General features: G+C 54.3%; 57 protein-coding genes and 2 tRNA genes (2 of these 59 only partly in view). 24 read left to right on the forward strand and 35 right to left on the reverse strand.

The genetic code is table 11. From position 1 onward, the window contains the following. Positions 1-601 carry the 3' portion of a U32 family peptidase gene (locus ACQG22_RS20765; RefSeq protein WP_038983605.1) on the forward strand. Its footprint begins 278 nt before the window's first position, so the window shows 601 of its 879 coding nt (coding positions 279-879); its start codon lies beyond the left edge, outside the window; it ends in the stop codon at positions 599-601. Between the two features lie 77 nt (positions 602-678). After that, entirely contained in the window at positions 679-1686 is a 1008-nt protein-coding gene (locus tag ACQG22_RS20770) for a luciferase-like monooxygenase (protein ID WP_023621081.1), read from the forward strand. An 85-nt stretch (positions 1687-1771) separates the two neighbouring features. Here ACQG22_RS20770 and mtr read toward each other — a convergent pair whose 3' ends face one another. From mtr to ACQG22_RS20830, 12 genes are all read right to left on the reverse strand, one after another. Further along, entirely contained in the window at positions 1772-3016 is a 1245-nt protein-coding gene (mtr, locus tag ACQG22_RS20775) for a tryptophan permease (protein WP_102752151.1), read from the reverse strand. Positions 3017-3157: 141 nt separating this feature from the next. After that, positions 3158-5053, reverse strand: a complete 1896-nt coding sequence (locus tag ACQG22_RS20780; protein WP_013098911.1) for a DEAD/DEAH family ATP-dependent RNA helicase — start codon at positions 5051-5053, stop codon at positions 3158-3160. Continuing rightward, entirely contained in the window at positions 5046-5126 is an 81-nt protein-coding gene (gene yrbN, locus ACQG22_RS20785) for a protein YrbN (protein ID WP_097533792.1), read from the reverse strand. Before yrbN ends, ACQG22_RS20780 begins: the two co-directional genes overlap by 8 nt. 108 nt (positions 5127-5234) lie before the next feature. Further along, entirely contained in the window at positions 5235-6119 is an 885-nt protein-coding gene (gene nlpI, locus ACQG22_RS20790; RefSeq protein ID WP_013098912.1) for a lipoprotein NlpI, read from the reverse strand. A 108-nt stretch (positions 6120-6227) separates the two neighbouring features. Then, positions 6228-8366 carry a polyribonucleotide nucleotidyltransferase gene (gene pnp / locus ACQG22_RS20795; protein ID WP_013098913.1) on the reverse strand — a complete coding sequence of 713 codons (2139 nt, stop codon included), beginning with the start codon at positions 8364-8366 and terminating at the stop codon, positions 6228-6230. A gap of 242 nt (positions 8367-8608) precedes the next feature. Continuing rightward, complete coding sequence (gene rpsO / locus ACQG22_RS20800; protein WP_013098914.1) at positions 8609-8878, reverse strand: 30S ribosomal protein S15; 270 nt, start codon at positions 8876-8878, stop codon at positions 8609-8611. 156 nt (positions 8879-9034) lie between these two features. Beyond that, on the reverse strand, positions 9035-9985 hold the full coding sequence (gene truB, locus ACQG22_RS20805) for a tRNA pseudouridine(55) synthase TruB (RefSeq protein ID WP_029883386.1): 951 nt from the start codon (positions 9983-9985) through the stop codon (positions 9035-9037). Beyond that, the gene (gene rbfA / locus ACQG22_RS20810; protein ID WP_003024988.1) at positions 9985-10389 is read right to left on the reverse strand and encodes a 30S ribosome-binding factor RbfA; all 405 of its coding nucleotides are present in this window, start codon (positions 10387-10389) and stop codon (positions 9985-9987) included. The genes truB and rbfA overlap by 1 nt, the downstream gene beginning before the upstream one ends. A 102-nt stretch (positions 10390-10491) precedes the next feature. Next, entirely contained in the window at positions 10492-13182 is a 2691-nt protein-coding gene (infB, locus tag ACQG22_RS20815) for a translation initiation factor IF-2 (protein WP_013098916.1), read from the reverse strand. A gap of 24 nt (positions 13183-13206) precedes the next feature. Further along, positions 13207-14709: a transcription termination factor NusA gene (nusA, locus tag ACQG22_RS20820; protein WP_013098917.1), complete on the reverse strand. Its 1503-nt coding sequence runs from the start codon at positions 14707-14709 to the stop codon at positions 13207-13209. 28 nt (positions 14710-14737) lie between these two features. Further along, positions 14738-15190, reverse strand: a complete 453-nt coding sequence (gene rimP, locus ACQG22_RS20825) for a ribosome maturation factor RimP (RefSeq protein WP_014833432.1) — start codon at positions 15188-15190, stop codon at positions 14738-14740. Between the two features lie 207 nt (positions 15191-15397). After that, positions 15398-15474: transfer RNA gene (locus tag ACQG22_RS20830), tRNA-Met, on the reverse strand. 286 nt (positions 15475-15760) lie between these two features. On the opposite strand from ACQG22_RS20830, the gene argG reads away from it, so the two are divergent. Further along, entirely contained in the window at positions 15761-17107 is a 1347-nt protein-coding gene (gene argG, locus ACQG22_RS20835; protein ID WP_102752150.1) for an argininosuccinate synthase, read from the forward strand. Positions 17108-17289: 182 nt separating this feature from the next. Here the strand turns inward: argG and ACQG22_RS20840 are convergent. From ACQG22_RS20840 to rlmE, 6 genes are all read right to left on the reverse strand, one after another. Next, positions 17290-17376, reverse strand: a tRNA-Leu gene (locus ACQG22_RS20840). A 9-nt stretch (positions 17377-17385) separates the two neighbouring features. Further along, positions 17386-17718, reverse strand: a complete 333-nt coding sequence (secG, locus tag ACQG22_RS20845; protein ID WP_003861803.1) for a preprotein translocase subunit SecG — start codon at positions 17716-17718, stop codon at positions 17386-17388. Between the two features lie 223 nt (positions 17719-17941). After that, positions 17942-19279: a phosphoglucosamine mutase gene (gene glmM / locus ACQG22_RS20850; RefSeq protein ID WP_013098919.1), complete on the reverse strand. Its 1338-nt coding sequence runs from the start codon at positions 19277-19279 to the stop codon at positions 17942-17944. Continuing rightward, positions 19272-20120, reverse strand: a complete 849-nt coding sequence (gene folP, locus ACQG22_RS20855; RefSeq protein WP_020687345.1) for a dihydropteroate synthase — start codon at positions 20118-20120, stop codon at positions 19272-19274. The genes glmM and folP overlap by 8 nt, the downstream gene beginning before the upstream one ends. Positions 20121-20218: 98 nt before the next feature. Then, positions 20219-22153 carry an ATP-dependent zinc metalloprotease FtsH gene (gene ftsH, locus ACQG22_RS20860; protein ID WP_013098921.1) on the reverse strand — a complete coding sequence of 645 codons (1935 nt, stop codon included), beginning with the start codon at positions 22151-22153 and terminating at the stop codon, positions 20219-20221. A 102-nt stretch (positions 22154-22255) separates the two neighbouring features. Further along, the gene (gene rlmE, locus ACQG22_RS20865) at positions 22256-22882 is read right to left on the reverse strand and encodes a 23S rRNA (uridine(2552)-2'-O)-methyltransferase RlmE (RefSeq protein WP_003861812.1); all 627 of its coding nucleotides are present in this window, start codon (positions 22880-22882) and stop codon (positions 22256-22258) included. Positions 22883-23009: 127 nt separating this feature from the next. On the opposite strand from rlmE, the gene yhbY reads away from it, so the two are divergent. Then, positions 23010-23303 (forward strand): ribosome assembly RNA-binding protein YhbY, encoded by a 294-nt coding sequence (yhbY, locus tag ACQG22_RS20870; protein WP_014833438.1) that lies wholly within the window; start codon positions 23010-23012, stop codon positions 23301-23303. A 151-nt stretch (positions 23304-23454) separates the two neighbouring features. Here the strand turns inward: yhbY and greA are convergent, their stop codons facing one another. Next, positions 23455-23931 carry a transcription elongation factor GreA gene (gene greA, locus ACQG22_RS20875; RefSeq protein ID WP_013098923.1) on the reverse strand — a complete coding sequence of 159 codons (477 nt, stop codon included), beginning with the start codon at positions 23929-23931 and terminating at the stop codon, positions 23455-23457. A 227-nt stretch (positions 23932-24158) separates the two neighbouring features. On the opposite strand from greA, the gene dacB reads away from it, so the two are divergent. Genes dacB through pmrB form a run of 3 tightly spaced genes read left to right on the forward strand, consistent with a single transcriptional unit; the run spans position 24159 to position 27297 of the window. After that, entirely contained in the window at positions 24159-25592 is a 1434-nt protein-coding gene (dacB, locus tag ACQG22_RS20880; RefSeq protein WP_023622305.1) for a serine-type D-Ala-D-Ala carboxypeptidase, read from the forward strand. Positions 25593-25594: 2 nt separating this feature from the next. Next, positions 25595-26257, forward strand: a complete 663-nt coding sequence (pmrA, locus tag ACQG22_RS20885; protein ID WP_013098925.1) for a two-component system response regulator PmrA — start codon at positions 25595-25597, stop codon at positions 26255-26257. Next, positions 26254-27297, forward strand: a complete 1044-nt coding sequence (gene pmrB / locus ACQG22_RS20890) for a two-component system sensor histidine kinase PmrB (RefSeq protein ID WP_029883388.1) — start codon at positions 26254-26256, stop codon at positions 27295-27297. The genes pmrA and pmrB overlap by 4 nt, the downstream gene beginning before the upstream one ends. A gap of 37 nt (positions 27298-27334) precedes the next feature. Here the strand turns inward: pmrB and cgtA are convergent, their stop codons facing one another. The 4 genes from cgtA to rplU all read right to left on the reverse strand — a co-directional run bounded on the left by cgtA (position 27335) and on the right by rplU (position 30163). Further along, on the reverse strand, positions 27335-28507 hold the full coding sequence (cgtA, locus tag ACQG22_RS20895) for an Obg family GTPase CgtA (RefSeq protein WP_013098927.1): 1173 nt from the start codon (positions 28505-28507) through the stop codon (positions 27335-27337). Then, positions 28504-29478, reverse strand: coding sequence for a DMT family transporter (locus ACQG22_RS20900; protein WP_013098928.1), 975 nt, complete (start codon positions 29476-29478; stop codon positions 28504-28506). The genes cgtA and ACQG22_RS20900 overlap by 4 nt, the downstream gene beginning before the upstream one ends. A 96-nt stretch (positions 29479-29574) precedes the next feature. Next, the gene (gene rpmA / locus ACQG22_RS20905; RefSeq protein WP_004385076.1) at positions 29575-29832 is read right to left on the reverse strand and encodes a 50S ribosomal protein L27; all 258 of its coding nucleotides are present in this window, start codon (positions 29830-29832) and stop codon (positions 29575-29577) included. 19 nt (positions 29833-29851) lie between these two features. Continuing rightward, positions 29852-30163, reverse strand: coding sequence for a 50S ribosomal protein L21 (rplU, locus tag ACQG22_RS20910; RefSeq protein ID WP_003025032.1), 312 nt, complete (start codon positions 30161-30163; stop codon positions 29852-29854). Between the two features lie 257 nt (positions 30164-30420). Between rplU and ispB the strand changes: the two genes are divergently transcribed. Both ispB and sfsB read left to right on the forward strand, forming a co-directional pair. Beyond that, complete coding sequence (gene ispB, locus ACQG22_RS20915) at positions 30421-31392, forward strand: octaprenyl diphosphate synthase (protein WP_013098929.1); 972 nt, start codon at positions 30421-30423, stop codon at positions 31390-31392. A gap of 228 nt (positions 31393-31620) precedes the next feature. Further along, positions 31621-31908 carry a DNA-binding transcriptional regulator SfsB gene (gene sfsB, locus ACQG22_RS20920; protein ID WP_038983629.1) on the forward strand — a complete coding sequence of 96 codons (288 nt, stop codon included), beginning with the start codon at positions 31621-31623 and terminating at the stop codon, positions 31906-31908. 63 nt (positions 31909-31971) lie between these two features. Here sfsB and murA read toward each other — a convergent pair whose 3' ends face one another. The 7 genes from murA to mlaF all read right to left on the reverse strand — a co-directional run bounded on the left by murA (position 31972) and on the right by mlaF (position 36765). After that, positions 31972-33231: a UDP-N-acetylglucosamine 1-carboxyvinyltransferase gene (gene murA / locus ACQG22_RS20925; protein WP_013098931.1), complete on the reverse strand. Its 1260-nt coding sequence runs from the start codon at positions 33229-33231 to the stop codon at positions 31972-31974. A 50-nt stretch (positions 33232-33281) separates the two neighbouring features. Further along, positions 33282-33536: a BolA family iron metabolism protein IbaG gene (gene ibaG, locus ACQG22_RS20930; protein WP_008501458.1), complete on the reverse strand. Its 255-nt coding sequence runs from the start codon at positions 33534-33536 to the stop codon at positions 33282-33284. A gap of 126 nt (positions 33537-33662) precedes the next feature. Continuing rightward, complete coding sequence (gene mlaB, locus ACQG22_RS20935) at positions 33663-33956, reverse strand: lipid asymmetry maintenance protein MlaB (protein ID WP_013098932.1); 294 nt, start codon at positions 33954-33956, stop codon at positions 33663-33665. After that, positions 33956-34591: a phospholipid-binding protein MlaC gene (gene mlaC, locus ACQG22_RS20940; protein WP_013098933.1), complete on the reverse strand. Its 636-nt coding sequence runs from the start codon at positions 34589-34591 to the stop codon at positions 33956-33958. The genes mlaB and mlaC overlap by 1 nt, the downstream gene beginning before the upstream one ends. Positions 34592-34609: 18 nt before the next feature. Further along, positions 34610-35158, reverse strand: a complete 549-nt coding sequence (gene mlaD, locus ACQG22_RS20945) for an outer membrane lipid asymmetry maintenance protein MlaD (protein ID WP_013098934.1) — start codon at positions 35156-35158, stop codon at positions 34610-34612. 4 nt (positions 35159-35162) lie between these two features. Continuing rightward, a complete protein-coding gene (gene mlaE / locus ACQG22_RS20950) occupies positions 35163-35945 on the reverse strand; it encodes a lipid asymmetry maintenance ABC transporter permease subunit MlaE (protein WP_010436044.1) in 783 nt (260 codons plus the stop codon). Positions 35946-35952: 7 nt separating this feature from the next. Further along, positions 35953-36765 (reverse strand): phospholipid ABC transporter ATP-binding protein MlaF, encoded by an 813-nt coding sequence (gene mlaF / locus ACQG22_RS20955; protein ID WP_020687352.1) that lies wholly within the window; start codon positions 36763-36765, stop codon positions 35953-35955. A 228-nt stretch (positions 36766-36993) separates the two neighbouring features. Between mlaF and ACQG22_RS20960 the strand changes: the two genes are divergently transcribed. The 11 genes from ACQG22_RS20960 (at position 36994) to npr (ending at position 44913) form a co-directional block, all read left to right on the forward strand. Beyond that, positions 36994-37971, forward strand: coding sequence for a calcium/sodium antiporter (locus tag ACQG22_RS20960; RefSeq protein WP_102752146.1), 978 nt, complete (start codon positions 36994-36996; stop codon positions 37969-37971). Positions 37972-37984: 13 nt separating this feature from the next. Further along, positions 37985-38971: an arabinose-5-phosphate isomerase KdsD gene (gene kdsD, locus ACQG22_RS20965; protein ID WP_029883390.1), complete on the forward strand. Its 987-nt coding sequence runs from the start codon at positions 37985-37987 to the stop codon at positions 38969-38971. A 14-nt stretch (positions 38972-38985) separates the two neighbouring features. Continuing rightward, the gene (kdsC, locus tag ACQG22_RS20970) at positions 38986-39552 is read left to right on the forward strand and encodes a 3-deoxy-manno-octulosonate-8-phosphatase KdsC (protein ID WP_029883391.1); all 567 of its coding nucleotides are present in this window, start codon (positions 38986-38988) and stop codon (positions 39550-39552) included. Continuing rightward, entirely contained in the window at positions 39549-40124 is a 576-nt protein-coding gene (lptC, locus tag ACQG22_RS20975) for an LPS export ABC transporter periplasmic protein LptC (RefSeq protein ID WP_013098939.1), read from the forward strand. The genes kdsC and lptC overlap by 4 nt, the downstream gene beginning before the upstream one ends. Next, positions 40093-40647, forward strand: a complete 555-nt coding sequence (lptA, locus tag ACQG22_RS20980) for a lipopolysaccharide ABC transporter substrate-binding protein LptA (RefSeq protein WP_013098940.1) — start codon at positions 40093-40095, stop codon at positions 40645-40647. The genes lptC and lptA overlap by 32 nt, the downstream gene beginning before the upstream one ends. Before the next feature lie 6 nt (positions 40648-40653). Further along, entirely contained in the window at positions 40654-41379 is a 726-nt protein-coding gene (gene lptB / locus ACQG22_RS20985; protein WP_013098941.1) for an LPS export ABC transporter ATP-binding protein, read from the forward strand. Positions 41380-41426: 47 nt separating this feature from the next. Then, the gene (gene rpoN / locus ACQG22_RS20990; protein ID WP_013098942.1) at positions 41427-42860 is read left to right on the forward strand and encodes an RNA polymerase factor sigma-54; all 1434 of its coding nucleotides are present in this window, start codon (positions 41427-41429) and stop codon (positions 42858-42860) included. A 22-nt stretch (positions 42861-42882) separates the two neighbouring features. After that, positions 42883-43170: a ribosome hibernation promoting factor gene (gene hpf, locus ACQG22_RS20995; RefSeq protein ID WP_006178790.1), complete on the forward strand. Its 288-nt coding sequence runs from the start codon at positions 42883-42885 to the stop codon at positions 43168-43170. Between the two features lie 82 nt (positions 43171-43252). After that, positions 43253-43744 (forward strand): PTS IIA-like nitrogen regulatory protein PtsN, encoded by a 492-nt coding sequence (gene ptsN, locus ACQG22_RS21000; protein ID WP_013098944.1) that lies wholly within the window; start codon positions 43253-43255, stop codon positions 43742-43744. 45 nt (positions 43745-43789) lie between these two features. Further along, positions 43790-44644, forward strand: a complete 855-nt coding sequence (rapZ, locus tag ACQG22_RS21005; RefSeq protein WP_013098945.1) for an RNase adapter RapZ — start codon at positions 43790-43792, stop codon at positions 44642-44644. Beyond that, positions 44641-44913, forward strand: coding sequence for a PTS phosphocarrier protein NPr (npr, locus tag ACQG22_RS21010; protein WP_003861872.1), 273 nt, complete (start codon positions 44641-44643; stop codon positions 44911-44913). Before rapZ ends, npr begins: the two co-directional genes overlap by 4 nt. Positions 44914-44952: 39 nt before the next feature. Here npr and mtgA read toward each other — a convergent pair whose 3' ends face one another. The 5 genes from mtgA to lptF form a co-directional block, all read right to left on the reverse strand. Then, positions 44953-45678, reverse strand: coding sequence for a monofunctional biosynthetic peptidoglycan transglycosylase (gene mtgA, locus ACQG22_RS21015; RefSeq protein ID WP_020687356.1), 726 nt, complete (start codon positions 45676-45678; stop codon positions 44953-44955). After that, positions 45675-46328: an isoprenoid biosynthesis glyoxalase ElbB gene (gene elbB / locus ACQG22_RS21020; RefSeq protein ID WP_038983638.1), complete on the reverse strand. Its 654-nt coding sequence runs from the start codon at positions 46326-46328 to the stop codon at positions 45675-45677. The genes mtgA and elbB overlap by 4 nt, the downstream gene beginning before the upstream one ends. A gap of 231 nt (positions 46329-46559) precedes the next feature. Then, positions 46560-48893 carry an aerobic respiration two-component sensor histidine kinase ArcB gene (gene arcB / locus ACQG22_RS21025; protein WP_013098948.1) on the reverse strand — a complete coding sequence of 778 codons (2334 nt, stop codon included), beginning with the start codon at positions 48891-48893 and terminating at the stop codon, positions 46560-46562. 135 nt (positions 48894-49028) lie between these two features. Beyond that, positions 49029-50111 (reverse strand): LPS export ABC transporter permease LptG, encoded by a 1083-nt coding sequence (lptG, locus tag ACQG22_RS21030; RefSeq protein ID WP_013098949.1) that lies wholly within the window; start codon positions 50109-50111, stop codon positions 49029-49031. Further along, positions 50111-51211, reverse strand: coding sequence for an LPS export ABC transporter permease LptF (gene lptF / locus ACQG22_RS21035; RefSeq protein WP_029883394.1), 1101 nt, complete (start codon positions 51209-51211; stop codon positions 50111-50113). The genes lptG and lptF overlap by 1 nt, the downstream gene beginning before the upstream one ends. Positions 51212-51477: 266 nt before the next feature. Here lptF and pepA point away from each other — a divergent pair, with 266 nt between their 5' ends. The 4 genes from pepA to ACQG22_RS21055 form a co-directional block, all read left to right on the forward strand. Further along, complete coding sequence (gene pepA, locus ACQG22_RS21040; protein ID WP_013098951.1) at positions 51478-52989, forward strand: leucyl aminopeptidase; 1512 nt, start codon at positions 51478-51480, stop codon at positions 52987-52989. Between the two features lie 86 nt (positions 52990-53075). Beyond that, the gene (gene holC, locus ACQG22_RS21045; RefSeq protein ID WP_246932437.1) at positions 53076-53519 is read left to right on the forward strand and encodes a DNA polymerase III subunit chi; all 444 of its coding nucleotides are present in this window, start codon (positions 53076-53078) and stop codon (positions 53517-53519) included. Next, positions 53519-56374 carry a valine--tRNA ligase gene (locus tag ACQG22_RS21050; protein WP_246932435.1) on the forward strand — a complete coding sequence of 952 codons (2856 nt, stop codon included), beginning with the start codon at positions 53519-53521 and terminating at the stop codon, positions 56372-56374. Before holC ends, ACQG22_RS21050 begins: the two co-directional genes overlap by 1 nt. 123 nt (positions 56375-56497) lie before the next feature. Beyond that, positions 56498-56821: the 5' portion of a GNAT family N-acetyltransferase gene (locus tag ACQG22_RS21055; RefSeq protein WP_023619941.1), read on the forward strand. 180 nt of this gene lie beyond the right edge of the window; only the first 324 of its 504 coding nucleotides appear in the window; its start codon is at positions 56498-56500; its stop codon lies off the right edge, out of view.

Here is a 56821-nt window from a genome sequence, read left to right on the forward strand (position 1 = left end):
GGCCAGCGATCTGGGCGTGGTGAATATGTGCGCCGAACGCAAGCTGCCGTTTGTCGCGGGCCATGCATTGAACTGCTATAACGCCGTGACCCTGCGCCTGCTGCTGAAACAGGGGATGACGCGCTGGTGCATGCCGGTAGAGCTGTCGCGTGACTGGCTGGTAAACCTCCTGAACCAGTGTGACGAGCTGGGTATTCGCAACCAGTTTGAAGTGGAAGTGTTGAGCTATGGCCATCTGCCGCTGGCGTACTCTGCCCGCTGCTTCACTGCCCGCTCTGAAGATCGCCCGAAAGACGAGTGCGAAACCTGCTGCATCAAGTACCCGAACGGGCGCAGCATGCTGTCGCAGGAGAATCAGCAGGTGTTTGTCCTGAACGGCATTCAGACCATGAGTGGTTATGTGTATAACCTTGGTAACGAGCTGGCGTCGATGGACGGACTGGTGGACATGGTGCGTCTGTCCCCGCTGGACACCAGCGTGTTTGCCATGCTGGATGCTTTTCGCGCCAATGAAAACGGCGCATCGCCGCTGCCGCTGACGGCAAACAGTGACTGTAACGGCTACTGGAAGCGGCTGGCCGGACTGGAGCTGCAGGCCTGAAAAGGCTCACTTTGTTAACAACGGTTATCATTATTTAATGCAGTATTAAAGATTGACCGTCGACAAAGTGAGCTGTTATGACTGACAAAACCCTTCCGTTTTCGGTGCTGGATCTGGCGCCGATCCCACAAGGCTCCTCGGCAAGAGAAGCCTTTTCGCACTCTCTCGATCTGGCTCAACTGGCCGAAAAGCGTGGCTATCACCGTTACTGGCTGGCGGAGCATCACAACATGGTCGGCATCGCCAGCGCTGCCACCTCGGTGCTGATTGGCTATCTGGCCGCGAACACCACTACCCTGCACCTGGGATCCGGTGGCGTGATGCTGCCAAACCATGCTCCTCTGGTGATCGCCGAGCAGTTTGGTACGCTGAATACCCTCTACCCGGGCCGTATTGATTTAGGCCTTGGCCGTGCGCCGGGCAGCGACCAGCCCACCATGCGCGCCCTGCGTCGCCATATGAGCGGTGACATCGACAATTTCCCGCGTGATGTGGCTGAACTGGTGGACTGGTTCGATGCGCGTGACCCGAACCCGCACGTGCGCCCGGTGCCGGGCTATGGCGAGAAGATCCCGGTATGGCTGTTAGGCTCAAGTCTTTATAGCGCGCAGCTTGCTGCACAGCTGGGGCTGCCCTTCGCGTTCGCCTCCCACTTCGCACCGGATATGCTGCATCAGGCGCTGCATCTCTACCGCACGAACTTCAAACCTTCTGAAAGGCTGGAGAAACCGTACGCGATGGTGTGTATCAACATCATTGCCGCCGACAGCAATCGCGATGCGGAATTCCTGTTTACCTCCATGCAGCAGGCGTTTGTGAAGCTGCGTCGCGGTGAGACCGGCCAGCTTCCACCGCCGGTGGAGAATATGCATCAGCTGTGGTCAGCTTCCGAGCAGTATGGTGTTCAACAGGCGCTGAGCATGTCGCTGGTGGGAGATAAAGCGAAGGTGCGTCACGGGCTTGAGGCGGTGCTGCGCGAAACGCAGGCTGATGAGATTATGGTTAACGGCCAGATTTTCGATCATCAGGCGCGTTTGCACTCGTTTGAGCTGGCGATGCAGGTGAAAGAGGAGTTGGTGGGGTAGTTTTTTTGCCCGGTGGCGCTTCGCTTACCGGGCCTATGGGATCGCGTAGGCCGGATAAGGCGTAGCCGCCATCCGGCACAAAAACTTACTGATATACCGGCAACAAATTAAAGCTCGACAGCACGTGGACCAGCGCGTTACCAACACCAAACACTAGGATCAGTGCAATCATCGGTTTACCGCCCCAGACGCGGAATTTCGGGCTACCGAAGCGCTGACGGGATTTACGCGCCAGCAGCGCCGGCACAATTGCCGCCCAGATGGTAGCCGCCAGACCGGCATAGCCAATGGCGTACAGGAAGCCGTTCGGCCACAGCAGACCGCCCACCATCGGTGGCAGGAAGGTCAGCAGTGCGGTTTTGAAGCGCCCCATCGCGGAGTCATCAAAGCCAAACAGGTCCGCCAGATAGTCAAACAGGCCGAGCGTCACGCCGAGGAAAGAGCTCGCAACCGCAAAGTTGGAGAATACCACCAGCAGCAGATCCAGACTGCGGCTGTTCAGTACACCGCTCAGCGCCTGCACCAGCACATCTATATTCCCGCCCTTCTGCGCAATGCCGATAAACTCAGGACGCGGGATGTTGCCCATCGTCCCCAGCAGCCAAATCACATACAGCCCCAGCGCCAGCAGCGTACCGTAAACCAGGCACTTGACGATTGTCCGCGGGTCTTTGCCGTAGTACTTCATCAGGCTCGGTACGTTGCCGTGGTAGCCAAACGACGCCAGACAGAACGGCAGGGTCATCAGCAGATACGGCGTGTACGACGTATCGGTTTCAGCCACGTTAAACAGTGTTGACGGGGTAACGTGCCCCAGCAGGCTACCGAAGGTCAGGAAGAAAGTGATGACCTTTGCGCCCAGAACGATGGCCGTCATCCGGCTCACCGCTTTGGTACTCATCCAGACGATAAACGCGACACCCAGCGCAAAGCACAACCCGGCCAGACGCGCCGGAACGTGCAGCGACATCTCCGAAAAGGTGTGATGCAGAATCGAGCCGCTTGCCGAGATGTACGCGTAGGTCAGGATGTAGAGCACAAACGCGATGGAAAGGCCGTTCACCAGGTTCCAGCCTTTACCCAGCAGATCTTTCGTGATGGTGTCGAAGCTGGAGCCAATGCGGTAGTTCAGGTTGGCTTCAAGGATCATCAGCCCTGAATGGAGCATACAGAACCAGGTGAAGACCAGCGCAGCCAGCGACCAGAAGAACCACGCACCGGACATGACCACTGGCAGGGAGAACATCCCGGCACCAATAATGGTTCCGCCGATGATCACCACGCCGCCAAGCAGCGAAGGTGACGTTTGGGTGGTGGTTAGTGTCGCCATACAGCCATATCTCCAGTCAAAAATGTGGTTTGCATTTTAATGTGCTGCACTGTACCAGTACAAGAGTACAAAGGGAATAAAAAAAGCCCCGATAGTCTTTATCGGGGCTGTATATATTACTTTACGTCAGAAACGAAAGGCTTACGCGTCACCGAAACGACGACGGCTGGTGCCTTCTTCACGACGTGGGCCACGGCTATCACGGCGTTCACCGGAGAAACGACGACCTTCACCACCGCGACCTTCGCTGCGACCGCCTTCACGACGCTCGCCACCGAAACCGCGACCACCGCCACGACGTTCGCCGCCACGGTCAGGACGTGGCTGTGCATCGCCCAGCAGCTGCATGTTCATCGGCTTGTTCAGGATGCGGGTGCGAGTAAAGTGCTGCAGTACTTCGCCCGGCATGCCTTTTGGCAGCTCGATGGTGGAGTGAGATGCGAACAGCTTGATGTTACCGATGTAACGGCTGCTGATGTCGCCTTCGTTCGCGATCGCGCCAACGATATGACGAACTTCAACACCATCATCACGGCCCACTTCAATGCGGTACAGTTCCATTTCGCCAGCGTCACGACGCTCACGACGTGGACGGTCTTCGCCACCACGCTCTGAACGGTCACCACGTGGGCCACGATCGTTACGGTCACCACGGCGTTCGAAGCGATCGTCACGATCGCGGAACTCACGACGAGGACGCATCGGTGCATCTGGTGGCACGATCAGGGTACGTTCGCCCTGTGCCATCTTCAGCAGTGCTGCAGCCAGCGTTTCGATATCCAGCTCTTCGCCTTCAGCGGTTGGCTGAATCTGCGCCAGCAGCGCACGGTACTGATCCAGATCGCTGCTTTCCAGCTGCTGCTGGACTTTCGCGGCGAATTTTTCCAGACGGCGTTTGCCCAGCAGTTCTGCGTTTGGCAGCTCCGCTTCCGGAATGGTCAGCTTCATGGTGCGTTCAATGTTACGCAGCAGACGACGCTCGCGGTTCTCAACGAACAGCAGGGCACGACCCGCACGACCTGCACGACCGGTACGGCCGATACGGTGAACGTAAGACTCAGAGTCCATTGGGATGTCGTAGTTTACAACCAGGCTGATACGCTCAACGTCCAGACCACGTGCTGCCACGTCGGTTGCAATCAGGATATCCAGACGACCGTCTTTCAGACGCTCCAGCGTCTGCTCACGCAGAGCCTGGTTCATGTCGCCATTCAGCGCTGCGCTGTTGTAGCCGTTACGCTCCAGGGCTTCAGCCACTTCCAGGGTCGCGTTTTTGGTACGAACGAAGATAATCGCCGCATCAAAATCTTCCGCTTCCAGGAAACGCACCAGCGCTTCGTTTTTGCGCATGCCGTACACAGACCAGTAGCTCTGGCTGATGTCCGGGCGAGTGGTAACGCTGGACTGAATGCGCACTTCCTGCGGCTCTTTCATGAAGCGGCGGGTAATGCGACGGATTGCTTCTGGCATGGTGGCAGAGAACAGAGCGGTCTGGTGACCTTCCGGGATCTGCGCCATGATGGTTTCTACGTCTTCGATGAAGCCCATACGCAGCATTTCGTCTGCTTCATCCAGTACCAGACCGCTCAGTTTAGAGAGATCCAGTGTACCGCGCTTCAGGTGATCCAGCAGACGGCCCGGCGTACCGACAACAATCTGTGGGCCCTGGCGCAGGGCGCGTAACTGCACGTCATAACGCTGGCCGCCGTACAGGGCTACCACGTTTACGCCGCGCATGTGTTTAGAGAATTCCGTCATCGCTTCCGCAACCTGAACCGCCAGTTCACGGGTTGGAGCCAGGACGAGGATCTGCGGTGCACGCAGGTCCGGATCAATGTTGTTCAGCAGCGGCAGCGAGAATGCTGCGGTTTTGCCGCTACCAGTCTGGGCCATGCCCAGCACGTCACGACCAGAGAGCAGATGTGGGATACATTCTGCCTGGATCGGAGATGGTTTTTCGTAACCGAGATCGTTAAGAGCTTCAAGGATAGGAGCCTTCAGGCCCAGATCTGCAAAAGTGGTTTCGAATTCAGCCATGTAGTACGAGTGCCTCAATGTCAATGGCGGCCAGTCTACTTAGCTCATCGTGAAAATGATCTGCAATTTTCATTGAAAAGTGTGAACCGGCTCAAATTAGGTGTATTGACGAACAACAACGCCCTCACCAGTGAAGGTGATGGCAATCAAAAAGATTACGGGCTGATGTTTATGTCGTCAGCTATTGCTGGTCCGATTCTGCCAGGTCATCTTGCTCCTGGCCCAAGAGCGATAATTCCAACAATGCATAACGGTGCTCAACGAAGTTGTGTACGTTGTTAGCAACCGCTAATTTGAACAGTGCCGTAGCGCTGTCCTTATCCCCCAGACTTAGGTAGTACTTACCTAAATAGAAGTTGGTTTCACTGAGATGCTCAGCGAGCGAGGTGTTATCCGTTGCGTCCGCCTTGAGGCGTTCCATCAGCGTTGCTTCGCTAATGTTGCCCAGGTAGAACTCGACAATGTTCCATCCCCACTGTTCCTTGTCCGATTTGTCGAAGCGCTGTTTCAGTGCCTCTTTTGCCTGCTTCTCATCGAGCTTCTGCTCAACAATGTAAAGCCACAGGCTACGGAAAGGATCATTAGGATCGTCTTGATAAAACGCCAGCAGATCATCTTGCGCTAACTTATCACGACCGCCGTAATACAATGCGATACCGCGATTCAAGTGCGCGTAGTTGTAAGTTGGATCAAGCTCAAGTACAGAATCAAACGCTTCATAGGCAGCATCAAAATTGCCTGCCTGCGTTAAATAAATGCCTAAGTAATTGAATACTTCAGGCATATCAGGTCGGATAGCCAGCGCTTGTGAGAAATCATTTCGCGCTAATGCCCTCAGACCGAGACTATCATACAACACTCCGCGCTCATATAAAAGCTGTGCGCGTTCGTCATCGGTTAAAGCCCGACTGGCAAGAATTTGTTCCATGCGTGCCAGAATCACTTCCTGCTGCAAAGTCGGTTGCAATGGCACTGCGAGGACTTCGCTCTTACGCCAGGCAGAGTTGCTGCATCCTGCCAGCGTTAAAGCTGTCGCAACGAAACACCAGCGCAAAAAAGGCTTCATTTCCCACTCCCGAAGACAACTATTGGATGAACGTCCTGTCCCCCGGCGGCTTAACAAGGCGTCCTGCCTGATAATGGCCCTCCGCGATGCGGAGGGCAAATGGCAACCTTACTCGCCTTGCTGTTCTGCTGCCGGTGCTTCTGGCGCAGCAGCTGGCTGAGACTGCTCGGTTGCTTCTTTAATGCTCAGACGGATACGGCCCTGGCGGTCAACTTCCAGAACTTTAACCGGTACTTCCTGACCCATCTGCAGGTAATCGGTCACTTTCTCAACGCGCTTGTCAGCGATTTGAGAGATGTGTACCAGACCTTCTTTACCGCCACCGATGGCAACGAACGCGCCAAAGTCAACGATACGGGTCACTTTACCATTGTAGATACGGCCCACTTCGATTTCTGCAGTGATTTCTTCGATGCGACGAATCGCGAATTTCGCTTTTTCGCCGTCGGTCGCTGCGATCTTCACCGTACCGTCATCTTCGATTTCAATGGTGGTGCCGGTCTCTTCGGTTAGCGCACGGATCACGGAACCGCCCTTACCGATAACATCTTTGATCTTGTCTGGATTGATCTTGATGGTGTGAATACGCGGAGCGAATTCGGAGATATCACCGCGTGGCGCGTTGATAGCCTGTTCCATCACGCCCAGGATGTGCAGACGCGCACCTTTTGCCTGGTTCAGAGCAACCTGCATGATCTCTTTGGTGATGCCTTCAATTTTGATATCCATCTGCAGTGCAGAGATACCGTCGCGGGAACCCGCCACTTTGAAGTCCATATCGCCCAGGTGGTCTTCGTCGCCCAGAATGTCAGACAGAACAACAAAGTTGTCGCCCTCTTTCACCAGACCCATTGCGATACCCGCAACGGCGGCTTTGATTGGCACGCCTGCATCCATCAGCGCCAGAGAGGCACCACACACGGAAGCCATGGAAGAAGAACCGTTGGATTCGGTGATTTCAGAAACCACACGAACGGTGTACGGGAATTTGTCTGCGTCTGGCATCACTGCCAGCACGCCGCGCTTCGCCAGACGACCGTGACCAATTTCACGACGCTTAGGCGAACCCACCATACCGGTTTCCCCTACGGAGTACGGAGGGAAGTTATAGTGGAACAGGAAGCTGTCAGTGCGCTCGCCCATCAGCTCGTCGATGATCTGTGCGTCACGTGCAGTACCCAGGGTCGCGGTAACCAGCGCCTGCGTTTCGCCACGGGTGAACAGCGCAGAACCGTGAGTACGTGGCAGTACGCCAGTACGCACGTCCAGACCACGGATCATGTCTTTTTCACGGCCATCGATACGCGGCTCGCCAGCCAGTACGCGGCTACGAACAACGTTTTTCTCGATTGCGTGCAAAATTTCGCTCAGCTCGTTAGCGTCCAGCGTTTCGTCTTCAGCAACCAGCGTGGCGATGGTTTCGTCTTTGATCACGTCAACCTGAGCATAACGCTCCTGCTTGTCGGTGATACGGTACGCATCGCTCAGACGCGCTTCAGCCAGTGCAGCAACGCGTGCGTTCAGCGCGTCGTTAGCGGCTTCAGGCTGCCAGTCCCAACGTGGTTTACCGGCTTCTTTCACCAGCTCGTTGATGTTCTGGATAACAACCTGCTGTTGGTCGTGGCCGAAGACCACAGCGCCCAGCATCTGGTCTTCGCTCAGCAGCTCTGCTTCAGACTCAACCATCAGAACGGCGGCTTCCGTACCGGCAACAACCAGGTCCAGCTTACTTTCTTTCAGCTCTTCCTGAGTCGGGTTCAGCACGTACTGGTCGTTGATGTAACCAACGCGCGCGGCACCGATAGGACCATTGAATGGAATACCGGACAGAGACAGCGCAGCGGAGGCACCGATCATCGCAACGATATCCGGGTTAACCTGTGGGTTAACGGAAACCACGGTCGCGATAACCTGCACTTCGTTTACAAAGCCTTCCGGGAACAGCGGACGAACCGGGCGGTCAATCAGACGCGCGATCAGGGTTTCGCCTTCGCTTGGACGGCCTTCACGACGGAAGAAGCCACCCGGGATTTTACCGGCAGCGTAAGTACGCTCCTGGTAGTTAACGGTCAGTGGGAAGAAGTCCTGACCTGGTTTAGCTTTTTTCTGGCCAACAACGGTCACGAATACCGCGGTGTCATCCATGCTTACCATAACGGCAGCAGTAGCCTGACGTGCCATCATGCCGGTTTCCAGCGTGACGGTATGCTGACCATACTGGAATTTACGAACGATCGGATTCAGCAAAATTCTGTCCTTTCTTAAATGTTTGACAGCACACCACCGGTGTGCTGACGATTTAACCCGACCTTCTTCGCATCCTCGCGACTAATGACAACCAACACCCCCATGGGTGAAGCCTCTCATTAGCCGCGCGAACCTCTGCAAGGAAGATCATTTATAGCAACAATACAATAGTTTCCAGTGAATTGCTGCGGTCCGGTTGAAAAAAGGGGCCATCAGGCCCCCTTTTCTGAAACTCGCAAGACTTAGCGACGCAGACCCAGACGCTCGATCAGCGCGGAGTAACGTGCAACATCTTTACGTTTCAGGTAGTCGAGCAGTTTACGACGCTGAGAAACCATACGCAGCAGACCACGACGGCTGTGGTGATCTTTTTTGTGCTCTGCAAAGTGACCCTGCAGGTGGTTAATCTGTGCAGTCAGCAGTGCAACCTGAACTTCGGTAGAACCGCTGTCGTTAGTACCACGACCAAACTCAGAAACGATTTTAGCTTTAGCTTCAACGCTTAGAGACATTTTCAAACTCCAAAGTATAAAGAATGTAAGGATGCCGATCTCTAATTCAGCGATCCCCGTATACGCCCCACAAAATTGTTAAACAATTTGCCGGACGTTAAGCCGCGATATTCTACTCGCCTCACCGGTTTACCGCAAGGTGAGCTGATATCGCCGTCAGCCTTCGACCGGGTATTCCACCACCAGACGGCGGGGCGCAACGCGTCCTTCACCGTCCATTTCACCCATGCCGATAAACTTACCGTCATCCCCTTCGGTCACGCGTACCAGGCCTTCCAGCGGTGCATTCGTGGTCCGAACCGGGTTTCCGTTCTTAAAGTAAACGGACGATGTTAAAGGAAGATTAACAACCGGGAAGTCTGCCGCCGGGCTGTCCATCGGCATCAGCAGCGGGTCAAGCAAATCTGCCGCGGCAACACCCTGCGCTTGCGCCTGTTCAACCAGCGCGTGCAGATGCTCAAGGGTCACCATCCGCTCAACCGGATATTTACTGACGGCCAGGCGACGCAGGTAGATAACATGCGCACCGCAGCCCAGCTTCTCGCCGAGGTCGTCGATAATGGTGCGAATATAGGTGCCTTTCGAACAGTGCACTTCCAGCTCCAGTTCGTTACCCTCGTGGCGAATAAAGAGCAGTTCATACACGGTGATCGGTCGGGCTTCACGCGGCACTTCAATACCCTGGCGCGCATATTCGTAGAGCTTTTTACCCTGATATTTCAGTGCAGAATACATCGACGGCACCTGCAGCGTATCGCCACGGAAGCTCTCCAGCGCCGCATCCAGTTGCTCTGCGCTAAACGTCACAGGACGCTCTTCCACCACCTGACCATCGGCATCGGAGGTGTCCGTGCGCTGGCCCAGCCTGGCGATAACGCGATAACGCTTATCGGAATCCAGCAGGTACTGAGAAAACTTTGTTGCCTCCCCCAGGCAGATGGGCAGCATGCCCGTCGCCAGGGGGTCCAGCGCGCCTGTATGGCCCGCACGGTTGGCATTATAAATACGCTTCACTTTTTGCAGCACGTCGTTGCTGGATGCGCCCTGGGGTTTATCCAGCAGCAGCACACCATGCACGTCGCGGCCACGACGACGAGGACGACTCATCAGTCCTCCTTGCTGTCGTCCGCCGGGTTAACACGACGTTCGTCGTCATGTTTCACCACGCTGGTCACCAGGTTGGACATACGCATACCTTCGACCAGGGAGTTGTCGTAGAAGAAGGTCAGCTCAGGCACGATACGCAGACGCATCGCTTTGCCGAGCAGAGAGCGGATGAAACCAGAGGCTTCCTGCAACGCTTTAATGCCATTTTTCACTGCTGCTTCGTCCTGATCGTTCAGGAACGTCACGAACACTTTGGCATACGCGAGGTCACGGGACATCTCCACGCCGGACACGGTGGTCATCATGCCCACACGCGGATCTTTAATTTCGCGTTGCAGAATGAGCGCGATCTCTTTCTGCATTTCCTGCGCTACGCGCTGCGGGCGACCAAATTCTTTCGCCATAATAAATTCTCCAGACAAAAAAGGGGCTAAAGCCCCTTTTTAAAATTATTGCCGGGTGGCACGAGGCGATCCCGGCCGACATATGGACCTATCCCAACAGGATTAGTCGATGCTGCGTTGGATCTCGATGATTTCGAACACTTCGATCATATCGCCAACGCGAACGTCGTTGTAGTTCTTCACGCCGATACCACATTCCATGCCGTTACGGACTTCGTTAACGTCATCTTTGAAGCGGCGCAGAGATTCCAGCTCGCCTTCGTAGATAACCACGTTGTCACGCAGTACGCGGATTGGGTTGTGACGCTTGATGGTACCTTCGGTAACCATACAGCCCGCGATCGCACCGAATTTCGGCGATTTGAACACATCGCGCACTTCGGCCAGACCGATGATCTGCTGTTTCAGCTCTGGAGACAGCATACCGCTCATCGCTGCTTTCACTTCGTCGATCAGGTTATAGATGACGGAGTAGTAACGCAGATCCAGGCTTTCTGCTTCGATCACGCGGCGAGCAGACGCGTCAGCACGCACGTTGAAGCCAACCAGAATGGCGTTAGAGGCAGCCGCCAGGGTTGCGTCGGTTTCGGTGATACCACCTACGCCAGAACCGATGATCTTCACTTTAACTTCGTCAGTAGACAGTTTCAGCAAGGAGTCGGAGATCGCTTCCACAGAACCCTGAACGTCAGCTTTCAGTACGACGTTCACTTCGTGAACTTCGCCTTCAGCCATGTTCGCGAACATGTTCTCGAGTTTAGATTTCTGCTGACGAGCCAGTTTAACTTCACGGAATTTGCCCTGACGGTACAGTGCAACTTCACGCGCTTTCTTCTCGTCACGCACAACGGTCACTTCGTCACCGGCAGCCGGCACACCGGACAGACCGAGGATTTCCACTGGAATGGACGGACCTGCTTCCAGCACTTCCTGACCCAGTTCGTTACGCATCGCACGAACACGACCGTATTCGAAACCACACAGGACGATATCGCCTTTATGCAGTGTACCTTCGCGAACCAGAACGGTAGCCACCGGGCCACGGCCTTTATCCAGGAAGGATTCGATAACCGCGCCGCTCGCCATACCGTTACGGATCGCTTTCAGCTCCAGAACTTCAGCCTGCAGCAGGATCGCGTCCAGCAGCTCGTCGATACCAGTACCTGCTTTCGCAGATACGTGTACGAACTGGCTTTCACCGCCCCACTCTTCTGGCAGGATGCCGTACTGGGACAGTTCGTTTTTAACACGATCTGGATCCGCTTCTGGCTTATCGATCTTGTTCACTGCAACCACAACCGGCACACCCGCCGCTTTCGCGTGCTGGATAGCTTCGATGGTCTGTGGCATGACGCCATCGTCTGCAGCAACAACCAGAACAACGATATCTGTCGCCTGAGCACCACGAGCACGCATTGAGGTAAACGCGGCGTGGCCTGGGGTATCCAGGAAGGTGATCATACCGTTGTCGGTTTCTACGTGATATGCACCGATGTGCTGGGTAATACCACCCGCTTCACCGGAGGCTACTTTCGTAGAACGAATGTAGTCGAGCAGAGAGGTTTTACCGTGGTCAACGTGACCCATGATGGTCACAACTGGCGCACGCGGTTCTGCCGCAGCACCGGTATCACGGTCGCTCATTACTGCTTCTTCCAGCTCGTTTTCACGACGCAGGATAACTTTGTGTCCCATCTCTTCGGCAACCAGCTGTGCGGTTTCCTGGTCGATCACCTGGTTGATGGTCGCCATTGCGCCCAGTTTCATCATCGCTTTGATGACCTGAGAGCCTTTAACCGCCATTTTGTTCGCCAGATCGCCAACGGTGATGGTTTCGCCGATCACAACGTCACGGTTAACGGCCTGAGCAGGCTTCTGGAAGCCCTGCTGCAGGGAAGAACCTTTACGCTGTTTGCCGCCTTTACCGCCACGCACGGCTGCACGCGCTTCTTCACGGTCAGCTTTAGACTCGGCGTGTTTGTTGCCTTTTTTCGCCGGACGCGCTGCTTTCGCATTGCGACCACGGCCACGGCCGCCTTCTACTTCACGGTCGTTATCATCTTCAGCCTGACGCGCGTGCTGAGAAGTGGTCACGTGATAGTCGCTGGTATCTTCAGACTGCTCAGCGGTATCAATACCGTTCTTCTCGTTTTCTTCTGCCATACGGCGCGCTTCTTCAGCCACACGACGCGCTTCTTCTTCAAGCTTGCGGCGTGCTTCTTCTTCGGCTTTACGCTTCAGTTCGGCAGCTTCATTTTCACGACGGGCTTTTTCAGCCTGGGCGGTTTTGGTCATTTCGTCTGTCTGTTGATTGCTCACTTTGTCTTTTTCCGCAGCTTCACGCTTCACTTTTTCACTTGCGTCGCGTTTCGCTTTTTCTGCGGCCTCACGTTCAGCTTTTAATTCTGCCTCACGTTTGGCAGTTGCTTCTGCCTCACGCTGAGCTTGTTCTTCCGCTTCACGCTGTGCCTGCTCTTCCGCGGCAAGGCGCTCTGCCTCTTGCGGATCACGTTTTACAAAGGTGCGCGTCTTGCGGACTTCAATTTGTACCGATTTACTTTTGCCACCGGTACCTGGAATATTCAACGTGCTGCGCGTTTTGCGCTGCAGCGTCAGCTTGTCAGGCGCAGAGCCGTGTTCACGGTTGAGGTGCGCTAACAAGGTTTGTTTTTCGTTTGCCGTCACTGAGTCATCAGCGGTCTTCGGGATCCCTGCATCAGCAAATTGCTGTACCAGGCGGTCCACGGAGGTCTGAATCTCAGCAGCCAGCGATTTTACAGTTACATCAGTCATGCTGTTCCTTCCTGCTACAGTTTATTACGCTTCGTCGCCGAACCAGCAAATATTACGTGCGGCCATGATGAGTTCGCCGGCTTTCTCGTCGGTTAAACCTTCGATATCAGCCAGGTCATCAACGCCTTGCTCAGCGAGATCTTCCAGCGTACAAACACCACGGGCAGCCAGCTTGAACGCAATCGCACGATCAAGACCTTCCAGATTCAGCAGGTCATCAGCCGGCTTTTTATCGCCAAGGCTTTCTTCCTGAGCCAGTGCCAGGGTGGTCAGTGCGTTTTTAGCGCGTTCACGCAGGGCTTCAACGGTTGGTTCATCCAGACCGTCAATTTCCAGCAGCTCTTTCATTGGCACATAGGCCAGTTCTTCCAGCGTAGAGAAACCTTCTTCTACCAGAACCGTGGCGAACTCTTCGTCAATGTCCAGGTATTTCGTGAAGGTATCGATCGCCGCATGGGCTTCAGCCTGATGCTTGGCCTGCAGGTCATCAACGGTCATCACGTTGAGTTCCCAGCCGCTCAGCTGTGACGCCAGGCGTACGTTCTGACCGTTACGGCCGATTGCCTGCGCCAGGTTACCCGCTTCAACAGCGATATCCATGGTGTGTTTGTCTTCGTCAACAACGATAGACGCCACATCCGCCGGAGCCATTGCGTTGATCACGAACTGCGCCGGGTTGTCATCCCACAGAACGATATCGATACGTTCGCCGCCCAGCTCGGTAGAGACCGCCTGAACACGCGCACCACGCATACCGACGCAAGCACCGACCGGGTCGATACGCTTGTCGTTGGTTTTCACCGCAATTTTCGCACGGGAGCCCGGATCGCGAGCCGCCGCTTTAATTTCGATAACTTCTTCGCCGATTTCCGGCACTTCGATACGGAACAGTTCAACCAGCATTTCTGGTTTAGAACGGGTCACGAACAGCTGTGCACCACGCGCTTCAGGGCGAACGGCATACAGCACACCACGGATACGGTCGCCAGGGCGGAAGTTTTCACGCGGCAGCATGTCTTCACGGAGAATCACAGCTTCAGCGTTGCCCGGCATCCCTTCGGATTTGATCTCCAGAGAGATGTTGTCGCGGTTCACTTTCTTCACCACGCCAGTGATGATTTCGCCTTCCTGATCGCGGAACTGATCGACAACCAGCGCACGCTCGGCTTCGCGAACTTTCTGCACGATAACCTGTTTTGCGGTCTGGGTGGTGATACGGTCGAAGGTCACAGATTCAATCTGATCTTCAACATAGTCACCAACGTTCAGGCTTTCGTCTTCAAAACGCGCTGCTTCCAGGGTGATCTCTTTAGTTGGCTGGGTCACTTCTTCAACGATTACCCAACGACGGAATGTATCGAAGTCACCGCTTTTACGATCGATTTCTACGCGAACATCGATCTCTTGTTCGTATTTTTTCTTGGTTGCTGTAGCCAGTGCACTTTCCAGCGCTTCGAAAATCTTTTCACGCGGCAGTGATTTCTCGTTGGAGACGGCTTCAACAACAGCCAAAATTTCTTTGTTCATCGCGGGCTTTTCACCTCAATCCAGACTGTTAAAAGTGGGGAACCAGGTTCGCCTTCTGGATATTACTCAGCGCGAACACTTCATCTTTGCCTTCGACTGTTACCGTGATCATTTCACCATCAACGGCTTTGATAATTCCCTGCCATTTACGGCGGTTCTGTACGGCCATACGCAGAACGAGAGCCACTTCTTCACCGGTAAAGCGCACATAGTGCTCGGCCGTGAACATCGGGCGATCGAGGCCAGGTGAGGAAACTTCCAGGTTGTACGCAACGGTAATTGGGTCTTCAACATCAAGAACCGCACTCACCTGGTGGCTAACATCAGCACAATCATCAACATTGATGCCATCTTCACTATCAATATAGATGCGCAGCGTCGATGTGCGGCCGCGAACGAATTCGATGCCGACCAGTTCGTAGCCCAGTGCTTCGACCGGTGCAGTAATCATCTCTGTTAATTTTTGCTCTAATGTGGACAAGCCCACCCCCAAGACATAAAAAAAGGGCGTAAAGCCCAGTTATTCTGTAGTCAGATAACAAAAAACCCCGATAAATCGGGGCTTTAGATAACTGAACCCTATAGCCACAACTGTGGCCTGGAGCACTCTCCGAAAGAATTTTTTCAAATCCAGCTACGAAGGCTCTGAGTCTTCACAGTATATTTGAAAAATGACTTTATGGGAAAGTGGTTGCGGGGGCCGGATTTGAACCGACGACCTTCGGGTTATGAGCCCGACGAGCTACCAGGCTGCTCCACCCCGCGCCTGAAACGTGGCAAATTCTACGCGTTTTGGACAGAATTTGCAAATAATGCTGGGATTTGGTACCGAAGACGGGACGTAAAACCGGCGTTTAGTATATTGATAGTGAGCCCCATCTGTCAACTCAGTTTCCGCCAGGGAATACGGAGGGAAATTTTTACAAAAAACGCACGAGTCTCTTCCGGTCATCGACAAAAGATGATTAAATGAATACTCACTTATTTTGCATAAACATGCATCGAGAGCGAAAGCGGTCTCTAATCAGTCAATCACGCAGGGTTTTATTTTATGACGACGATTCTCAAGCATCTTCCGGTAGGACAACGTATTGGCATCGCTTTTTCAGGCGGCCTGGATACCAGCGCTGCACTGCTGTGGATGCGCCAAAAGGGAGCGGTTCCGTATGCATATACTGCGAACCTGGGTCAGCCGGATGAGGACGACTATGATGCCATTCCTCGTCGTGCTAAAGAGTATGGCGCAGAGAACGCACGTCTGATTGATTGTCGTAAGCAGCTGGTCGCCGAAGGTATTGCCGCTATCCAGTGTGGCGCGTTCCATAATACCACCGGCGGTCTGACCTATTTCAACACCACCCCACTGGGCCGTGCCGTGACCGGCACCATGCTGGTTGCCGCCATGAAAGAAGATGGCGTGAACATCTGGGGTGACGGCAGTACTTATAAAGGTAACGATATTGAACGTTTCTATCGTTATGGCCTGCTGACCAACGCCGAGCTGCAGATTTACAAACCGTGGCTGGACACCGATTTTATCGATGAGCTGGGCGGCCGTCATGAAATGTCTGAATTTATGATCGCCTGCGGCTTCGACTATAAAATGTCCGTCGAAAAAGCCTACTCCACTGACTCCAACATGCTGGGCGCAACGCACGAAGCAAAAGATCTGGAGTTCCTGAACTCCAGCGTGAAAATCGTTAACCCAATCATGGGCGTGAAATTCTGGGATGAAAGCGTCAAAATCCCGGCAGAAGAAGTGACCGTGCGTTTCGAGCGTGGCCACCCGGTTGCTCTGAACGGCAAGACCTTCTCTGATGATGTGGAACTGATGCTGGAAGCGAACCGCATCGGCGGTCGTCACGGCCTGGGTATGAGCGATCAGATCGAAAACCGTATCATCGAAGCGAAAAGCCGTGGCATCTATGAAGCCCCGGGGATGGCGCTGCTGCATATTGCCTATGAGCGTCTGCTGACCGGCATTCACAACGAAGATACCATCGAGCAGTATCACTCCCATGGCCGTCAGTTGGGTAGACTGCTGTATCAGGGCCGCTGGTTCGATCCACAGGCACTGATGCTGCGTGATGCCCTGCAGCGTTGGGTGGCAAGCGCTATCACTGGCGAAGTCACTCTGGAACTGCGTCGCGGGAATGACTACTCCATTCTGAACACTGTGTCTGACAACCTGACCTACAAAGCAGAACGTCTGACCATGGAAAAAGGTGAATCCGTATTCTCGCCTGATGACCGTATCGGTCAACTGACCATGCGTAATCTGGATATCACTGATACCCGTGAGAAGCTGTTCAACTACGTTGAGAATGGCCTGCTGTCAGCCAGTTCCGGTAACGGCCTGCCGCAGGTTGAAAACCTGGAGCACAGCGATAAGAAGTAATCGAGAGAAGACATCCAAAAGGCGCCCAACAGGCGCCTTTTTTATAGCCTTCGTAGGCCCGGTAAGCGCAGCGCCACCGGGCAATGGCGGGTGGCGCTGCGCTTACCCGCCCTACAAAAGATCAGATCCACAGAATACAGACGAAAAAAAAGACGTCTTTCGACGTCTTTTTTCTGGAATATTGGTACCGAGGATGGGACTCGAACCCACAAGCCCGTTAGGGCACTACCACCTCAAGGTAGCGTGTCTACCAATTCCACCACCTCGGTACGGAATACTTACTGCGGGATATCGCTGGTTGGCTTAGCCGGTGCAGCTGGCTGAGTCTGCTCAGTTTTCGCTGGCGCGCTCAGGTTTTCCCACTCGCTTCCTTTGCTGGTCTTGTTGCTGTTGATATTGCCAAGCACAAGGCTGATGATGAAGAACAGCGTAGCCAGAATCGCTGTGGTACGGGTCATGAAGTTCGCAGAACCACTTGAACCGAACAGCGTACCGGAAGCGCCTGCTCCGAAGGAGGCTCCCATATCAGCACCTTTACCTTGCTGCAGCATAATCAGCGCTACGAGAGCGATGGCTACAATAAGGAAAATAACTAAAAGAGCTTCGTACATAATCAACCTGTTCCTTGCGGATTTGCCGCATACCAATGCTTCGACCAATTAGCAGGATTTTTGTTTCCCACTGAAGCGGGTGTGAATACTAACCAAAGCGAATGACCTTCGCAAGGGCAATTTTGACGCATTGTATCAACTGCAGAAAAAAACAGCAAAAAGCCACAAAATGCTTAAAACTAAGGCGGCAAGCGCCGCCTTTTTAAACACTTATTGTGAAAAGTTATGCAGCTTTTACAGCATCTGCAATACGGTGCGCAAATTCAGTCACCTGCGCTTCGTCTTCGCCTTCCACCATCACGCGGATCAGCGGTTCAGTACCTGACTTACGCAGCAGGACACGCCCACGGTTGCCAAGCGCAGCTTCAACGTCTGCCATCACCGCTTTGACGTTATCATTTTCCAGCGGATCGCCTTTGCCTGCGGTGAAGCGCACGTTCACAAGGATCTGCGGGAACATTTTCATGCCGCTGCACAGATCGTGCAGGCTCATATGGTTACGTGCCATCGCGGCAACAACCTGAAGCGCTGCCACAATGCCGTCACCGGTGGTGGTTTTGTCGAGCAGGATCACATGGCCGGAGTTTTCAGCGCCAATGCGCCAGCCTTTCTCCTGCAGTTTTTCCAGCACGTAGCGGTCACCCACCTTCGCTCGAACAAACGGGATCCCCAGCTGTTTCAATGCCAGCTCCAGACCCATGTTGCTCATCAGCGTGCCAACCGCACCGCCGCGCAGCTGTCCCTGACGCAGACCTTCACGCGCAATAATGTAGAGGATCTGGTCGCCATCGACCTTGTTCCCTTCGTGGTCAACCATGATCACACGGTCGCCGTCGCCGTCCAGGGCAATACCCAGGTCCGCTTTTTCTGCCAGCACGCGTGCCTGCAGGGCACGAACGTCCGTCGCACCAACCTGTTCGTTAATGTTCAGACCATCAGGCTCACAGCCAATGGTGATCACCTTCGCCCCCAGCTCGCGGAAAACATTCGGCGCAATGTGATACGTCGCACCGTTTGCACAGTCCACCACAATTTTGAGGTGAGCCAGGCTTAGCTCGTTCGGGAAGGTGCCTTTGCAGAATTCAATGTAACGGCCAGCCGCATCGACAATACGGTTTGCTTTGCCCAGCTCAGCGGAATCAACACAGGTGATCTCTTTTTCCATTTCGGCTTCGATCGCCTCTTCCACATCATCCGGCAGCTTGGTGCCATCAATGGAGAAGAACTTGATACCGTTATCATAGAACGGGTTATGTGAGGCTGAAATCACGATGCCGGCTTCCGCGCGGAAGGTACGCGTCAGATAGGCGACAGCAGGTGTTGGCATTGGGCCAGTAAAGGATGCTGAAAGCCCGGCAGCGGCGAGACCGGCTTCCAGTGCGGACTCCAGCATATAGCCGGAAATGCGGGTGTCTTTGCCAATGATGATCTTACGCGAGCCATGACGCGCCAGAACCTTGCCAGCAGCCCAACCAAGCTTAAGCACAAAATCAGGGGTGATTGGAGCATCGCCTACGCGCCCACGGATACCATCGGTACCAAAATATTTACGATTACTCATAGCGTTTCTTTTCCTTCGCTGCCAGTGTGGCTTCCACCACACGCATGGCTTCTACTGTTTCTTTAACATCATGGACACGGATAATATGCGCGCCTTGCATTGCTGCAATCACCGCGCAGGCCAGACTGCCGCTCAGGCGCTCACTCGGCCCGACATTCAGCAACTGCCCAATCATCGACTTTCTCGACATGCCAACCAGCAACGGCAGGCCGAAATGATGAAACTCTGACAGGCGCGCAAGCAACGCATAATTGTGGGAGAGATTTTTACCGAAACCGAACCCCGGGTCGAGCAGCAATTTCTCTTTTGCGATACCTGCACGCTCACAGCGTGCAATATGCTCAATAAAGAAGCGATTCACATCTGCAAAGACATCCTCATACTTAGGCGCATCCTGCATCGTTTTCGGTTTTCCCTGCATATGCATCAGACAAACCGGCAGCCCGGTTTCCGCAGCCGCTTCAATCGCCCCCGGCTCGGTCAGAGAGCGGATATCATTGATGATGTGAGCACCCACTCGCGCCACTTCACGAATCACCTCTGGCTTAGACGTGTCCACGGATATCCACACCTCAAAACGTTGTGCGATGGCTTCAACCACCGGGACCACACGCGCCAGCTCTTCCTCCACTGAAACCTCTGCCGCCCCCGGACGCGTCGACTCACCGCCAACGTCAATGATGGTTGCCCCCGCGTTGATCATCAGATTGGCGTGCTTAACCGCCTCAATAAGCGTGTTATGCGTACCGCCATCTGAGAAGGAGTCAGGGGTAACATTCAGGATACCCATCACATGCGGATGTGAGAGATCGAGATGCGAGTCCTGGGCGAAAAGTTTCATGGCTAAATCCCTGGTATTAATGTGGTTAAACAGAAAAGAAAAACCCCGGAGCAAGCTCCAGGGTTTGAGGTACAGACACACTCGCCAACAGCAGTGACTTACTTGTCGCCCAACTGTTCTGACATGGTGTTACCCGGGTTCGGCGTACGCGGTTCATCAACCGGACGCGGCGCACGCGGGGTGCCATTGTTGTCAGAATTGTTGGAAGCGCCTGGGTCTTCCCAGCCTGCTGGCGGACGCACTTCGCGGCGAGCCATCAGGTCGTCAATCTGCGGAGCATCGATAGTCTCATATTTCATGAGCGCATCTTTCATCGAATGCAGGATGTCCATATTGTCGTTCAGGATCTGACGTGCGCGACCGTAGTTACGTTCAATCAGCGCTTTCACTTCCTGGTCGATGATACGAGCCGTTTCATCAGACATATGTTTCGCTTTCGCCACAGAACGGCCCAGGAATACTTCGCCCTCTTCCTCTGCATAGAGCAGTGGACCGAGTTTGTCGGAGAAGCCCCACTGAGTCACCATGTTACGCGCCAGGTTTGTCGCCACTTTAATATCGTTGGACGCACCGGTAGAAACATGTTCCGGACCGTAGATAATCTCTTCCGCCAGACGACCGCCGTACAGGGTTGAAATCTGGCTTTCCAGCTTCTGACGGCTGGCGCTGATCGCGTCGCCTTCAGGCAGGAAGAAGGTTACACCCAGCGCACGACCGCGCGGAATGATCGTCACTTTATGCACCGGATCGTGTTCCGGCACCAGGCGACCGATAATCGCGTGGCCCGCTTCGTGGTATGCTGTGGACTCTTTTTGCGCTTCCGTCATCACCATGGAGCGACGTTCCGCACCCATCATGATTTTGTCTTTCGCTTTTTCGAATTCCACCATCGACACTACACGTTTGTTACCGCGAGCGGCAAACAGTGCAGCTTCGTTGACCAGGTTAGCCAGGTCCGCACCGGAGAAGCCCGGAGTACCGCGCGCAATGATTGCCGCGTCGATATCTGGCGCCAGCGGTACGCGACGCATGTGCACTTTCAGAATCTGTTCACGACCACGAACATCCGGCAGACCGACCACAACCTGACGGTCGAAACGGCCTGGACGCAGCAGCGCAGGGTCAAGAACGTCCGGACGGTTAGTTGCCGCGATAACGATAATACCCTCGTTACCTTCGAAGCCGTCCATCTCAACCAGCATCTGGTTCAGGGTCTGCTCACGTTCATCGTGACCACCGCCCAGACCAGCGCCACGCTGGCGGCCCACGGCGTCGATTTCATCGATGAAGATAATGCACGGTGCTGCCTTTTTAGCCTGCTCGAACATGTCACGCACACGAGATGCACCGACACCCACGAACATTTCTACGAAGTCAGAACCTGAAATAGTAAAGAACGGTACCTTCGCTTCACCCGCGATGGCTTTCGCCAGCAGGGTCTTACCGGTACCCGGAGGGCCGACCATCAGGACGCCTTTCGGGATCTTACCGCCCAGCTTCTGGAAACGGCTCGGCTCGCGCAGGTATTCAACCAGTTCACCCACCTCTTCTTTTGCTTCGTCACAACCGGCGACGTCTGCAAACGTGGTTTTGATCTGATCTTCCGTCAACATACGCGCCTTGCTCTTACCGAACGACATGGCACCTTTGCCACCGCCGCCCTGCATCTGGCGCATAAAGAAGATCCAGACGCCGATAAGAAGCAGCATCGGGAACCAGGAGATGAAGATAGAAGCCAGCAGGCTCGGTTCTTCTGGCGGCTCACCTACCACCTTGACGTTTTTAGTCAGAAGGTTATCAAGCAGCTTAGGATCGTTCACCGGGATGTAAGTCGTGTAACGGTTACTATCTTTCTTGGTAACGTTGATCTCACGTCCGTTGATACGCGCTTCGCGAACCTGGTCCTGATTGACCTCCTGCAGGAAGGTAGAATAATCCACCTTGCGGCCATTCGACTCGCTGGGCCCAAAGCTCTGGAATACTGACATCAGCACAACGGCAATGACCAGCCAGAGTATTAGGTTTTTCGCCATGTCACTCAAGGGATTAACCTCATATTACAACTGTGTTAAAAACAGCGTCAGGATACTCTATATCCAGTGTCATTCAAACTTTCGTCTGAAATCTACCGGTTATCATTTTCGCCCGGTCGCTACAATATACACTTCACGGGAACGGGCCCGGGAAGAGTCCGGCTTACGAACTTTAACCTTCGCAAACAGGGAGCGAATTTCCTTAAGATACTCCTCGAAACCTTCGCCCTGAAACACCTTCACAACAAAACTACCACCAGGCGCTAGTACATCACGACACATTTCTAACGCTAGCTCCACCAGATACATGGCGCGGGGGATATCCACCGCCGGTGTTCCACACATATTTGGTGCCATATCCGACATGACAACCTGGACCTTACTGTCACCAACACGATCAAGTAACGCTTTCAGCACTAATTCATCACGAAAGTCGCCCTGAAGGAAGTCGACACCAACGATGGGATCCATTGGTAAAAGATCGCATGCGATGATGCGGCCCGTGCCGCCAATCTGCGTTACCGCATACTGCGACCATCCGCCAGGTGCCGCACCGAGGTCAACCACCGTCATCCCCGGCTTAAAAAGTTTGTCACTTTGCTGTATTTCATCAAGTTTAAACCAGGCACGGGAACGCAACCCCTTTTTCTGTGCCTGTTGAACATATTTATCGCTAAAGTGTTCCTGAAGCCAGCGGCTGGAGCTGGCAGAACGCTTTTTACCTGTCATTTAACATTTCCGTCCTGGTTCATCGTTGCTTGCCTGTGACGTAAATTTCTACGCAGCTATTTGGCGATATAAGGGAGATGGCGGTAGAATGAACCGTTTTCAATCCCAACGTAAGCAAAAATATACGATGAATCTGAGTACTAAACAAAAACAGCACCTTAAAGGTCTGGCACATCCGCTCAAGCCTGTAGTCATGCTTGGCAACAATGGTTTGACCGAAGGGGTGCTTGCCGAGATTGAACAAGCGCTGGAACACCACGAGCTGATCAAGGTGAAAATTGCCTCTGAAGACAGAGACACGAAGAACTTGATCGTGGAAGCCATCGTGCGCGAAACCGGTGCCTGTAACGTGCAGGTCATCGGTAAAACGCTGGTGCTCTATCGCCCAACTAAAGAGCGTAAAATCTCGCTGCCACGCTAAGGATATCCTGAATTAAACACATTTTCTGTGTAAAACGAGGGATTTCTGTCAGCAGGTGAGCAAAATGCCATGCTCCTTGAGTTGATAAAAGGCCGCTATGCGGCCTTTTTCCTTTCTTTACAATGTATCAACATCTTCGTGGAGAGGCGAATTACAGGTACTCAACCTTAATAATTTCGTATTCCACTTCGCCACCCGGGGTACGGATGGTCACGACATCGTCCTGCTCTTTGCCAATCAGGCCGCGAGCAATCGGTGAGTTCACTGAAATCAGGTTCTGTTTGAAGTCTGCTTCATCGTCACCCACGATGCGGTAAGTCTGCTCTTCGTCAGTGTCCAGGTTCAGCACGCTAACGGTTGAACCAAAGATCACACGCCCATTGTTTGGCATTTTGGTGATATCGATAACCTGCGCATTGGACAGCTTAGCTTCGATATCTTTAATACGCCCTTCACAGAAACCCTGCTGCTCACGCGCCGCGTGGTATTCAGCGTTCTCTTTCAGGTCGCCATGCTCACGCGCTTCCGCGATAGCGGCGATGATTTCAGGGCGACGAACAGATTTCAGGAAATCCAGCTCTTCGCGCAGTTTTTCGGCACCACGTAAGGTCATCGGAATAGCTTGCATTTGTTATACCTCTTAAACATTCCTGTTGGGAGCAGTGTTCCCTGCCCCGGCCCTCATGAGCGGGCCAGAAGCAAAAAGAAAACCGACCCGGGAGCAACGCCCCAGGTCAGCAGCAATTTTCAATTTGATACGTATTTTACCGCGAAGTTCACTATGGGTCATCGTTTACTTTGCAGTGCCATGCACCGTAGTATGACGGTTTGTTTTCGGGTTGTTAGCGCGAGATTATGCGATTTTCCAGATTTATCATCGGATTGACTACCAGTATAACGTTCAGCGTTCAGGCCGCGAATGTTGATGAATACATTAATCAGCTCCCTGCCGGGGCCAACCTTGCTCTGATGGTGCAGAAGGTCGGCGCGCAGGCACCTGAGATTGACTACCACAGTCAACAAATGGCGCTGCCTGCCAGTACTCAGAAGGTGATCACTGCGCTCGCTGCCCTGCTTCAGCTTGGTCCTGACTTCCGTTTTACCACGACTCTTGAGACCAGGGGAGAGGTTAAAGACGGTGAGCTGAAAGGCGATCTTATTGCCCGTTTTGGCGGTGACCCCACCTTCAAACGTCAGGATATCCGCAACATGGTGGCGGTGCTGAAAAAATCTGGCGTGCAGAAGATCGATGGTAACGTGTTGATCGACACCTCCATCTTTGCCAGCCACGATAAAGCGCCGGGCTGGCCGTGGAACGACATGACGCAGTGCTTTAGCGCACCGCCATCGGCAGCGATTGTTGATCGTAACTGCTTCTCGATTTCGCTTTACAGCGCGCCAAAACCGGACGATTTAGCGTTTATTCGCGTGGCGTCTTACTACCCGGTCACCATGTTTAGCCAGGTCCGAACGCTGGCAAAAGGCTCCCCGGATGCGCAATATTGCGAACTGGATGTGGTGCCCGGCGACCTTAACCGCTTCACGCTTACCGGGTGCCTGACGCAACGCGCCGATCCCCTCCCGCTGGCCTTCGCCATCCAGGATGGTGCAAGCTACGCGGGCGCAATTCTCAAGGACGAACTGAAACAGGCTGGGATCACCTATACCGGTACCCTGCTCCGCCAGACGCAGGTTAATCAACCCGGCACGGTTATCGCCAGCAAACAGTCTGCACCGTTGCACGATTTGCTAAGGATCATGCTGAAGAAGTCTGACAATATGATCGCCGACACCGTGTTCCGCATGATTGGTCACGCGCGTTTTGGCGTTCCGGGAACCTGGCGTGCGGGTTCCGACGCTGTGCGTCAGATCCTTCGTCAGCAGGCGGGGATCGATCTGGGCAACACCATCGCTGTCGATGGTTCCGGGTTATCACGTCACAATTTGATCTCCCCGGCAACCATGATGCAAGTGCTTCAGTACATTGCACAACATGACACTGAGCTAAACTTTATTTCGATGCTGCCACTTGCCGGGCATGACGGTTCACTTCAGTACCGGGCCGGTCTTCACGCTGCCGGTGTGGACGGTAAGGTATCAGCCAAAACAGGTTCACTGCAGGGTGTTTACAACCTTGCAGGCTTCATCACCACCGCCAGCGGGCAGCGTCTGGCATTCGTGCAGTATCTTTCCGGCTATGCCGTCGAACCGGCCGACCAGCGCAATCGCCGTATCCCGCTGGTGCGCTTCGAAAGCAGGCTTTATAAGGACATCTACCAGAATAACTAGCGATGAAACTACTTATAGTTGAAGACGATCTGTTATTACAGGAAGGGCTGGCGCTGGCGCTGTCCAATGAAGGCTATGCCCTCGACTGCGCCGCCACGGCGGCAGAGGCGGATGCCCTGATCCAGAGCGGTGAATATAGTCTGGTGATCCTCGATCTGGGCCTCCCGGATAAAGACGGGGCCACGTTGTTAAGCCAGTGGCGGCGTCGCGGTGTCGACAACCCGGTGTTGATCCTGACGGCGCGCGATGCCATCGAAGATCGTATCAACGGCCTGGATTCCGGCGCGGATGATTATCTGGTGAAGCCGTTTGCCCTTGCAGAGCTACAGGCGCGCGTGCGGGCGTTAATTCGCCGCTATCAGGGGCACAGTGATAACTTACTGACCGACGGTGATATTACCCTGAATCTGCAAACTCAGCAGGTGCTGTGCCAGTCTCTGCCTGTTGAGGTCACACCGAAAGAGTTCGCCCTGCTTACGCGTCTGATCATGCGTAGCGGGCAGACGGTACACCGTGAAACCCTCCAGCAGGATATCTACTCCTGGCAGGACGATCCGGGGTCAAATACCCTTGAAGTCCACATTCACAATTTGCGACGCAAACTTGGCAAAGACCGGATAAAAACCGTTCGTGGCGTGGGTTATCGTCTGGAGAGACAGAAATGAACAGTATGCGTCGGCGATTAATGGTTTTGCTGGCGGTGATCCTGTTATTTTTCCAGTTGATAAGCGTGATTTGGCTGTGGCATGAAAGCCGCGAACAGATTGGCTTTCTGGTCAATGAAACGCTGTCTGCAAAGGCACGTAACAACCATGTCGAAAAAGAGATCCGCGAAGCGATTGCCTCGCTGCTGGTCCCTTCCCTGGTGATGGTCGGTTTTACCCTGCTCTTCTCCTTCTGGGCAGTCACCTGGATAACTCGCCCGCTGAATCAATTGCGGGCCAGTCTGGCGAATCGTTCGGCGGACAACCTCACTCCGCTGCCCATGTACTCAGATATGGAAGAGATTGGCGCCGTCACAACCTCTCTGAACCAATTGCTCGCCAGGCTTGATCACACCATACAACAGGAAAGGCTCTTTACCGCCGATGCCGCGCATGAACTGCGAACCCCACTCGCCGGGATCAGGTTGCATCTGGAACTGATGGCACAGTCAGGTTCGCCACAGGCTTCAGCATTAATCAGCCGTATCGATCAACTCATGCATACCATTGAACAGCTGCTGATGCTGGCGCGGGCCGGGCAGGCAATGGCGAGCGGCCACTACGAGACGGTAAACTGGACAGACAATATCATCACCCCGCTTGGCCTTGAGCATGAAGCCAAAGAACATACGGTGATATGGCCGGCCAAAAGTCCGCTAACGGTGCAGGGGGATGCGGTGCTTCTGCGACTCATGCTGCGTAACCTGCTGGAGAATGCCGGGCGCTATAGCCCCGCAGGGACCACTATCACAGTGACATTGACCGCACAGGACGGCGGTACGCGGGTTAGTGTTATCGATCAGGGTCCCGGTATTGATGAAGCACACCGGCAGTCAATTACCGAGCCGTTCCGTCGTCTCGATCAGCGCTACGGTGGCAGTGGCCTGGGTCTGAGCATCGTGCAACGCATTGTGCAGCTTCACCACGGAAAGCTGACGCTGGAGAATGCCGCAGAAGGCGGTCTCATTGCCAGCTGCTGGCTGCCTTCAACGTTAGAATAAAAAAAGCCCCTGTATCAACAGGGGCCTTATCGGGTCATTAGTGCTTGTAGATGAACTCGACGCCTTCTTCGTCGTCTTCATCCCAGTCGTCGTCCCAGTCGTCTTCCTCTTCCGCTTCCAGCTCTTCAAGCTGTTGACGGTGGTAGTCATCCCACATGAATTCGACTTTTTCAGGCTGCTTCGCTTCTTCCGCCTGAACAACCGGGTTCTCGATGATAAAGGTCATCACATCCCAGCAGAGATCTTTCACGCCAACCTGGCTTGCCGCAGAGATCAGGTAGTATTTATCTTCCCACCCCATCGCTTCAGCAATGGCTTTCGCTTTTGCTTCCGCTTCGGCTTTATCCATCAGGTCAATCTTGTTAAAGACCAGCCAGCGCGGTTTGTTCGCCAGTTTCTCGCTGTATTTCTCCAGCTCGCCGACGATGATACGGGCATTTTCTACCGGATCGGACCCGTCGATCGGATCGATATCGATAAGGTGCAACAGTACACGGCAGCGCTCAAGGTGTTTCAGGAAGCGGATACCCAGACCGGCACCTTCCGCTGCGCCTTCAATCAGACCCGGGATATCGGCAACCACAAAGCTCTTCTCGTTATCCATACGGACAACGCCCAGGCTTGGCACCAGCGTGGTAAACGGATAGTCCGCCACTTTTGGCTTAGCGGCAGAGACGGCGCGAATAAACGTGGATTTACCAGCGTTTGGCATTCCCAGCATCCCCACATCGGCCAGCAGCATCAGCTCCAGCTGCAGGTCGCGCTTATCGCCCGGCGTACCCATTGTTTTCTGACGCGGCGTACGGTTGACGGAAGATTTGAAACGGCTGTTGCCCAGACCGTGCCACCCCCCTTTTGCAACCATCAGACGCTGACCGTGTTTGGTCATGTCGCCCATGGTCTCACCTGTACCCTGATCGATCACACGCGTACCCACCGGTACTTTGATGGTGACGTCTTTACCACGTTTACCGGTACAGTCACGGCTCTGGCCGTTCTGGCCACGCTCAGCGCGGAAAGATTTTTCGAAACGGTAGTCGATCAGCGTGTTGAGGTTCTCATCCGCCTCCAGCCATACGTCACCGCCGTCGCCGCCGTCGCCGCCGTCAGGGCCACCACGAGGAATATATTTTTCACGGCGGAAGCTTACGCAACCGTTGCCGCCATCACCTGCCACGACCAGGATCGTCGCTTCATCAACAAACTTCATTTTACTCTCCGTAAATCATTCGCCTGAGCGGGGACCGCTTCATTTTTGCGCCAACGCCCCCAGAGACGATGACCAATGGCGGAATACATCGCGCCCGCAACCACGACAAACGCACCGAGATAACCCAACAGGTTGAGCATCGGTCTGACGAAGACATCGGGCCAGGCCATTGATAACAAATCTGAAAATAACAGCGTAAACAGCGGAGTGAGCGTAATCAATGCGCTCACCTGTGCTGCCTGCCAGCGCGCCATTGCTTCGGCCAGCGCGCCATAACCGACCAGCGTATTCAGCCCACAAAATATGAGGCACGCCAGTTGCCAGTCGCTAAGCTGGGTGATCACCCCCGGCTTCGCTAACGGCAATAATGCTATTGTACACAAAGTGTACAGCAAAAAGAGGATCTGCTGTGAGGCAAGACGACGCAATAACACCTTTTGCGCGACGCCATAGCTCACCCAAACCGTTGCTGCCCCCACACCGAAGATTACACCCCAGGTGTAATCGGTCAGGCGGGTAAAAATCTCTATCAGGCTGGTATTGAAGAACATTACCAGGCCACATAGCAGCATGCTCGCCCCGACGATCTGCGTACCGCGCATCTTCTCCTTGAGGATAACGACGCTGGCAACCATCATGCCGACCGGTGAAAGTTGACCAATCACTTGCGACGCCGTCGGGCTGAGATATTGCAGGGAAGAACTGAACAGAATGAAGTTGCCAAACAGTCCCCCCGTCGCGATAGCCAGTAATACCAGCCAGCGCGGTTTACGGAAGAGACGCAGGGGCGGAAGCTTGCCTTTAACAGCAAGGATGGCACCCAGGCCGATACTTGCCATCAGAAAGCGATAAAACACCACCGTAGGCGGTTCCATCACTTCCAGTACCTGCTTCATTGCAATTGGCAGCGCACCCCAGCACATTGCGGTTGTGAGCGCCAAAAGAATTCCAATGCCGGCCTGCTGCTTCATGCCCGTTTTCCCTACAGAAAAAATTACCGGGTTTCCAATGTAAAAAGCCCCGCAACAGGTTGCGGGGCTTTAATCCGTTACCGGACCGAGAAAACCTTACTCAGCAACGATGCTGATGTATTTACGGTTGTTCGGGCCTTTAACTTCAAATTTCACTTTACCGTCTGCTTTAGCAAACAGAGTGTGGTCACGACCGCAACCTACGTTGTTGCCAGCGTGGAATTTGGTACCACGTTGACGAACGATGATGCTACCCGCCAGAACGGATTCGCCACCGAAACGCTTAACGCCCAGGCGTTTAGCTTCTGAATCGCGACCGTTACGTGTGGAGCCGCCAGCCTTTTTATGTGCCATTTAAATCTCTCCTCAGGTCTTAGGCGCTGATGCCAGTAATTTTCACATCAGTGAACCACTGACGGTGGCCCTGCTGCTTACGGTAGTGTTTACGACGACGAAACTTAACGATTTTAACTTTCTCGCCACGACCGTGAGCAACAACTTCAGCTTTGATAACGCCGCCATCAACGAAAGGAACGCCGATTTTGACTTCTTCACCGTTTGCGATCATCAGAACTTCTGCGAACTCAACAGATTCGCCAGTTGCGATGTCCAGCTTTTCCAGGCGAACGGTCTGACCTTCGCTTACTCGGTGTTGTTTACCACCACTTTGGAAAACCGCGTACATATAAACTCCGCTTCCGCGCACATCCTCGTATGAATCAGAGTGCGCTATAAATATTCACAATAGGGCGCGAATATTACGCAAAACGCGAGCCTTTGACAAGTGCTACCATCAATACATGAAGAAAAAAAACACAACACGTACGGTAGCGTTTATCTGAGCCGTTTTTTCAGTACAATCAGCAATACTATTGATAAACCGAAACCCTTCGTTACCCCATTAAAGATGGGATAAACAGGATAAAAAGCCCGGCTTTTGCGATGAATTTAGAAAAAATCAACGAGTTAACCGCGCAAGATATGGCGGGTGTGAATGCAGCAATCCTGGAACAACTCAACTCTGATGTTCAGCTAATCAATCAGTTGGGCTATTACATCGTCAGCGGCGGCGGTAAACGTATTCGCCCGATGATTGCCATACTGGCCGCCAGAGCAGTGGGTTATCAGGGAAAGGCTCATGTCACTATCGCAGCACTGATCGAATTTATTCACACTGCGACGCTTCTGCATGATGATGTTGTGGATGAATCAGACATGCGTCGTGGCAAAGCCACGGCAAACGCCGCCTTCGGCAACGCAGCCAGCGTTCTGGTCGGTGATTTTATCTATACCCGTGCCTTCCAGATGATGACCAGCCTCGGCTCTCTGAAAGTGCTGGAAGTGATGTCTGAAGCCGTTAACGTGATCGCGGAAGGCGAAGTGCTGCAGCTGATGAACGTCAACGATCCTGACATCACCGAAGAAAATTACATGCGCGTAATCTACAGCAAAACCGCGCGCCTGTTTGAAGCCGCGGCGCAATGTTCCGGCATTCTGGCTGGCTGTACTGCTGCGCAGGAAAAAGGGCTGCAGGACTACGGCCGTTATCTGGGGACCGCATTCCAGCTGATTGACGATTTGCTGGACTACAGTGCTGATGGCGAAACGCTCGGCAAAAACGTCGGCGATGACCTCAACGAAGGTAAACCGACCCTGCCGCTGCTCCATGCCATGCACAACGGATCCGCTGACCAGGCGAAAATGATCCGTGAAGCGATTGAGCAGGGAAATGGTCGCCATCTACTGGAACCGGTACTGGAAACAATGGCCATCTGCGGCTCGCTGGAGTGGACGCGTCAGCGCGCTGAAGAAGAGGCGGATAAAGCCATCGCGGCACTGCAGGTCATTCCAGACAGCCCATGGCGCGATGCGTTAATCGGCCTTGCCCACATCGCCGTACAGCGCGATCGTTAACCTCTCGCTTCTCCCCGCGGCCTTCGCGGGGAGATTTCAATAAGTTCTTATAAATTCCATATTCGCGTAAAATCATCGGCTTACAGACCGCATGAATAAAGCCATGTCTTATTCTGAATATTCCTTCAAGTAACGCGAACTTTTTAGAGCCTGTGTTCAAAATGAGTATAGTAACCCCGTCGTTTCGGTAGAAATGACGTGGGTGATTACGAACACAAGGACAGCTTTATGGATATGAAATTTATCGACTGGCACTCAGCAGATATTATTGCTGCGCTGCGCAAAAAAGGAACATCGCTCGCCGCTGAATCACGTCGCAATGGATTGAGCTCATCAACGCTGGCAAATGCCCTGACTCGCCCCTGGCCAAAGGGTGAATTGATTATTGCATCGGCGCTGGAGACGCACCCGTGGGTCATTTGGCCCTCGCGTTACCACGATCCCATTACCCATGAGTTTATTGACAGAACACGCATGATTCGCCAGAAAAAAACCAGGAAAGAGCAACCGGTCTGACGCGCTTTTTTTGACAGGAACAGCAACCCCCCGGCCATCTCTGGCAGGGGGCTGCCGGAACGATTACTCGCCCTTCACACGCTCGATATTGGCACCCAGCGCGCGCAGTTTGTCTTCAATACGCTCGTAACCACGATCGATGTGGTAGATACGATCCACAACCGTCGTTCCTTCCGCGATACAACCCGCTAATACCAGGCTCGCAGACGCACGCAGATCGGTTGCCATAACCTGCGCACCGGAGAGCTTCTCAACACCGTGGCAAATCACCGTGTTACTTTCGATCTCTGCATGTGCGCCCATACGGATCAGTTCCGGTACGTGCATAAAGCGGTTCTCGAAGATAGTCTCGGTGATCACACCGGTACCTTCCGCCACCAGGTTCAGCAGCGTGAACTGAGCCTGCATATCGGTCGGGAATGCCGGATGCGGTGCCGTGCGAACGGTTACCGCTTTTGGACGTTTACCGTGCATATCAAGGCTGATCCAGTCTTCACCGGTTTCGATATCCGCCCCCGCTTCACGCAGCTTCGCCAGCACCGCATCCAGGGTGTCAGGCTGCGCATTACGGCAAACAATCTTGCCGCCAGAAATGGCCGCAGCCACCAGGAAAGTCCCGGTTTCAATACGGTCTGGCAGAACGCGATACACACCGCCACCCAGACGCTCCACGCCTTCAATGGTGATGCGATCGGTACCCTGGCCAGAGATTTTTGCACCCAGCGCCACGAGGAAGTTGGCGGTATCCACAATTTCCGGCTCGCGCGCGGCGTTTTCGATAATGGTGGTACCTTCTGCCAGCGTTGCCGCGGACATAATGGTGACGGTTGCGCCAACGCTCACTTTATCCATGACAATGTGCGCGCCTTTCAGGCGGCCATTTACGGACGCTTTAACGTAACCTTCTTCCAGTTTGATCTCCGCGCCCAGCTTCTCCAGACCGAAGATATGCAGGTCAACAGGACGCGCGCCAATGGCGCAACCACCAGGCAGTGACACCTGGCCCTGACCAAAACGCGCTACCAGCGGGCCAAGCGCCCAGATGGATGCACGCATGGTTTTCACCAGGTCGTACGGTGCTGAGAAGTTGTTCACGTTGCTGGCATCGATCCAGACGGAGCCATTACGCTCGACTTTCGTCCCCAACTGGGTGAGCAGCTTCATGGTGGTGTCGATATCTTTCAGCTTCGGTACGTTCTGAATTTCTACCGGCTCTTCCGCGAGCAGCGCAGCAAAGAGGATCGGCAGCGCGGCGTTTTTCGCGCCAGAAATTGTGACTTCGCCCTGGAGGCGCGTCGGCCCCTGTACACGAAATTTATCCATGGTGTGCTCTCTTATAAATTCAACCGTGCTGCGGGCGCATCGCCCTCAGCTCAAAAACCGTTTAGTTTGCGATCGCGTGCCCACTCTTGCGGGGTGAACGCTTTAATCGACAGGGCGTGGATGCGGTTATCCGCAATATATTCCATCAGCGGCGCGTACACAGCCTGCTGTTTCTTCACACGGCTCATACCGTCGAACATCTCACCCACAGCAATAACCTGGAAGTGACTGCCATCGCCTGTGACGTGGGCTTCCTGAAGGGAGAGTGCATTCATCAGCACTGTCTGGATTTCATGATTTTCCATGGGTTCTTAATCATCTGATAGTGAAAACAAGCCCAACATCTTAGAGCAAAGTGGCGTCGTCTTAAACAAGCAAAAAGCCCCGACGATGAAACTGTCAGGGCTTTCAGAAGTAACGCACTGAAAATATTAATGCGGCAGTACGTCCTGAGGAAGATTGTAGAGCTGCGCCAGGGTGACGACATTATCGCTGGCCCCGTGAAGCGTCACAGTTGCCCCCTGCTTTTTCCCCACGGCAATGAGGTGGGCAAGCAGCGCCACCCCAGCCGTATCTACCCGCGTGACACCGCTCAAATCGATCAGCGTAACGCCCTGCATGGCGTCATGGCGTTTATCCCATAACGGGTTGAGCAGATCCTGATCGAGTTCACCGGACAGCTTTAATGTTTCGCCCTCACGCGACCAGCTCAGTTGCTGCGACATTACTTCTTCTCATCCAGGGTGATTTTCTGGCGAGAGATAGACTGCAGCTGGGCGGTCAGGCCATCAATGCCTTTAGTACGCAGCAGGTCGCTCCACTCATTCTGTTTAGTCGTGATCATGCTCACCCCTTCGGCGATCATGTCATACGCCTGCCAGTTGCCGGTCTGGCTGTTTTTTCGCCACTGGAAATCCAGGCGAACCGGTGGACGACCGTTAGGATCGATGATCGTGACGCGAATAGGCACTATGGTGGCATCACCCAGCGGCTGTTCCGGTGCAATCTGGTAGGTCTGGCCGTGGTACATCGCCAGCGCCTGGCCGTAAGCCTGTTTCAGGTATTCACGGAAGGCAGCAAAGTAGGCTTCACGCTGCGCAGGGGTAGCGTCTTTGTAATAACGCCCCAGCACCAACGCACCGGCATATTTGATCTGCACATACGGCAGCAGCTCCTGATCGACCACGTCACGCAGATAATCAGGATTAGAACGAATTTTAGGCTGTTCGTTTTTAAGACGATCGAAGGTTTTCTTCGCGGCTTCGTCCATCAGTTTGTACGGGTTGCTCTGATCCGCGGCGTGTGCTGCCGTGAGAGGGGCAATAACCAGCATGGCAACCATTAACAGTCGTTTAAACATGAATGACTTCTCCTGATATTAATTCGTCGTGCCAGGTGTCGGTGCGACGTTGGTATGATCTTCAGTCTGCGCAGGGGCAGCATCGGACTTTTTATCATCTCCCTTACTGTTGTAAAGGAACTGACCAATCATGTCCTCCAGCACCATCGCGGACTTGGTATCCTGGATCACGCTACCGTCTTTAAGGATAGTCGTTCCAAGCTCAGGATCTTCAAAGCCAACGTTCAGTGCCAGATATTGTTCGCCCAGCAGGCCGGAGGTGCGGATAGAAAGCGAGCTGGTATCCGGGATATGGTTGTAACGCTCTTCAATATCCATCGCCACGCGCGGCAGATAGGTTTTTTCATCAAGCGTAATGTCAGCCACACGGCCAATAACCACACCGCCAATACGCACAGGAGAGCGCGCCTTCAGCCCTCCGATATTGTCGAAAGTGGCATAGATGCGATAAGTCGGTTCGGTACGCACTGAGGTGATATCCGCCGCTCTCAGGCAGATAAACAGTGCGGCAAGCAGTGCCAGCAACAGGAACACGCCGACCCAAATTTCATTTTTTCTCGTTTGCATGAACTCAATTCCCAAACATCAGTGCGGTGAGCACAAAATCCAGACCCAGTACGGCCAGCGACGAATGTACGACAGTACGTGTAGTTGCACGGCTAATGCCCGCCGACGTCGGGATGGCATCGTAACCATTAAATAACGCAATCCAGGTGACCGTAATGGCAAATACCACGCTTTTAATCAAACAGTTAACCAGATCCATTCGCAGATCGATGGCGTCCTGCATGGCAGACCAGAAGAAACCGGCATCAATCCCTTTCCAGTGAACGCCCACCAGCGAACCGCCCCAGATACCGACGGCCACAAACAGGATAGTCAGCAACGGTAAGGAGATAACCCCTGCCCAGAAACGGGGTGAGATAACACGCCGCAACGGATCGACCGCCATCATTTCCATACTGGAAAGCTGCTCGGTGGCACGCATCAGACCAATCTCTGCGGTGAGTGCCGACCCCGCGCGTCCGGCAAACAGCAGTGCCGCCACCACCGGCCCCAGTTCACGCAGCAGCGAAAGCGCCACCAGCATGCCGAGGCTGGTTTCCGCGCTGTAGGTCGTCAGCACAAGGTAGCCCTGCAGCCCCAGCACCATGCCGATAAACAGACCGGACACAATGATGATGAGCATCGACAGCACGCCGACGTTATAGAGTTGCCGTACCAGTAAAGGCGCGTGCTTGCGGAACTCCGGCTTGCCGACCAGCGCGTTGAACAACATCAATCCGGCGCGCCCGAACGTCCTGATGGTTTTTATGCCACGGTGTCCAAGAGCGGCCAACGCATTTAACAGCATGAGTGGCTTAACTCCCTATTCCCAATAAATCGTCACGATAGTCGCCCGCAGGGTAGCGGAACGGCACAGGCCCATCCGCAATACCGTCGAGGAACTGCCGTACTCGCGGATCGCAGTTTTCCTGCAACGCCTGGGCGCTGCCGTGCGCGACGATCCTTTTGTCTGCCACAATGTAGGCATAGTCGGCAATACTCAACACTTCCGGCACATCGTGAGACACCACAATGCAGGTGACGCCGAGCGCGCTGTTCAATTCAGAGATGAGCTTCACCAGCACGCCCATCGTAATTGGATCCTGTCCGACAAACGGTTCGTCGAACATGATTAAATCGGGTTCCAGCGCAATGGCTCTCGCCAGCGCGGCGCGACGCGCCATGCCACCAGACAGCTCTGACGGCATCAGCTTTGCGGCGCCACGCAGCCCTACCGCCTCCAGCTTCATCATTACCGTGCTTTTCAGCAGCTCTGGCGGAAGCTGCGTATGCTCGCGCAGCGGATAGGCGACATTATCAAAGACGTTCATGTCGGTGAACAAGGCCCCCGACTGAAAGAGCATGCTCATCCGCTTGCGCACAGTATACAGGCGCGACCGCGACATCTCCGGTACGTTTTCGCCGTCGAAGAGGATTTCACCGCTATCGGGTGGGATCTGCCCACCGATAAGTCGCAGCAGGGTCGTTTTACCGATCCCGGACGGTCCCATGATGGCTGTGATTTTGCCACGCGGCACGGTCAACGAAATATCATCAAATATCAATCTGTTGCCGCGAGAAAAGCTCACCCCACGGACATCGACTAAATTCGCCATCGTTTGGCTCATTTACGGTTCCTTTCTTACCCTGCTTCATGCGAAGCGTGAAGCTTAAATCAGCCCTAAACCCCACATTTTTACAGAATATTAGCCGTAGAGGTTAGCGAAAGCTGGCATTTGTTTTACTTTTCCGGCGCATAAAGTCAAAATTAGGAATTCGTTACGTCTTAGGCTGTATGCAGCGCTAACAATTCCCGCGCGGTGGACCGGCGAGTATACCTGAAGAAAGGACTTTTGATGCTTTTAGCAACAGCACTGTTAATAATTGGTTTACTTTTGGTGGTCTACAGTGCTGACCGTTTGGTGTTTGCTGCATCGATCCTGTGCCGCCTCACTGGCGTCCCCCCTGTTGTCATCGGGATGACCGTGGTCAGTGTTGGAACCTCCCTGCCTGAAATCATCGTCTCTGTGACGGCATCGCTGCATGGTCAGATAGACCTTGCTGTTGGCACCGCGATTGGCTCTAACATCGTCAATATTCTGCTTATTCTGGGCCTGGCCGCGCTGCTCCATCCATTTCGCGTGCATTCTGATGTTCTGCGCCGGGAATTGCCGCTAATGTTGATCGTAAGCCTGTTGGCAGGATGCGTATTTTACGATGGCGCTCTGAGCTACAGTGACGGCATTTTCTTGCTGGCGCTGGCGGTCATCTGGCTGCTCTATAGTGTTAACATTGCCCGCCTGGCGGAAAAACAGGGTCAGGACAGCCTGACACGTGAGCAGGTCGCCGAGCTACCGCGTGAAGGTACGCTGCCTGTTGCACTGCTCTGGCTGGGTGTCGCGTTGATCATTATGCCCATGGCAACACGGATGGTCGTGGATAACGCGACGGTACTGGCGAATTATTTCGCCATGAGCGAACTGACCATTGGCCTGACCGTGATCGCCATCGGCACCAGCCTGCCGGAGCTGGCCACGGCCATTGCCGGGGCACGTAAAGGTGAAGATGACATCGCCATCGGCAATATTATCGGCTCGAACATCTTCAATATTGCCATCGTCATGGGCCTGCCAGCCCTGATAACGCCCGGGCCGTTTAACCCGCTGGCCTTCTCACGTGATTACGGGGTGATGTTGCTGGTAAGCGTTATCTTTGCCCTGCTCTGCTGGCGGCGGCAACGACAGATCGGCAAAGGCGCAGGCGCGCTGCTGACGGGTGGATTTATCGTATGGATGGCGATGCTGTACTGGCTTTCGCCTCTTCTCTCTGGGTAAACGGAAACGCATTATGTCGCAAATAGAATTGCAGCCGGGTTTTGACTTTCAGAAAGCAGGCAAAGACGTTCTGGAGATTGAACGTGAAGGTCTGGCGCAGTTAGATCAGTACATTAATCAGGATTTTAGTCTGGCCTGTGAGAAGATGTTCTACTGTGCCGGTAAAGTCGTGGTAATGGGGATGGGCAAGTCCGGCCACATTGGCCGCAAAATGGCGGCCACTTTCGCCAGCACCGGCACCTCCTCCTTCTTTGTACATCCAGGAGAAGCGGCACACGGCGATCTGGGCATGGTGACGCCGCAGGATGTCGTCATTGCGCTGTCAAACTCCGGGGAGTCCAACGAGATCCTGGCACTGATACCGGTTCTGAAGCGACTGCAGGTCCCGCTCATTTGCATGACCAGCCGCCCGGAAAGCAGCATGGCACGTGCGGCGGATATTCACCTGTGCGTAAAAGTGCCGAAAGAGGCCTGCCCACTGGGTCTCGCGCCAACATCCAGCACCACCGCGGCGCTGGTGATGGGCGACGCGCTTGCCGTTGCGCTCCTTGAAGCCCGCGGTTTTACCCCTGAAGATTTCGCGCTTTCCCATCCTGGCGGTGCGCTGGGTCGGAAACTGCTGCTGCGGGTTAACGATATTATGCATACTGGCGATGAAATCCCTCACGTCAGTAAAGAGGCCTCCCTGCGTGATGCGCTGCTGGAAATCACCCGTAAAAACCTGGGCATGACGGTGGTGTGTGACGATCTGATGAAGATCGAAGGGATTTTCACCGACGGTGACCTGCGTCGCGTGTTCGACATGGGCGTGGATGTTCGCACGCTGGGTATTGTCGATGTGATGACGCCCGGCGGGATTCGCGTTCGCCCGGGCACGCTGGCGGTGGATGTACTGAACCTGATGCAGTCCCGACATATCACCTCAGTGATGGTTGCCGATGGCGACCAATTGCTGGGTGTGGTACATATGCATGATCTGCTGCGCGCAGGCGTAGTGTAATGAAGGATAAGACAATGAGTAATGCGGGTGCATCCCTTGCAACCTGTTATGGTCCGGTCAGTGCCCACGTGATGGCAAAGGCAGAAAACATTCGCCTGCTGATTCTGGATGTGGACGGCGTACTGTCCGATGGCCTGATTTACATGGGCAATAATGGTGAAGAGCTGAAAGCGTTCAACGTTCGCGATGGCTACGGTATTCGTTGTGCGCTCACATCGGGTATCGAGGTTGCCATCATCACCGGGCGAAAAGCTAAACTGGTAGAAGATCGCTGTGAAACGTTGGGCATTACCCATCTGTATCAGGGACAGTCCGATAAGATGGCTGCTTTCAATGATTTACTGGGTAAACTGTCTATCGCGCCAGAACATGTGGCCTATGTCGGGGACGACCTGATTGACTGGCCGGTAATGGCTGAGATTGGCCTGAGTGTCGCGGTTGCGGATGCGCATCCGCTGCTGATCCCGCGGGCTGATTATGTTACCCACATCAACGGTGGCCGTGGTGCCGTACGTGAAGTCTGCGATCTGCTTCTGCTGGCGCAGGGCAAGCTTGATGAGGCCAAAGGGCAATCGATATGAGTAAAACCAGACGTTGGGTTATCATTCTGCTTTCGCTTGTCGCACTGATACTGATTGGCGTGAACCTTGCCGATCGTGACGATACGCAAACGGAAGTGATCAACAATAACGATCCAACCTATAAAAGCGATCACAGTGATACCGTAGTCTATAGCCCGGAAGGTGCGCTGAACTATCGCCTGATTGCCCAGCACGTTGAATATTTTTCAGATGACGGTATTTCGTGGTTTACCCAGCCGGTCATGACGACGTTTGATAAGGACAAAGTGCCGACGTGGTCGATTAAGTCCGACCGGGCAAAACTGACGAATGACCGTATGCTTTATCTTTATGGCCATGTTGAAGTCAACGCCCTGACCGCTGACTCACAACTGCGCAAAATTACGACAGATAATGCCCAGATCAACCTGGTTACTCAGGATGTGACGTCGCAGGATCTGGTCACTCTGTACGGCACAACATTTAATTCCAGCGGTTTAAGAATGCGCGGGAACTTACGCAGCAAAAACGCCGAGCTGATTGAAAAGGTTAGAACCTCCTATGAAATTCAAAACAAACAAACTCAGCCTTAAAGTAATTATCGCCAGCGCGATGCTGGCGGCCAGTCTTCCCGCGCTTGCTGTTACTGGCGATACCGAACAGCCGATCCATATCGAGTCCGATACGCAGTCTCTTGATATGCAGGGTAATGTCGTTACCTTTACCGGCAACGTGGTCATGACCCAGGGCACCATCAAGATTAACGCCGATAAGGTGGTCGTTACCCGTCCAGGTGGCGAACAGGGCAAAGAGATCATTGATGGCTACGGCAACCCAGCCACGTTCTACCAGATGCAGGACAACGGCAAGCCAGTGAAGGGCCATGCCAGCCACATGCATTATGAACTGGCGAAAGATCTGGTCATCCTTACCGGTAACGCCTATCTGGAACAGCTCGATAGCAATATCACCGGCGATAAGATCACCTATCTGGTGAAAGAGCAAAAAATGCAGGCCTCCAGCGAGAAAGGCAAACGCGTCACCACCGTGTTAGTGCCGTCTCAGCTGCAGGACAAAGGCAAGGGCCAGGCTCCGGCACAGAAGAAGAGTAACTAATTCGTTATGGCAACATTAACTGCAAAAAATCTCGCGAAGGCCTATAAGGGCCGCCGTGTCGTGGAAGATGTCAGTCTGACCGTCAACTCCGGCGAAATTGTAGGCCTGCTTGGTCCAAACGGTGCAGGTAAAACCACGACCTTCTACATGGTCGTGGGTATTGTCCCACGCGATGCCGGTAACATCATCATTGATGATGAAGACATCAGCCTTCTGCCACTGCATGCGCGCGCACGCCGTGGTATTGGCTACCTGCCGCAGGAAGCCTCCATTTTCCGTCGCCTGAGCGTCTTCGATAACCTGATGGCCGTTCTGCAAATTCGTGACGACCTGACCAGCGAACAGCGTCAGGATCGCGCCAACGAGCTGATGGAAGAGTTTCACATTGAGCACCTGCGCGATAGCCTCGGTCAGGCGCTGTCCGGGGGGGAACGCCGCCGTGTTGAAATTGCACGCGCGTTGGCAGCAAACCCGAAGTTCATCCTGCTGGATGAACCATTTGCAGGCGTTGACCCCATCTCCGTTATCGACATTAAACGTATTATTGAGCATCTGCGCGACAGCGGTCTTGGCGTGTTGATTACTGACCACAACGTCCGTGAAACACTGGCCGTATGTGAACGTGCGTATATCGTGAGCCAGGGCAACCTGATCGCCCACGGCACGCCACAGCAGATCCTCGAAGATGATCATGTTAAGCGCGTCTATCTTGGGGAAGACTTCAGACTCTGATAGGGTAGAGGTAAAGTAACGCCGAACCGGAGAAAAATGCTCTGAACATGAAGCAAGGTTTGCAATTAAGGCTCAGCCAACAACTGGCGATGACGCCGCAGTTACAGCAGGCGATTCGCCTGTTGCAACTGTCCACATTAGAACTCCAGCAGGAGCTCCAGCAAGCGCTGGACAGCAATCCGCTGCTGGAGCAAGCCGATCTTCATGACGAGGTAGACACTCAGCAATCACAGGACACGGAAGCCCTCGATACCGCCGATGCACTCGAACAAAAAGAGATGCCGGACGAGCTTCCGTTGGATGCCAGCTGGGATGAAATCTACACCGCCGGAACCCCTTCCGGCACGCGTGCAGACTACCAGGACGATGAGCTACCGGTCTATCAGGGTGAAACCACCCAGTCACTACAGGATTACCTGATGTGGCAGGTGGAGCTGACCCCTTTCTCCGATACCGATCGCGCGATTGCTACATCGATTGTCGATGCCGTTGACGACACCGGCTATCTGACCGTCACGCTGGACGATATTCTGGAAAGCATGGGCGATGACGAGATTGAACTTGAAGAGATAGAAGCCGTTCTGAAGCGCATTCAGCGTTTCGACCCGGTGGGCGTAGCAGCGAAAGACCTGCGCGACTGTCTGCTGATCCAGCTTTCGCAGTTCAGCAAAGAGACGCCCTGGATCGATGAAGCCCGCTTAATCATCAGCGATCATCTGGATCTGCTGGCTAACCATGATTTCCGTACCCTGATGCGCGTTACGCGTCTGAAAGAAGAGGTGCTGAAAGAGGCGGTTAACCTGATTCAGTCGCTCGATCCTCGCCCCGGCCAGTCGATCCAGACCAGTGAGCCTGAATACGTCATACCTGACGTGCTGGTCAGAAAACACAACGGCCGCTGGGTCGTTGAACTCAATTCAGACAGCATTCCTCGCCTGCAAATCAATCAGCAATATGCCTCCATGTGCACCAGCGCGCGTAACGACGCCGACAACCAGTATATTCGTAGCAATCTGCAGGAAGCGCGTTGGCTAATCAAAAGCCTGGAGAGCCGCAATGATACGCTGTTGCGGGTGAGCCGCTGTATCGTCGAACAACAGCAGGCTTTCTTTGAGCAGGGCGAAGAGTATATGAAACCGATGGTGCTGGCGGATATCGCCCAGGCCGTCGAGATGCATGAATCAACGATTTCCCGCGTGACCACGCAGAAGTATCTGCACAGTCCTCGCGGTATATTTGAGCTTAAGTATTTCTTCTCCAGCCATGTGAATACCGAAGGCGGTGGCGAAGCCTCGTCAACGGCGATTCGTGCACTGGTGAAGAAGTTGATCGCCGCGGAGAACCCCGCGAAGCCACTGAGCGACAGTAAGTTAACCACCATGCTGTCCGACCAGGGTATTATGGTGGCACGTCGTACTGTTGCGAAGTATCGAGAGTCTTTATCCATTCCGCCGTCTAACCAGCGTAAACAGCTGGTCTGACACAACCGATAAGGAAGACACTATGCAGCTCAACATCACTGGACAAAACGTCGAAATTACTGAAGCTTTACGCGACTTTCTGAACACGAAATTCGCAAAACTCGAGCAGTATTTCGAAAGGATCAATCAGGTCTATATTGTGTTGAAAGTGGAGAAAGTGACTCATATCTCGGATGCAACCCTGCATGTCAATGGGGGCGAACTCCACGCCAGTGCGGAAGGGCAAGACATGTACGCTGCTATCGACGGCTTGATTGATAAGCTTGCAAGACAGCTCAATAAACATAAAGATAAACTGAAACAACACTAATTGTCCGGGCAGTTAACGGGTGCAGGAAGGCCTGTTGTGGAGCACAACAGGCCATTTGTACAGTTAGCGCTTAGGTGAAATTATGATGAACAACGATTCCGCTCTTCAATTGAGCAATGTCCTTAACCAGGAATGTACCCGCAGTGGCGTTCACTGCCAGAGCAAAAAACGTGCGCTGGAGATTATCAGTGAACTGGCCGCAAAACAGCTGGGCCTGCCACCGCAGGTCGTATTCGAAGCCATCCTGACCCGTGAAAAAATGGGCAGTACCGGTATCGGCAACGGCATTGCGATCCCGCATGGCAAACTGGAAGAGGACACCCTGCGTGCCGTCGGTGTGTTTGTGCAACTGGAAACGCCTATTGCCTTTGATGCCATCGATAACCAGCCCGTTGATCTCCTCTTCGCGCTGCTGGTTCCTGCCGATCAGACGAAAACCCATCTGCATACGCTTTCACTGGTCGCTAAACGCCTGGCCGATAAAACCATCTGCCGTCGACTGCGCTCAGCGCAAAGTGATGAAGAGCTTTATGAAATTATCACTGAAGCAGAAGGCAGTCAGGATGAGGCATAACCAGGAGATGGCCTTCACATCTGTTGTCCTGAGGAGAAACGGAACATGGTGCTGATGATTGTCAGTGGCCGTTCAGGGTCGGGGAAATCCGTCGCCCTGCGCGCGCTGGAAGACATGGGTTTTTACTGCGTAGATAACCTGCCGGTGGTACTGCTGCCCGAGCTGGCACGCACCCTTGCAGACAGACAAATCTCTGCCGCCGTCAGCATCGACGTCCGTAACATGCCTGAATCGCCAGAAATCTTTGAACAGGCGATGAGCAACCTGCCGGACACGTTTTCACCTCAGCTGTTGTTCCTTGATGCGGACCGCAACACACTGATCCGTCGCTACAGCGATACCCGTCGTTTGCACCCGCTTTCCAGCAAGAACCTCTCTCTGGAGAGCGCAATCGACGAAGAGAGCGACCTGCTGGAGCCCCTGCGCTCACGTGCCGATTTGATTGTCGACACCTCCGAAATGTCCGTTCACGAGCTGGCAGAAATGCTTCGTACCCGTTTACTGGGCAAACGCGAGCGTGAACTGACAATGGTGTTTGAGTCATTCGGCTTTAAGCACGGCATACCTATCGATGCGGATTATGTTTTCGACGTGCGCTTCCTGCCAAACCCCCACTGGGATCCGAAACTGCGTCCAATGACCGGTCTGGATAAACCCGTCGCGGCGTTCCTCGACAGGCACACAGAAGTTCACAATTTTATCTACCAGACGCGAAGCTACCTTGAGCTATGGTTACCTATGCTGGAGACAAACAATCGTAGCTATCTGACGGTGGCGATTGGCTGTACCGGCGGTAAACATCGTTCGGTCTATATCGCCGAACAGCTGGCCGACTATTTCCGTTCACGCGGAAAGAACGTTCAGTCCCGTCATCGCACGCTGGAAAAACGTAAAACATGACCGTAAAACAAACCGTTGAGATCACCAATAAGCTGGGCATGCACGCACGCCCGGCGATGAAGCTGTTCGAACTGATGCAGGGTTTCGATGCGGAAGTTCTGCTACGAAATGATGAAGGGACCGAAGCGGAAGCAAACAGCGTCATTGCACTGCTGATGCTGGATTCCGCCAAAGGTCGCCAGATTGAAGTCGAAGCCACCGGCCCACAGGAAGAGGAAGCGCTGGCGGCGGTGATTGCGCTGTTTAACGCCGGGTTTGACGAGGATTAATTTCAGCCCCGCTGGCGGGTGGCGCTGCGCTTACCCGCCCTACATTAATTTATTGCGCTGCATAAACCCTTCCCCGCCTAACTGACGCATCTGGCGCATGATCCACGCCTGACGGCTTCGCACGTACCCGGACGGGGCACTGGCCTTAAAGCGGATGGGATTAGGCAAGACGGCAGCCAGGAGCGCTGCTTCGGACATACTCAGTCGGCTGGCCGGTTTATTGAAATAGCGCTGCGCGGCGGCCTCCACACCAAACACACCATCGCCAAACTCAGCAATATTGAGATAGACGGTCAGAATGCGTTTTTTGCTCCAGACCGTTTCCATCCCCAGCGTCAACCCCGCTTCCAGCCCTTTTCGTACCCAGCTGCGACCGTCCCACAGGAACAGATTCTTTGCGGTTTGCTGCGATAATGTCGATGCCCCACGGACGCGGTTTTCGTGGCGTTCATTGTGCGCCAGCGCTTTCTCGATTGCCGCCACGTCAAACCCCCAGTGTTCCGGGAATTTCTGATCCTCTGCCGCAATGACCGCCAGCCCCATAAAAGGTGAGATCTCATCCATACTTACCCAGTCCGAGTGGGCCACATAGCTGAAATCACCGCTGAGCCATGCCCCAAGCTGACGCTCGACCATCACGGCCGAAAACGGGACCGGCATAATGCTGAATAAGGCGAGTCCGCCGCCCCAGAATACCGCGAGCACGAGAACGATGCGCAACAGGGCGCGTTTCACCCACGCGCCTGCGCCGAATTTACGACTCATTCAGTCATCACCAGCACTCTGGCCACCAGTTTTTCGATGCCTGCAGCGGCCTCGGCAATATTCTGCGCCAGCATCCAGGCAGGCGTGGTAACGACCTTGTTGTCTTCATCCACCACAATGTCATCCACCGGACAAGGTACGTGCTCGCCGCCCATCTCCTCGATGATTTCTGCGGTATCAATATCGGTGCCGATTGTCAGCCGCAGCGGGAAATCAAAAATTTTAGGCAGCATTGCCGGCGCGATACAGATAAAGCCCTGCGGTTTACCTGCCGCGTGCATTGCCTGCGACAGCGCTTTTAAATGGGGATCGATCTGACACGCCGCCCCTTCTGAAGCAAAGGTACTGAGATTTTTGGCCGCCCCAAACCCGCCCGGCACGATTAACGCATCGAGCTCAGCGGCGTCCGCCTGAATAAGGGGGTGGACATCGCCACGCGCAATACGCGCCGCTTCAATCAGTACGTTACGGGTTTCCGCCATGGCCTCTCCGGTCAGATGATTAATCACATCTGCCTGCTTTTTGTCTGGCGCGAAACAGATCGCTTCCGCCCCCTGCCTTGCCAGGGCCAGCAGCGTGATGACGGCTTCATGAATTTCTGAACCATCGTAAACACCGCATCCGCTCAGTACGACACCAACCTTTTTCATCCTGACGTTCCTTCTTTGCAACTTGCTGAAGCACATAATTAATTTTGATTAAAACGCTATGCTTCACACATTTCACTGATTCATGTAACAAACCATTTAAGATTTGCTATCTTATCTGCGTGCGGCCTAAATTTTCAGGCGGCGCCCATGCGAAAACAACACGAAAAATCAGGCGCAGCCACGATTTCCCTGGTGTTGGCGCAGTATTCGCGCACCCCGGTTAAGCCGGGGTCATTTTTTTCTGGCATCCACCCAGGCTTTGAGCACCGCCACATCGTTCTGCCACTCTTGTTTCATCTCCTCGACCCAATCACCCACGTTATCTTCCCATGCCGGTAAATCAGGTGACTGAATCTGTTGTCCCAACTGCTGTAAGTGGCGTAACCCGACAGAGCCTGCAGCACCTTTGATCTTATGTCCTTCTTCCACAATGCCTTTCTGATCGCGTGCGGTCAGGTTGGACTCCAGCACGCTCAGGTAGCCAGGCATCATTTTTTCGAACACGGCCAGACCATCGGTAATCAGTTTTGGGCCAACCAGGTCGATGTACTGCTCCAGCATCGCAGTATCCAGAATCGTTTGGGCCTTCGCGCTATCAACAGACGTCATGGTGCTCTCCTCTTCATCATGGGTATCCCAGAACTTCTTGATCATGGCGGTCAGAGCAGGCACCGCCAGCGGCTTGCTGAGCACATCATCCATACCGGCATCGAGGTACTCTTTTTTATCTTTCAGGACGTTGGCCGTCAGCGCGACCAGCGGCGGCAGTTCATCGGCGGCATACTGCGTTGTCAGCGCACGGGAGATATCCAGCCCGGTCATGTCCGGCAGTTGAATATCCAGCAGGACGAGGTCATATTCGCCCGGTTTAAACATCTCCAGCGCGGCTTTACCGGTCATCGCCACGTCCACGCTGTTACCCAGTTTTTCCAGCACCGAGCGCGCCACAATCACGTTCAGCTCGATGTCTTCGACCAGCAGAACATGCAGCGCCGGGAGCGGCATATCGTCTTGTTCAAAGGTATCCTCAACCTCTTCTGCCACCGCCGGGGCATGCACCGTCAGCGTAAAGGTCGAGCCTTTGCCCGCCTGGCTGGCCACGGTGATATCACCGCCCATGCTCTTCGCGAGCCGTTTCGATACCGCAAGGCCAATGCCCGTGCCGGTAGCAGGCTTACCACCGTTGCTGTCCTTCACCTGATAATACATGGCAAAGATTTTGTCCTGCTCTTCCTGCGGAATGCCAATGCCCGAGTCTTCCACCTCAAAGTGCAGCATGTCGCCTTCGTCATAGCGGATACGCACCGCCACCTGCCCCTGCTGGGTAAATTTCACCGCGTTACTGATCAGGTTCCAGAGGATTTGGCGCAGACGCGTGCCGTCCGTGACCACTTTGTGCGGCAGCGGCAGGGTTGGCTCCATGACAAAGCTCAGCCCCTTCTGCTGCGCCTGCAGGCCGGACAGGTTTTCCAGATCGGCAAGGAAGCTGGTGAAATCAACCGGCTGGTTATCAAGCTGGACTTTACGGCGCTCCATCTTATCCATGTCGATAATATCGTTGAAGATATTCCCCAGCGTGACCGCCGAGACATGGATCGTTTTAAGGTATTTTTCCTGCTCCGCCGTCAGGTCGGTGTCCAGCAGAATACGGCTTAAGCCGACGATGCCGTTCAACGGGGTACGCAGTTCATGGCTGATGGTGGAGATGAAAGTCGTCTTATCGCGGCTGGCGCGCTCAAGGGCATCCTGATAACGCTTACGCTCGGTGATATCGCGGCCAAAGCCCATCAGGCCGTGGCGTTTCCCGACGCGGTCGTAGTACGGCACTTTACGGATCTCAAAGCAGGCTTTACGCCCGTCCGGGTAATCCAGCCACTGTTCATAGGTCAGCGAGACATTGTGGCGGAAGACTTTTTCGTCCGTCTCCATGACCTTGGCAGCCGCCTCTTCGGAGTATACATCCTGGGGTTTCAGGTGGATCAGCTGCTTTTCGCTTTTGCCGGTCAGCAGCTCCATCGCCCGGTTACAGCCGGAGAACTCTTTGTCTTCGTTACGGTAGAAAACCAGATCCGGAGAAGCATCAAGGAATGAACGCAGGAAAGAGGATTGCTGCTCAAGCTGGATCTGCGTCACCTCACGCTCTTTCATTTCGATTTTCAGCTGCTCAAGCGTCGCCTGACGCTCGGCTTCCGCCTTCTCACGATCTGAAATCTCCTGGTTAAGCTGGGCAATGTTGTCTTTCAGCTGGACGTTGAGCTTTAAATCGCGCTCGCGCATCTCTTCCAGCTTATCAACCAGTTTTGACAGGCGCTGACGGGACTCCTCCAGCTGTTCAACGACGACGGAAAGAAAATAGACCGCCCAGGGGGTGATCAGCAAACCGAAGAAGATAGAGCGGATGACGTCGATACTCTCGACCTGACCATGCAACACCATGGTCACGGCCATTTGCACGACAATGGCCAGAACAACCAGCGCCAGCGCCAGCAGCATGGAGAAACGCACCAGCCCGAGCTTCATCATCAGGTCGACGTAGTACTGGGCAAGCATTCGAATTTGCTTCATAGAGGATCCCTTCACGACTTTATCGCTCAATAATACTCAAATTCGCGGCGGGACGTTGAAGGTTGTGAGAAAAAGTGCGGGGTGAAACAGGAGATTAGCCTCGCTTCCGGCTAACCGGAAGCGAGGAGAGGAGAATCAGGAGCGTTTCAGCAGCAGCCAGAGGCTGATCAGCAGGAAGCTGGCGCTCGGCAGCAGCGCACCAATAATTGGCGGAATGCCGTAAACCAGCGTCAGCGGGCCAAAGATCTGATCGAGGACGTAGAATACAAAGCCGAAGCTGATCCCGGTGACCACACGAACACCCATCGGCACGCTACGCAGCGGGCCAAAGATAAACGACAGGGCCATCAGCATCATCACCGCCACGGACATCGGCTGGAAGATTTTGCTCCACATATTGAGCTGATAGCGTCCGGCATCCTGCCCGCTCGACTTCAGGTATTTGACGTAGTTGTGCAACCCGCTGATGGAGAGCGCGTCCGGATCCAGCGCCACCACCCCGAGTTTGTCCGGCGTGAGGTTGGTTTTCCACGTCCCGGACACCGTCTGAGAGCCGGTGATTTGTTTCGGGTTCGTCAGGTCAGACTCGTCAACCTGGGATAACCGCCACTGCTTGTGTTCGGGGTCAAACTTCGCTGACGATGCGTGACGTACAGACTGTAAACGACGCTCATCATTGAAGGCGTAAATACTCACGCCGCCCAGCTCATCATCCCCTTTCACGCGTTCGATATAGACGAAGTTCTGGCCATCTTTCGCCCATAACCCTTGCTGTGTTGAAAGCAGTGAACCGCCGTACATCGCCTGGGCACGATAGTTACGCGCCATCTGTTCGCCCTGCGGTGCCACCCACTCGCCAATCGCCATGGTCAACAGCACCAGTGGGATCGCGGTTTTCATGACCGACAGCGCCACCTGCAAACGGGTAAAGCCCGATGCCTGCATCACAACCAGTTCGCTGCGCTGTGCCAGCATCCCAAGCCCCAGCAGCGCACCCAGCAGGGCCGCCATCGGGAAGAAGATCTGCACATCTTTTGGCACGCTGAGCAGGGTATACATCCCTGCACCCAGCGCGTCGTAGCTCCCTTGCCCGGCTTTTTTCAGCTGATCGACAAATTTAATAATGCCGGAGAGCGACACCAGCATGAACAACGTCATCATGATGGTGGTGAAAATGGTTTTACCGATATAGCGATCAAGAACGCCAAACGCCTGCATTAGATGGCTCCTTTACGCGAAAATCGGGCACGTATGCGGCGCACTGGCACCGTATCCCACAGGTTTAATCCCAGCGCCAGTAAGATGTACAGGCTGTTGACGAACCACGTCCAGACCATCGGGTCCAGCTTACCCTTCGCGCCGTTAGAACGAATCGAGGTTTGCAGCAGGAAGTAGATCAGGTACAGCAGCATCGCCGGCAGCATCGAGAGCACGCGCCCCTGACGCGGGTTCACCACGCTCAGCGGCACGACAATCAATGCCATCATAAACACGGTGAAGACGAGCGTAATACGCCAGTGGAACTCCGCACGCGCTCTGTCAGTATCAGTGTTCCACAGCGTACGCATATCCATTTGCTCGGTATCCGTTGGATCGAGCGCCACCGCCTGATGACCAATAATGGCCTGATAGTTCTGGAAATCCGTAATACGGAAGTCACGAAGCATCGCGGTGCCTTCAAAGCGGGTGCCTTTATTCAGCGTCACGACCTGGGAACCATCTTTGCGCTGCGCAAGCTGACCGGAGTCTGCCACCACCACCGATGGACGGGCGTTTCCTTTGGTCCGCAGTTGCGCCAGGAAGACGTCGTTGAATTTACTGCCATCGACGCTCTCAATAAACAGCACTGAGTTTCCGTCGGTCGCCTGCTGGAACTGCCCCTGCGCTAATGCCGCCATACCGGGGTTCGCTTTTGCTTCAGCCAGCACTTCATCCTGATGACGAGAGGACATTGGGCCCGCCCACATCACATTCACCGCGGCGACGATACCCGTGAACAGCGCCAGTATCATGGCGGCTTTCACCAGAACAGCCTTGCTCAAACCACAGGCATGCATCACCGTGATTTCACTCTCGGTATAAAGCTTACCGAGCGTCATGAGCAGACCGAGGAAAAGACTTAGCGGCAGAATAAGCTGCGCCATTTCCGGGATCCCTAAACCAAGCAGGGAAAGCACCAGATTCGTTGGAATTTCGCCGTCAACGGCCGCACCGAGGATCTTGACCAGCTTCTGACAGAAAAAAATCAGCAGCAGGATGAAGAGGATCGCCAGTTGGCTTTTGAGCGTCTCCCGCACCAGATATCTTATGATTATCACTTTAAATACGCCCGTAAAAACCCGTCTCTTTGCTGGAAAATCGCTTGTTTCATGGCTTAAACGTCATTTATTCTCTTGAGTCGTCGAAATCATCGCTAAGATTAAAACACCCGGCGGATTCACGCTTCAGGACTTTTTCTGACGTGTCGAAACCGTAATAACGTAAGATTAACACGAAGTCACCACAACAGCGGACTTGAGTTACGAAAGGTTTCAATTCTATCCGTAGCAGCCGCTGTTGTCTTTAAGATTCAGGAGCGTAGTGCATGGAGTTCAGTGTAAAAAGCGGTAGCCCGGAGAAACAGCGGAGTGCCTGCATCGTTGTGGGCGTCTTTGAACCACGCCGACTCTCCCCGATCGCCGAGCAACTCGATAAAATCAGTGACGGCTACATTAGCGCCCTGCTGCGCCGTGGCGAACTGGAAGGCAAACCTGGGCAGACGCTGTTACTGCACCATGTTCCGAACGTGCTGTCCGAACGTATTCTGCTGATTGGCTGCGGTAAAGAGCGCGAGCTGGATGAACGTCAGTATAAGCAGGTGATTCAGAAAACAATTAATACCCTGAATGACACCGGCTCAATGGAAGCCGTTTGCTTTCTGACCGAACTGCACGTCAAAGGTCGTAACACCTACTGGAAAGTGCGCCAGGCTGTCGAAACCGCAAAAGAGAGCCTGTACAGCTTCGATCAGCTCAAGACCAATAAAAGCGAGCCGCGCCGTCCGCTGCGTAAAATGGTCTTTAACGTGCCAACCCGTCGCGAACTCACCAGCGGCGAGCGCGCCATCCAGCACGGTCTGGCGATTGCCGCCGGGATTAAAGCCGCAAAAGATCTGGGCAACATGCCGCCTAATATCTGTAACGCCGCCTATCTGGCCTCACAGGCGCGCCAGCTGGCTGACTCCTACAGCAAGAATGTCATCACCCGCGTTATCGGCGAACAGCAGATGAAAGAGCTGGGTATGCACTCTTACCTGGCGGTGGGCAACGGCTCGCAGAACGAATCCCTGATGTCGGTTATCGAATACAAGGGCAATCCGTCAGAAGACGCGCGTCCTGTTGTGCTGGTCGGCAAAGGCCTGACCTTCGATTCCGGTGGTATCTCCATCAAGCCTTCTGAAGGCATGGATGAGATGAAGTACGACATGTGTGGTGCAGCGGCGGTGTATGGCGTGATGCGTATGGTGGCTGAACTTCAGTTACCGATTAACGTTATCGGCGTGCTGGCGGGCTGCGAAAACATGCCGGGTGGACGCGCTTATCGTCCGGGTGATGTCCTGACCACCATGTCCGGCCAGACCGTTGAGGTGCTGAACACCGATGCCGAGGGCCGTCTGGTGCTGTGCGACGTATTAACCTACGTTGAACGCTTCGAACCTGACGTGGTGATCGACGTGGCCACCCTGACCGGTGCCTGCGTGATCGCGCTGGGCCACCACATCACCGGCCTGATGTCGAACCACAATCCGCTGGCACACGAACTTATCGGCGCGTCCGAACAAGCCGGCGACCGCGCATGGCGTCTGCCACTGGGTGACGAATACCAGGAGCAGCTGGAGTCTAACTTTGCGGACATGGCGAACATCGGCGGCCGTCCTGGTGGTGCCATCACCGCGGGCTGCTTCCTGGCACGCTTCACCCGCAAGTACAACTGGGCGCACCTGGATATTGCCGGCACCGCATGGCGCTCCGGAAAAGCCAAAGGCGCGACCGGTCGTCCGGTTGCGTTGCTGTCGCAGTTCCTGCTAAACCGCGCCGGATTTAATGGCGACGAGTAAGTCAAAACGGCAGTAAACCGTAGGCCGGGTAAGGCGAAGCCGCCACCCGGCTTAAGCATTTAAAGTGAGCACAAGAAGCCCCATATATGAAGAATGCAACGTTCTACCTTCTGGACAATGACACCCATCAGGATGGCCTCAGCGCCGTAGAACATCTGGTGTGTGAAATTGCCGCAGAACGTTGGCGCGCAGGTAAACGGGTTCTGATTGCCTGTGAAGATGAACAGCAGGCGATTCGTCTTGACGAAGCGCTGTGGGCGCGCCCGCCGGAGAGTTTTGTACCGCATAACCTGTCTGGCGAAGGGCCGCGCGGCGGCGCACCGGTCGAGATAGCCTGGCCGCAAAAGCGCAACAGCAGCGCGCGCGATATTCTGATTAGCCTGCGGATAGATTTTGCAGATTTTGCCACCGCTTTCACAGAAGTGGTAGACTTTGTCCCTTACGAAGAATCCTTGAAACAACTGGCGCGCGAACGCTACAAAGCGTACCGCCTGGCTGGTTTTAACCTGAATACGGCAACCTGGAAATAATGGAAAAGACATATAACCCACGCGATATCGAACAGCCGCTTTACGAGCACTGGGAACAGCAGGGCTATTTCAAGCCTAACGGCGATGAAAGCAAAGAGTCCTTCTGCATCATGATCCCGCCGCCGAACGTCACCGGCAGTTTGCATATGGGTCATGCCTTCCAGCAGACCATCATGGATACCATGATCCGCTACCAGCGCATGCAGGGCAAAAACACCCTGTGGCAGGCGGGGACTGACCACGCGGGTATCGCGACCCAGATGGTGGTTGAGCGTAAGATTGCCGCTGAAGAGGGTAAAACCCGTCACGATTACGGTCGCGACGCCTTTATCGATAAAATCTGGCAGTGGAAAGCAGAATCTGGCGGCACCATTACCCGTCAGATGCGCCGTCTCGGTAACTCCGTAGACTGGGAGCGCGAGCGTTTCACCATGGACGAAGGCCTTTCCAACGCCGTAAAAGAAGTGTTCGTCCGTCTGTACAAAGAAGACCTGATTTACCGTGGCAAACGCCTGGTTAACTGGGACCCGAAACTGCGCACCGCGATCTCTGACCTGGAAGTGGAAAACCGCGAGTCTAAAGGCTCCATGTGGCACATCCGCTATCCGCTGGCCGACGGCGCGAAAACCGCAGACGGTAAAGATTACTTAGTGGTGGCAACCACCCGTCCGGAAACCCTGCTGGGCGATACCGGCGTTGCCGTTAACCCGGAAGATCCGCGTTATAAAGATCTGATTGGCAAATTCGTGGTGCTGCCGCTGGTGAACCGCCGCATTCCGATAGTGGGCGACGAACACGCCGACATGGAAAAAGGCACCGGCTGCGTGAAAATCACCCCGGCGCACGACTTCAACGACTACGAAGTGGGTCGTCGTCACGCCCTGCCGATGATCAACATTCTGACCTTCGACGGTGACATCCGTGAAAGCGCAGAAGTGTATGACACCAAAGGCAACGAATCCGACGTTTACTCAAGCGACATTCCGGCGGAGTTCCAGAAGCTGGAACGCTTTGCCGCGCGTAAAGCGATTGTGGCTGCCGTTGACGCACTCGGCCTGCTGGAAGAGATTAAACCTCACGATCTGACCGTGCCGTACGGCGACCGTGGTGGCGTGGTTATCGAGCCAATGCTGACCGACCAGTGGTATGTGCGTGCCGACGTGCTGGCAAAACCGGCTGTTGAAGCGGTTGAAAACGGCAGCATTCAGTTCGTGCCGAAGCAGTACGAAAACATGTACTTCTCCTGGATGCGCGATATCCAGGACTGGTGTATCTCCCGTCAGCTGTGGTGGGGTCACCGTATCCCGGCATGGTACGACAACGAAGGCAACGTATACGTTGGCCGCAGCGAAGATGAAGTGCGTCAGGAAAACAACCTGAGCGCAGACGTTGCCCTGCGTCAGGACGAAGACGTGCTGGATACCTGGTTCTCCTCCGCGCTGTGGACCTTCTCCACCCTCGGCTGGCCAGAGAACACCGACGCGCTGCGTCAGTTCCACCCAACCAGCGTGATGGTCTCCGGCTTCGATATCATCTTCTTCTGGATTGCCCGCATGATCATGATGACCATGCACTTCATTAAAGATGAAAACGGCAAGCCGCAGGTTCCGTTCCATACCGTCTATATGACCGGTCTTATCCGTGACGATGAAGGCCAGAAGATGTCCAAATCCAAGGGCAACGTCATTGACCCGCTGGATATGGTGGACGGGATCTCCCTGGAAGAGCTGCTGGAAAAACGCACCGGTAACATGATGCAGCCACAGCTGGCAGAGAAGATCCGCAAGCGCACCGAGAAACAGTTCCCGAACGGGATTGAATCTCACGGTACCGACGCCCTGCGTTTCACCCTGGCGGCGCTGGCCTCTACCGGTCGCGACATCAACTGGGACATGAAGCGTCTGGAAGGTTACCGTAACTTCTGTAACAAACTGTGGAACGCCAGCCGTTTCGTGCTGATGAACACCGAAGATCAGGATTGCGGCTTCAACGGCGGCGAGATGATCCTCTCTCTGGCCGACCGCTGGATCCTGGCGGAATTCAACCAGACGGTGAAAGCGTTCCGCGAGGCGCTGGACAGCTACCGCTTCGACATCGCGGCGGGCATTCTGTACGAATTCACCTGGAACCAGTTCTGTGACTGGTACCTGGAGCTGGCGAAGCCGGTCATGAACGGCGGAACGGAGGCAGAACTGCGCGGCACGCGTAACACGCTGATCACTGTGCTGGAAGGCCTGCTGCGTCTGGCGCACCCGATCATTCCATTTATCACCGAAACCATCTGGCAGCGTGTGAAAGCGATCGCGGGCATCAACGCCGACACCATCATGCTGCAGCCGTTCCCGGAATTCGATGCCGCTAAAGTGGATGAAGCTGCCTCAGCGGATACCGAGTGGCTGAAGCAGGCGATCGTCGCTGTACGTAACATCCGTGCAGAAATGAACATCGCCCCGGGCAAACCGCTGGAGCTGCTCCTGCGCGGTTGCAGCGACGCGGCTGTTCGTCGTGTCACCGAGAACAATACCTTCCTGAAAACCATGGCGCGTCTGGAAAGCATCACCGTGCTGCCAGCCGATGACAAAGGTCCGGTCTCCGTGACGAAAATCATCGACGGCGCTGAGCTGCTGATCCCAATGGCGGGTCTCGTCGACAAAGACGCAGAGCTGGCACGTCTGGTGAAAGAAGTGGCGAAAGTCGACGTGGAAATTGGCAAAATCGAAAGCAAACTGGCGAACGAAGGCTTTGTCGCCCGCGCGCCGGAAGCGGTCATCGCCAAAGAGCGTGAACGCCTGGTTGCTTTCGCCGATGCGAAGACCAAGCTGATTGAGCAGCAGGCGGTGATTGCGGCCCTGTAATGCTTTTACCCCTTACGCTTCAGGGCGTAAGGGGGATTCTTCCTGAAAACTCCTCGCTTGCACTCCCCTTTCTGCGGTGCTATTAACAGCAGTTGTGTGTCAATTTTTGTAATGAGTAATGCTATGAGCGTGATTACCCCCGTCGCGACGACGATGCGTCGGATCGCTGTGCAGGACAACCCGGCTATCGCCGCCGTTATCCGTACGGTTTCTGCCGAATATGGCCTGACGGCTGATAAAGGCTATACGGTTGCTGATCCAAATCTGGACGAGCTGTTCCAGCTTTACAGCCAGCCGGGCCATGCCTACTGGGTTATTGAGCAGAATGGCCAGGTGGTGGGCGGAGGCGGCGTTGCTCCGCTCAGCTGCAGCGAGCCGGATATCTGCGAGCTGCAGAAAATGTATTTCCTGCCATCTGTTCGCGGACAAGGCCTGGCGAAGAAACTG

The organism is Enterobacter cloacae complex sp. 309I3, assembly GCF_050031595.1.
Classification (GTDB): domain Bacteria; phylum Pseudomonadota; class Gammaproteobacteria; order Enterobacterales; family Enterobacteriaceae; genus Enterobacter; species Enterobacter cloacae.

Excerpts from the sequence above, each read along its gene's own strand:
- rpmA (WP_004385076.1), bottom strand. The coding sequence starts at position 29,832 with ATGGCACATAAAAAGGCTGGCGGCTCCACACGTAACGGTCGCGATTCA.
- dacB (WP_023622305.1), top strand. The coding sequence starts at position 24,159 with ATGCGATTTTCCAGATTTATCATCGGATTGACTACCAGTATAACGTTC.
- yrbN (WP_097533792.1), bottom strand. The coding sequence starts at position 5,126 with ATGAAAATTGCAGATCATTTTCACGATGAGCTAAGTAGACTGGCCGCC.
- rplU (WP_003025032.1), bottom strand. The coding sequence starts at position 30,163 with ATGTACGCGGTTTTCCAAAGTGGTGGTAAACAACACCGAGTAAGCGAA.
- rlmE (WP_003861812.1), bottom strand. The coding sequence starts at position 22,882 with ATGACAGGTAAAAAGCGTTCTGCCAGCTCCAGCCGCTGGCTTCAGGAA.
- kdsC (WP_029883391.1), top strand. The coding sequence starts at position 38,986 with ATGAGTAATGCGGGTGCATCCCTTGCAACCTGTTATGGTCCGGTCAGT.
- lptA (WP_013098940.1), top strand. The coding sequence starts at position 40,093 with ATGAAATTCAAAACAAACAAACTCAGCCTTAAAGTAATTATCGCCAGC.
- glmM (WP_013098919.1), bottom strand. The coding sequence starts at position 19,279 with ATGAGTAATCGTAAATATTTTGGTACCGATGGTATCCGTGGGCGCGTA.
- nusA (WP_013098917.1), bottom strand. The coding sequence starts at position 14,709 with ATGAACAAAGAAATTTTGGCTGTTGTTGAAGCCGTCTCCAACGAGAAA.
- hpf (WP_006178790.1), top strand. The coding sequence starts at position 42,883 with ATGCAGCTCAACATCACTGGACAAAACGTCGAAATTACTGAAGCTTTA.
- ACQG22_RS20900 (WP_013098928.1), bottom strand. The coding sequence starts at position 29,478 with ATGAAGCAGCAGGCCGGCATTGGAATTCTTTTGGCGCTCACAACCGCA.
- rpsO (WP_013098914.1), bottom strand. The coding sequence starts at position 8,878 with ATGTCTCTAAGCGTTGAAGCTAAAGCTAAAATCGTTTCTGAGTTTGGT.
- npr (WP_003861872.1), top strand. The coding sequence starts at position 44,641 with ATGACCGTAAAACAAACCGTTGAGATCACCAATAAGCTGGGCATGCAC.
- cgtA (WP_013098927.1), bottom strand. The coding sequence starts at position 28,507 with ATGAAGTTTGTTGATGAAGCGACGATCCTGGTCGTGGCAGGTGATGGC.
- murA (WP_013098931.1), bottom strand. The coding sequence starts at position 33,231 with ATGGATAAATTTCGTGTACAGGGGCCGACGCGCCTCCAGGGCGAAGTC.
- folP (WP_020687345.1), bottom strand. The coding sequence starts at position 20,120 with ATGAAACTTTTCGCCCAGGACTCGCATCTCGATCTCTCACATCCGCAT.
- lptB (WP_013098941.1), top strand. The coding sequence starts at position 40,654 with ATGGCAACATTAACTGCAAAAAATCTCGCGAAGGCCTATAAGGGCCGC.
- rpoN (WP_013098942.1), top strand. The coding sequence starts at position 41,427 with ATGAAGCAAGGTTTGCAATTAAGGCTCAGCCAACAACTGGCGATGACG.
- pepA (WP_013098951.1), top strand. The coding sequence starts at position 51,478 with ATGGAGTTCAGTGTAAAAAGCGGTAGCCCGGAGAAACAGCGGAGTGCC.
- arcB (WP_013098948.1), bottom strand. The coding sequence starts at position 48,893 with ATGAAGCAAATTCGAATGCTTGCCCAGTACTACGTCGACCTGATGATG.
- yhbY (WP_014833438.1), top strand. The coding sequence starts at position 23,010 with ATGAATCTGAGTACTAAACAAAAACAGCACCTTAAAGGTCTGGCACAT.
- elbB (WP_038983638.1), bottom strand. The coding sequence starts at position 46,328 with ATGAAAAAGGTTGGTGTCGTACTGAGCGGATGCGGTGTTTACGATGGT.
- mtgA (WP_020687356.1), bottom strand. The coding sequence starts at position 45,678 with ATGAGTCGTAAATTCGGCGCAGGCGCGTGGGTGAAACGCGCCCTGTTG.
- mlaF (WP_020687352.1), bottom strand. The coding sequence starts at position 36,765 with ATGAGCCAAACGATGGCGAATTTAGTCGATGTCCGTGGGGTGAGCTTT.
- argG (WP_102752150.1), top strand. The coding sequence starts at position 15,761 with ATGACGACGATTCTCAAGCATCTTCCGGTAGGACAACGTATTGGCATC.
- ACQG22_RS20770 (WP_023621081.1), top strand. The coding sequence starts at position 679 with ATGACTGACAAAACCCTTCCGTTTTCGGTGCTGGATCTGGCGCCGATC.
- kdsD (WP_029883390.1), top strand. The coding sequence starts at position 37,985 with ATGTCGCAAATAGAATTGCAGCCGGGTTTTGACTTTCAGAAAGCAGGC.
- secG (WP_003861803.1), bottom strand. The coding sequence starts at position 17,718 with ATGTACGAAGCTCTTTTAGTTATTTTCCTTATTGTAGCCATCGCTCTC.
- ibaG (WP_008501458.1), bottom strand. The coding sequence starts at position 33,536 with ATGGAAAATCATGAAATCCAGACAGTGCTGATGAATGCACTCTCCCTT.
- rapZ (WP_013098945.1), top strand. The coding sequence starts at position 43,790 with ATGGTGCTGATGATTGTCAGTGGCCGTTCAGGGTCGGGGAAATCCGTC.
- pmrB (WP_029883388.1), top strand. The coding sequence starts at position 26,254 with ATGAACAGTATGCGTCGGCGATTAATGGTTTTGCTGGCGGTGATCCTG.
- nlpI (WP_013098912.1), bottom strand. The coding sequence starts at position 6,119 with ATGAAGCCTTTTTTGCGCTGGTGTTTCGTTGCGACAGCTTTAACGCTG.
- mlaB (WP_013098932.1), bottom strand. The coding sequence starts at position 33,956 with ATGTCGCAGCAACTGAGCTGGTCGCGTGAGGGCGAAACATTAAAGCTG.
- holC (WP_246932437.1), top strand. The coding sequence starts at position 53,076 with ATGAAGAATGCAACGTTCTACCTTCTGGACAATGACACCCATCAGGAT.
- lptG (WP_013098949.1), bottom strand. The coding sequence starts at position 50,111 with ATGCAGGCGTTTGGCGTTCTTGATCGCTATATCGGTAAAACCATTTTC.
- ACQG22_RS20960 (WP_102752146.1), top strand. The coding sequence starts at position 36,994 with ATGCTTTTAGCAACAGCACTGTTAATAATTGGTTTACTTTTGGTGGTC.
- ACQG22_RS21050 (WP_246932435.1), top strand. The coding sequence starts at position 53,519 with ATGGAAAAGACATATAACCCACGCGATATCGAACAGCCGCTTTACGAG.
- pmrA (WP_013098925.1), top strand. The coding sequence starts at position 25,595 with ATGAAACTACTTATAGTTGAAGACGATCTGTTATTACAGGAAGGGCTG.
- ispB (WP_013098929.1), top strand. The coding sequence starts at position 30,421 with ATGAATTTAGAAAAAATCAACGAGTTAACCGCGCAAGATATGGCGGGT.
- mlaE (WP_010436044.1), bottom strand. The coding sequence starts at position 35,945 with ATGCTGTTAAATGCGTTGGCCGCTCTTGGACACCGTGGCATAAAAACC.
- ftsH (WP_013098921.1), bottom strand. The coding sequence starts at position 22,153 with ATGGCGAAAAACCTAATACTCTGGCTGGTCATTGCCGTTGTGCTGATG.
- mtr (WP_102752151.1), bottom strand. The coding sequence starts at position 3,016 with ATGGCGACACTAACCACCACCCAAACGTCACCTTCGCTGCTTGGCGGC.
- ACQG22_RS20780 (WP_013098911.1), bottom strand. The coding sequence starts at position 5,053 with ATGGCTGAATTCGAAACCACTTTTGCAGATCTGGGCCTGAAGGCTCCT.
- lptC (WP_013098939.1), top strand. The coding sequence starts at position 39,549 with ATGAGTAAAACCAGACGTTGGGTTATCATTCTGCTTTCGCTTGTCGCA.
- infB (WP_013098916.1), bottom strand. The coding sequence starts at position 13,182 with ATGACTGATGTAACTGTAAAATCGCTGGCTGCTGAGATTCAGACCTCC.
- mlaD (WP_013098934.1), bottom strand. The coding sequence starts at position 35,158 with ATGCAAACGAGAAAAAATGAAATTTGGGTCGGCGTGTTCCTGTTGCTG.
- truB (WP_029883386.1), bottom strand. The coding sequence starts at position 9,985 with ATGAGTCGTCCTCGTCGTCGTGGCCGCGACGTGCATGGTGTGCTGCTG.
- sfsB (WP_038983629.1), top strand. The coding sequence starts at position 31,621 with ATGGATATGAAATTTATCGACTGGCACTCAGCAGATATTATTGCTGCG.
- ptsN (WP_013098944.1), top strand. The coding sequence starts at position 43,253 with ATGATGAACAACGATTCCGCTCTTCAATTGAGCAATGTCCTTAACCAG.
- mlaC (WP_013098933.1), bottom strand. The coding sequence starts at position 34,591 with ATGTTTAAACGACTGTTAATGGTTGCCATGCTGGTTATTGCCCCTCTC.
- rbfA (WP_003024988.1), bottom strand. The coding sequence starts at position 10,389 with ATGGCGAAAGAATTTGGTCGCCCGCAGCGCGTAGCGCAGGAAATGCAG.
- greA (WP_013098923.1), bottom strand. The coding sequence starts at position 23,931 with ATGCAAGCTATTCCGATGACCTTACGTGGTGCCGAAAAACTGCGCGAA.